The 57,671-nt window shown below is 34.9% G+C and carries 49 protein-coding genes and 1 pseudogene (2 of these 50 running past the window's edge); 46 read left to right on the top strand and 4 right to left on the bottom strand.

All coding sequences use genetic code 11. From position 1 onward, the window contains the following. From WMO14_RS08530 to larC, 5 genes are all read left to right on the top strand, one after another. Positions 1-21, top strand: partial view of a LytTR family DNA-binding domain-containing protein gene (locus WMO14_RS08530; RefSeq protein WP_022501850.1) — the end only. It extends 324 nt beyond the left edge of the window; only the last 21 of its 345 coding nucleotides appear in the window; its start codon lies off the left edge, out of view; it ends in the stop codon at positions 19-21. A 239-nt stretch (positions 22-260) separates the two neighbouring features. Continuing rightward, positions 261-1,226: a putative ABC transporter permease gene (locus WMO14_RS08525; RefSeq protein ID WP_022501849.1), complete on the top strand. Its 966-nt coding sequence runs from the start codon at positions 261-263 to the stop codon at positions 1,224-1,226. Between the two features lie 80 nt (positions 1,227-1,306). Continuing rightward, a complete protein-coding gene (locus WMO14_RS08520) occupies positions 1,307-1,666 on the top strand; it encodes a DUF3783 domain-containing protein (protein WP_022501848.1) in 360 nt (119 codons plus the stop codon). Between the two features lie 2 nt (positions 1,667-1,668). Beyond that, a complete protein-coding gene (gene trxA / locus WMO14_RS08515) occupies positions 1,669-1,980 on the top strand; it encodes a thioredoxin (protein WP_055175797.1) in 312 nt (103 codons plus the stop codon). A gap of 343 nt (positions 1,981-2,323) precedes the next feature. After that, positions 2,324-3,592, top strand: a complete 1,269-nt coding sequence (larC, locus tag WMO14_RS08510) for a nickel pincer cofactor biosynthesis protein LarC (protein ID WP_022501839.1) — start codon at positions 2,324-2,326, stop codon at positions 3,590-3,592. Positions 3,593-3,852: 260 nt separating this feature from the next. Here the strand turns inward: larC and WMO14_RS08505 are convergent, their stop codons facing one another. Beyond that, the gene (locus tag WMO14_RS08505) at positions 3,853-4,458 is read right to left on the bottom strand and encodes an ATP-binding protein (RefSeq protein WP_022501838.1); all 606 of its coding nucleotides are present in this window, start codon (positions 4,456-4,458) and stop codon (positions 3,853-3,855) included. Positions 4,459-4,889: 431 nt separating this feature from the next. On the opposite strand from WMO14_RS08505, the gene WMO14_RS08500 reads away from it, so the two are divergent. From WMO14_RS08500 to WMO14_RS08470, 7 genes are all read left to right on the top strand, one after another. Further along, complete coding sequence (locus WMO14_RS08500) at positions 4,890-5,588, top strand: Crp/Fnr family transcriptional regulator (RefSeq protein WP_022501837.1); 699 nt, start codon at positions 4,890-4,892, stop codon at positions 5,586-5,588. Between the two features lie 231 nt (positions 5,589-5,819). Next, positions 5,820-8,072 carry a formate C-acetyltransferase gene (gene pflB, locus WMO14_RS08495; protein ID WP_055175785.1) on the top strand — a complete coding sequence of 751 codons (2,253 nt, stop codon included), beginning with the start codon at positions 5,820-5,822 and terminating at the stop codon, positions 8,070-8,072. Positions 8,073-8,605: 533 nt separating this feature from the next. Further along, positions 8,606-9,097, top strand: a complete 492-nt coding sequence (locus WMO14_RS08490; protein WP_349153675.1) for a hypothetical protein — start codon at positions 8,606-8,608, stop codon at positions 9,095-9,097. Positions 9,098-9,106: 9 nt separating this feature from the next. Further along, the gene (locus WMO14_RS08485) at positions 9,107-9,538 is read left to right on the top strand and encodes a hypothetical protein (protein ID WP_349153674.1); all 432 of its coding nucleotides are present in this window, start codon (positions 9,107-9,109) and stop codon (positions 9,536-9,538) included. A 51-nt stretch (positions 9,539-9,589) separates the two neighbouring features. Further along, the gene (locus WMO14_RS08480) at positions 9,590-9,820 is read left to right on the top strand and encodes a hypothetical protein (protein WP_349153673.1); all 231 of its coding nucleotides are present in this window, start codon (positions 9,590-9,592) and stop codon (positions 9,818-9,820) included. A gap of 173 nt (positions 9,821-9,993) precedes the next feature. Continuing rightward, complete coding sequence (locus tag WMO14_RS08475) at positions 9,994-10,389, top strand: helix-turn-helix domain-containing protein (protein WP_349153672.1); 396 nt, start codon at positions 9,994-9,996, stop codon at positions 10,387-10,389. Next, entirely contained in the window at positions 10,370-11,194 is an 825-nt protein-coding gene (locus WMO14_RS08470; RefSeq protein ID WP_349153671.1) for a DUF6674 family protein, read from the top strand. The genes WMO14_RS08475 and WMO14_RS08470 overlap by 20 nt, the downstream gene beginning before the upstream one ends. Before the next feature lie 184 nt (positions 11,195-11,378). Here WMO14_RS08470 and WMO14_RS08465 read toward each other — a convergent pair whose 3' ends face one another. After that, on the bottom strand, positions 11,379-12,380 hold the full coding sequence (locus WMO14_RS08465) for a phosphoadenosine phosphosulfate reductase family protein (RefSeq protein WP_349153670.1): 1,002 nt from the start codon (positions 12,378-12,380) through the stop codon (positions 11,379-11,381). A gap of 155 nt (positions 12,381-12,535) precedes the next feature. On the opposite strand from WMO14_RS08465, the gene WMO14_RS08460 reads away from it, so the two are divergent. From WMO14_RS08460 to WMO14_RS08350, 23 genes are all read left to right on the top strand, one after another. Then, positions 12,536-12,868 (top strand): helix-turn-helix domain-containing protein, encoded by a 333-nt coding sequence (locus WMO14_RS08460; RefSeq protein ID WP_021922306.1) that lies wholly within the window; start codon positions 12,536-12,538, stop codon positions 12,866-12,868. Then, positions 12,858-14,246, top strand: coding sequence for a DNA phosphorothioation system sulfurtransferase DndC (gene dndC / locus WMO14_RS08455; protein ID WP_349153669.1), 1,389 nt, complete (start codon positions 12,858-12,860; stop codon positions 14,244-14,246). Before WMO14_RS08460 ends, dndC begins: the two co-directional genes overlap by 11 nt. Then, positions 14,233-16,371, top strand: coding sequence for an AAA family ATPase (locus WMO14_RS08450; protein ID WP_349153668.1), 2,139 nt, complete (start codon positions 14,233-14,235; stop codon positions 16,369-16,371). The genes dndC and WMO14_RS08450 overlap by 14 nt, the downstream gene beginning before the upstream one ends. Before the next feature lie 3 nt (positions 16,372-16,374). Beyond that, a complete protein-coding gene (locus WMO14_RS08445) occupies positions 16,375-16,755 on the top strand; it encodes a DndE family protein (RefSeq protein ID WP_349153667.1) in 381 nt (126 codons plus the stop codon). An 18-nt stretch (positions 16,756-16,773) separates the two neighbouring features. Then, a complete protein-coding gene (locus tag WMO14_RS08440) occupies positions 16,774-18,723 on the top strand; it encodes a DUF262 domain-containing protein (protein WP_349153666.1) in 1,950 nt (649 codons plus the stop codon). Between the two features lie 2 nt (positions 18,724-18,725). Beyond that, complete coding sequence (locus WMO14_RS08435) at positions 18,726-19,919, top strand: cysteine desulfurase family protein (RefSeq protein ID WP_349153665.1); 1,194 nt, start codon at positions 18,726-18,728, stop codon at positions 19,917-19,919. A gap of 14 nt (positions 19,920-19,933) precedes the next feature. Further along, entirely contained in the window at positions 19,934-23,038 is a 3,105-nt protein-coding gene (locus WMO14_RS08430; protein ID WP_349153664.1) for a UvrD-helicase domain-containing protein, read from the top strand. Position 23,039: 1 nt separating this feature from the next. Further along, positions 23,040-25,754, top strand: coding sequence for a hypothetical protein (locus WMO14_RS08425; RefSeq protein WP_349153663.1), 2,715 nt, complete (start codon positions 23,040-23,042; stop codon positions 25,752-25,754). 14 nt (positions 25,755-25,768) lie between these two features. Next, complete coding sequence (locus WMO14_RS08420) at positions 25,769-29,104, top strand: SNF2-related protein (RefSeq protein WP_349153662.1); 3,336 nt, start codon at positions 25,769-25,771, stop codon at positions 29,102-29,104. Beyond that, positions 29,097-31,571: a helicase-related protein gene (locus tag WMO14_RS08415; RefSeq protein WP_349153661.1), complete on the top strand. Its 2,475-nt coding sequence runs from the start codon at positions 29,097-29,099 to the stop codon at positions 31,569-31,571. Before WMO14_RS08420 ends, WMO14_RS08415 begins: the two co-directional genes overlap by 8 nt. A gap of 4 nt (positions 31,572-31,575) precedes the next feature. After that, positions 31,576-32,358 carry a hypothetical protein gene (locus WMO14_RS08410; RefSeq protein WP_349153660.1) on the top strand — a complete coding sequence of 261 codons (783 nt, stop codon included), beginning with the start codon at positions 31,576-31,578 and terminating at the stop codon, positions 32,356-32,358. Between the two features lie 3 nt (positions 32,359-32,361). After that, positions 32,362-35,454: an ATP-binding protein gene (locus WMO14_RS08405; RefSeq protein ID WP_349153659.1), complete on the top strand. Its 3,093-nt coding sequence runs from the start codon at positions 32,362-32,364 to the stop codon at positions 35,452-35,454. Beyond that, on the top strand, positions 35,454-36,119 hold the full coding sequence (locus WMO14_RS08400; protein WP_349153658.1) for a hypothetical protein: 666 nt from the start codon (positions 35,454-35,456) through the stop codon (positions 36,117-36,119). The genes WMO14_RS08405 and WMO14_RS08400 overlap by 1 nt, the downstream gene beginning before the upstream one ends. A 17-nt stretch (positions 36,120-36,136) precedes the next feature. Next, a complete protein-coding gene (locus WMO14_RS08395; protein WP_349153657.1) occupies positions 36,137-37,774 on the top strand; it encodes a leucine-rich repeat domain-containing protein in 1,638 nt (545 codons plus the stop codon). Between the two features lie 25 nt (positions 37,775-37,799). Beyond that, positions 37,800-38,969, top strand: a complete 1,170-nt coding sequence (locus WMO14_RS08390; protein ID WP_349153656.1) for a toxic anion resistance protein — start codon at positions 37,800-37,802, stop codon at positions 38,967-38,969. 17 nt (positions 38,970-38,986) lie between these two features. Then, entirely contained in the window at positions 38,987-39,568 is a 582-nt protein-coding gene (locus tag WMO14_RS08385) for a rhomboid family intramembrane serine protease (protein ID WP_349153655.1), read from the top strand. A gap of 16 nt (positions 39,569-39,584) precedes the next feature. Beyond that, positions 39,585-39,992, top strand: coding sequence for a hypothetical protein (locus tag WMO14_RS08380; protein ID WP_349153654.1), 408 nt, complete (start codon positions 39,585-39,587; stop codon positions 39,990-39,992). Positions 39,993-40,114: 122 nt separating this feature from the next. Then, positions 40,115-41,119, top strand: a complete 1,005-nt coding sequence (locus WMO14_RS08375) for an HNH endonuclease domain-containing protein (protein WP_349153653.1) — start codon at positions 40,115-40,117, stop codon at positions 41,117-41,119. A 32-nt stretch (positions 41,120-41,151) separates the two neighbouring features. Next, entirely contained in the window at positions 41,152-41,625 is a 474-nt protein-coding gene (locus WMO14_RS08370; RefSeq protein ID WP_349153652.1) for a YaiI/YqxD family protein, read from the top strand. Further along, complete coding sequence (locus tag WMO14_RS08365; protein ID WP_349153651.1) at positions 41,612-41,830, top strand: aspartate dehydrogenase; 219 nt, start codon at positions 41,612-41,614, stop codon at positions 41,828-41,830. Before WMO14_RS08370 ends, WMO14_RS08365 begins: the two co-directional genes overlap by 14 nt. A gap of 2 nt (positions 41,831-41,832) precedes the next feature. Next, entirely contained in the window at positions 41,833-42,174 is a 342-nt protein-coding gene (locus WMO14_RS08360; protein ID WP_349153650.1) for an arsenate reductase family protein, read from the top strand. Next, positions 42,174-42,695: an O-acetyl-ADP-ribose deacetylase gene (locus WMO14_RS08355; protein ID WP_349153649.1), complete on the top strand. Its 522-nt coding sequence runs from the start codon at positions 42,174-42,176 to the stop codon at positions 42,693-42,695. The genes WMO14_RS08360 and WMO14_RS08355 overlap by 1 nt, the downstream gene beginning before the upstream one ends. A gap of 137 nt (positions 42,696-42,832) precedes the next feature. Continuing rightward, the gene (locus tag WMO14_RS08350) at positions 42,833-44,737 is read left to right on the top strand and encodes a P-loop NTPase fold protein (RefSeq protein ID WP_349153648.1); all 1,905 of its coding nucleotides are present in this window, start codon (positions 42,833-42,835) and stop codon (positions 44,735-44,737) included. A gap of 167 nt (positions 44,738-44,904) precedes the next feature. Here WMO14_RS08350 and WMO14_RS08345 read toward each other — a convergent pair whose 3' ends face one another. Next, the gene (locus WMO14_RS08345) at positions 44,905-45,105 is read right to left on the bottom strand and encodes a helix-turn-helix transcriptional regulator (RefSeq protein WP_349153647.1); all 201 of its coding nucleotides are present in this window, start codon (positions 45,103-45,105) and stop codon (positions 44,905-44,907) included. An 83-nt stretch (positions 45,106-45,188) separates the two neighbouring features. Beyond that, positions 45,189-45,923: a helix-turn-helix domain-containing protein gene (locus tag WMO14_RS08340; protein ID WP_349153646.1), complete on the bottom strand. Its 735-nt coding sequence runs from the start codon at positions 45,921-45,923 to the stop codon at positions 45,189-45,191. 236 nt (positions 45,924-46,159) lie between these two features. On the opposite strand from WMO14_RS08340, the gene dinB reads away from it, so the two are divergent. From dinB to WMO14_RS08275, 11 genes and pseudogenes are all read left to right on the top strand, one after another. Further along, positions 46,160-47,410, top strand: a complete 1,251-nt coding sequence (gene dinB, locus WMO14_RS08335) for a DNA polymerase IV (protein ID WP_349153645.1) — start codon at positions 46,160-46,162, stop codon at positions 47,408-47,410. Between the two features lie 571 nt (positions 47,411-47,981). After that, on the top strand, positions 47,982-49,130 hold the full coding sequence (locus WMO14_RS08325) for an SLC13 family permease (RefSeq protein WP_349153644.1): 1,149 nt from the start codon (positions 47,982-47,984) through the stop codon (positions 49,128-49,130). Positions 49,131-49,789: 659 nt separating this feature from the next. Further along, positions 49,790-50,188: an ATP-binding protein gene (locus WMO14_RS08320; protein WP_349153681.1), complete on the top strand. Its 399-nt coding sequence runs from the start codon at positions 49,790-49,792 to the stop codon at positions 50,186-50,188. A gap of 541 nt (positions 50,189-50,729) precedes the next feature. After that, entirely contained in the window at positions 50,730-51,032 is a 303-nt protein-coding gene (locus WMO14_RS08315) for an ArsR/SmtB family transcription factor (protein WP_349153643.1), read from the top strand. Between the two features lie 57 nt (positions 51,033-51,089). Continuing rightward, positions 51,090-51,644, top strand: coding sequence for a DUF5714 domain-containing protein (locus WMO14_RS08310; protein ID WP_349153642.1), 555 nt, complete (start codon positions 51,090-51,092; stop codon positions 51,642-51,644). Next, a pseudogene (locus WMO14_RS08305) lies at positions 51,637-52,029 on the top strand (arsenate reductase ArsC); the annotation flags it as partial. The gene WMO14_RS08310 and the pseudogene WMO14_RS08305, both read left to right, overlap by 8 nt. Further along, entirely contained in the window at positions 52,009-52,410 is a 402-nt protein-coding gene (locus WMO14_RS08300) for a PAS domain-containing protein (RefSeq protein ID WP_278320132.1), read from the top strand. The pseudogene WMO14_RS08305 and the gene WMO14_RS08300, both read left to right, overlap by 21 nt. 687 nt (positions 52,411-53,097) lie before the next feature. After that, entirely contained in the window at positions 53,098-53,667 is a 570-nt protein-coding gene (locus WMO14_RS08290; protein ID WP_349153641.1) for a TetR/AcrR family transcriptional regulator, read from the top strand. 22 nt (positions 53,668-53,689) lie between these two features. Then, positions 53,690-55,276 (top strand): DUF6937 domain-containing protein, encoded by a 1,587-nt coding sequence (locus WMO14_RS08285; protein WP_349153640.1) that lies wholly within the window; start codon positions 53,690-53,692, stop codon positions 55,274-55,276. A 71-nt stretch (positions 55,277-55,347) separates the two neighbouring features. Next, positions 55,348-56,715, top strand: coding sequence for a glycoside-pentoside-hexuronide (GPH):cation symporter (locus tag WMO14_RS08280; RefSeq protein WP_349153639.1), 1,368 nt, complete (start codon positions 55,348-55,350; stop codon positions 56,713-56,715). Then, on the top strand, positions 56,715-57,671 hold the 5' portion of the coding sequence (locus WMO14_RS08275; RefSeq protein ID WP_349153638.1) for an alpha-galactosidase. 1,437 nt of this gene lie beyond the right edge of the window; 957 of the gene's 2,394 nt are visible here — the first part of the coding sequence; the start codon lies at positions 56,715-56,717; its stop codon lies beyond the right edge, outside the window. Before WMO14_RS08280 ends, WMO14_RS08275 begins: the two co-directional genes overlap by 1 nt.

The raw sequence follows: 57,671 nt of genomic DNA, 5'->3' as shown, positions 1-57,671 counted from the left end.
AGAAATCTTATGTGGAACTAAATTCATACCAAAGTTAAAGGTGAATTCCTGTCGGGTGCTATAAGGTACTGGCAGGAATTTACTTTTATATAACAGGAAATATATATAACCTAAGAAAGCGGAATGTCAGAATATTAAAAAAGTATAAATAACAAGTTTTTTAAGGCTTGGCTGTTTGTAATTAATAATTATAAGTGGTAAAATGTTACATATTTTATATTGTAATTATTATGTTGTAATTAATAGAAATGGAGGCTACAATGCAGGCATATACTGTATCGCAGTGGTTATTATTCTTTTATATATATTGTTTCTTTGGTTGGGTATGGGAATGTTGTTATGTATCAGCCAGAAAAGGAAAGTGGGTAAACAGGGGATTTCTTCATGGACCAGCACTTCCAATATATGGTTCAGGTGCAATGGTAATATTGGTAAGTACTATAGGAGTAAGGGATAATATAGCTTTAATATTCCTGTTTGGAATGATATCATCAACAATACTTGAATTTGTTACAGGATATTGTATGGAGAAAATGTTCGGCGTAAGATACTGGGATTACAGTAATCAGCCATTAAATTTAATGGGACATATATGTCTGTTCGTATCATTAGGCTGGGGTGTGTTCTCTGTTCTTCTTGTAAGAATTGTACACAGACCTATAGAGGGAATTGTATATATGCTTCCAGATACAATTACGGACATAATAGCATTTGTCTTGACAATAGCTATGGCAGTTGACTTTACACAGTCATTCAATGAAGCTATGGATTTGAAGGCTGCAATTGAAAAGCTTGCTAATAGTAATGAACAGATAAGAATTCTTGCCAAAAGACTTGAGGTTGCCTCAGCATTTGTTGAAGATGATTATAATAAAATGAAAGAAAAATTCGCTGAAGGTAAAGCAAGTGTTATGAATAAGGCAGGTTCAGTGGGTAAGCTTAAGGGTAGAATTTCATTCGAGAATGATATGAATGAAAGAAAAGGTGTTAAGCTTGCAACCTTACAGAGAATGACAGAGGCTGTTAAAGAGAGTCTTAAGAATAAGATTATGGACGAGAAGGCGGCTAACCAGCTTTTAGAAACACTTGAAAATGAAAAGGTAAATCTTAAGGCTGATACTGGAAGAAACTACAAGAGCGTATTCAGAATTATGAAACGTAATCCGGGTGCTATTTCAAGAAAGCACGAGGAAGAACTGAATGAAATTAAGAGAATGATTAAGTGATTTTAATGTGAGTTCCGGGCTGCTGGTGATTTTAGGAATTGTATTAATTAAATAAAATGTTTGGATAATGAGGATTGTATATGGAAAAGATTATAATATATAATGTAGCTGATGCCAGAAAGATTATAACAATGGCGGCTAATATGCGAATAAAAAGCATAGTTATTGACAATACTAAGCTTTCAGATACATTAGAAAATGTACTGGCATATAGTCAGGATTACAGAACTGATGATATTATGCCATTTATTAATAAAGATAAAAGCATAGTTATATTCTGTGATGTTACACAGAAACATCTGGACAAGCTTTTATTTGGTATCAGAAACAACAATCTTAATGTCGATTACAAGGCTGTTATGACTAAGACTAACAAGTCGTGGACATTGAATAAAATATTATATCATATGGAGATTGAAAAGAAAAACGAAAGGAGATAATTATGGAGATTATTCACGTTACAGAAGCAACATTTAAACAGGAGGTACTTGAGTCGGATAAGCCAGTGCTTGTAGATTTCTGGGCAACATGGTGTGGACCTTGCCAGATGCTTGCACCAGTCCTTGAGGAAGTAGCGGCAAAGCAGGACGATGTAAAGATATGTAAGATTGATACAGATAAGGAACTTAATCTTGCATTACAGTATAAGGTAGCTTCAATACCAACCCTTCTTTTATTTAAGAACGGAGAAGTTGCTGCAACTAATATAGGCTTTATAGGTGAAGAACAGGTTATGGAATTCATAGGCCAGTAAATAAATGTTAACTATTTGCGCAGCTTTTCAGCGCATCTGAAGTTTCGAAGAAACTTCTAAGTGACTACGAAGTAGTCATATTATATCATATTTTCTGCGTTGTTCTTCAACGCATCTGAAGTTTCGAAGAAACTTCTAAGTGACTACGAAGTAGTCATATTATATCATAATTTCTGCGTTGTTTTTCAACGCATACGAAGTTTCGAAGAAACTTCTAAGTGACTACGAAGTAGTCATATTATATCGTAAACAAGGAAAGGGCAGGCACAGCATCAGATTTATTATCTAGATGAATGATGCTTGCCTTTTTACTACATTTGCTAAGAAATGAGGTTATACATATATGAGAGAATTATATCTTGAATGTTATTCAGGAATAAGCGGAGATATGTCTGTTGCGGCACTTCTTGATGCCGGAGCGGATAAAGAATATTTGTTAAAAACACTTGCAACTATGCCTCTGACAGGTTATGAGGTTAAGATAACAAGAGTTAAAAAGAATGGTATAGATTCGTGTGATTTTAATGTAGTGCTGGACAGCGGACACGAGAACCACGACCACGATATGGAATATCTGTATGGACATCTTAATGGCGAAGGGCATACGCACAATTTTGAAAATGTACATTCGCATACTCATTCAGCACATCACAGCCACAGGGGGCTGAAAGAAATATATTCTATTATAGAGCAGACACAGCTTACTGAGAATGCAGAAAAGCTTGCTAAGAAAATATTCAGAATATTAGCAGAAGCAGAAGCCAAGGCACACGCTACAGATATTGAAAATGTTCATTTTCACGAGGTTGGTGCAGTAGACTCGATTGTGGATATAGTGGCGTTTGCTGTATGCTTCGATAACCTGCATATAGACAGGGTGTATGTTCCAGGTATCAGCGAGGGAACTGGAACAATAAGGTGCCAGCACGGAATAATTCCAGTACCAGTGCCAGCGGTTCTTAATATAACATCAGCTTATAATATAGAATTAAGCAATACCAATATTAAAGGCGAACTTGTAACGCCAACGGGAGCGGCGATTGTAGCGGCTGTAAGAACAGATACAGCACTTCCACAGCATTTTACAATAAAGAAGACTGGATATGGTGCAGGCAAGAGAGAGTATGAGCTTCCGGGAGTATTAAGGGCAATGCTTATTGAGAGTAATAGTGAAAGCTTAGACGAAAATGCTGACTTAATATATAAGCTGGAAACGGATATTGATGACTGTTCGTCAGAGATATTAGGATACACTATGGAGCGCCTGTATAAGGCGGGTGCAAGAGAAGTGCATTTTCTTCCTATATATATGAAAAAGAACAGACCTGCATATGAGCTTGTTGTAATATGCTGCAAGGAAGATATTACGACTATGGAAAATATCATATTTGAGGAAACAACGACAATAGGAATAAGACGTTGTGCAATGAAGAGAACAATTCTTCCAAGAAAAATTGAAAAAGTCAGTACACCATATGGTGAAATTGACGTAAAGGTGTGTACGCTTCCTAATGGCAAAGTTAAGAGATATCCTGAATATGAAACTATTAAGAGCATATGTGAGGCAGAAAATGTGCCATTGAGGGATATAATTGGGAATATAGGAGAATAAAAAATAATTAAAGACTGTTACAAGAAATTATATGCTGGCATTATATAGAACATAGAAATATAAAAGTCCTGAGTAATGTCAGCATATTAAAATATAAGTTTCGTGTGACAATCTTATATTATAAACCTGGAAAAGCATTTCGATATTATACATTTGCAGAGGCAGAGTTATGGTTAATATATTTTATTGATATGGGAAAATGATATAGCCGTCACCTGTATTTTTATAGTTGTACTATATCACTAAGCATTACAGAAAAATTAATTAACACGGTTGCCATCAGTACCAATAGTTACAACTCTTACAGGAATTGTCTTGCCGCTGTCAGCTACAGCCTTTTCAACTGCATACTGCAATCCACCACAGCAAGGTACAGTCATACGTGTTACAGTTATGCTCTTTATGTTATTATTCTTGAATATCTCGGTTAATTTCTCAGAATAGTCAACCATATCAAGCTTTGGACATCCGATAAGTGTTATGTGGTTACGCATAAAATCGTGGTGGAATGTACTGTAGGCATAAGCTGTACAATCTGCTGCAATAAGAAGGTCAGCTCCATTAAAGCATGGTGCAAAAGGAGATACAAGCTTAATCTGTACAGGCCAGTTGTTAATCTGGTTTCCACTTGCCGCTTTGTTAGCAAGTACTTCAGCTTCATTATATTCAGGAGCTTCACGCTCAATAAAACGAATTGCATTCATAGGGCAGGCTGGCAGACAGTCGCCAAAACCGTCACAATAATCATCTCTTAAAAGCTTAGCCTTTCCGTCAACAATTCCAATAGCTCCCTCGTGACAGGCGTGTGCACATAAGCCACAGCCGTTGCAGAGTTCTTCATTAATTTCTATAATCTTTCTTATCATAATCAAATAAATCCTCCTATTTATAGTAGTATTTTTATTTAATAGAAAATTCTGATAAAAATTCCTGTTAAATAAAAAGCCCTCTGGGCAGATTCACCATACGGCGGTAATGTAGATGCCACTAAAGTGTTCCGCCATAGGTGGAGAATCCTGTGAAACAGGATTCTATCCTGCAGACCCGCTAAAATGTCTTAATAAGTATATGTTGTGGTTATTTTCAGCCATATTTTCATAGCTGGCTGATTAGTTTGAATTATATCTTAACTACCTGGTAAGTATAATATTAAATATTAATAAAGTATGTTGTAAATACAACAAAAATAAGATTATAATGTAATGAGTGCAAAAGAAAAGGAAGCGGCTGCGAATAGACACCGTAGATTTTATAGATTATTTTATGAATAATATAGAGAAGAATAGGATTGAAGAATATGGGCAGAATATTATATGACATTTCACAGGATTATATGGGAGTTATACAAAAGAGCAGGCTGTTTAGCGGTATAGAACCAGACGAGGCTAATGGAATGAGCAAATGCCTTGAGATAACATTTCGCGAGTATGACAAAGAAGAAGTTATATTTAATGAAGGCGATAAAATATCCAAAATAGGTATGGTGATTCAGGGCAATGTGAGCATAGAAAAGGCTGATTACTGGGGCAACAGGCATATTATGACATATGTGTCAGCGGGTGAAATATTCGGAGAGGCATATGCATGCAGTAACGACAAGACATCCAATGTAGAGGTTGTTGCGGCAGATAAATGTATAGTTGCATTTCTTGACACATACAAGGTTATGACGGTATGCAGTTCATCGTGCCAGTTCCACAGTAAGCTTATTCATAATCTTATATATATGCTTGCTGACAGGTGTGTGGTTATGAACGAGAAGATTACACATTTATCCAAACGAAGCACTAAGGAGAAAGTATTGTCATATTTATCAGCAAGAGCCGCCAAATGTGGGAGTGATGAGTTCGATATACCATTTAACAGGCAGCAGTTGGCTGATTATCTTTCAGTTGACAGGAGTGCAATGTCAGCAGAATTAAGCCGTATGAAGAAAAATGGAGAAATTGATTTTAGGAAAAATCATTTTATTATAAAATGTCGTGATAAACAATAATCTGCCGCTGTAAAGACACATAATTTGGAAGAAAATGTTAATTTAAGCCGTCATTGTATAAAACTAAAAACAACTAAAAAATGTATTGAAATTAATTGACAGGGGTGTTAATATACCCTTGCGAGAGATAGTTAAGAAATTAACATTTCGCTTTATATTTTTGAGAGTTTTGTATACAATATACAAACTATTATACAAATTAACAGTTATTTTATTAAGGAGGAACCAATAATGGTAAATTTTGATCAGTGGAATGGTTTCAAAGGCAGACTTTGGAAAGAAGAGATCAATGTAAGAGATTTCGTTCAGAACAATTACAAGCCATATGATGGAGATGAAAGTTTCCTTGAAGGACCTACAGAAGCTACTAACAAGCTTTGGGGAAGACTTCAGGAATTACAGAAGGAAGAAAGAGCTAAGGGCGGCGTACTTGATATGGAAACAAAAGTTGTTGCTGGTCTTACAGCTTATGGTCCTGGATATATAGATGAATCTATGAAGGAGCTTGAACAGGTAGTTGGTCTTCAGACAGATAAGCCACTTAAGAGAGCATTTATGCCTTATGGTGGTATCAAGATGGCAGAAGAATCATGCAAGAACTATGGTTATGAACCAGATCCAGAACTTCATAAGATCTTCACAGAATATCATAAGACACATAACCAGGGTGTATTCGATGCTTATACACCAGAGATGAGAAAGGCTCGTCACAGCCACATCATCACAGGTCTTCCAGATACTTATGGACGTGGACGTATCGTAGGTGACTACAGAAGAGTTGCTCTTTACGGTATCGACTTCCTTATGGAAGAAAAGAAGAAGGATCACGCTAACTGTGGTTGTGGAACAATGACTGATGACGTTATCCGTTTAAGAGAAGAAATATCTGATCAGTACAAGGCACTTGCAGGTATGAAGAAGATGGCTGAAAGCTATGGTTATGATATCAGCAAGCCAGCTACTAATGCTAAGGAAGCTGTTCAGTGGTTATACTTTGGATATCTTGCAGCTATCAAGACACAGAATGGTGCTGCTATGTCTGTAGGTCGTGTATCTACATTCCTTGATATCTATATTCAGAGAGATCTTGAAGCTGGTACTCTTACAGAGAAGGAAGCTCAGGAACTTATTGATCATTTCGTTATGAAGTGTAGAATGGTTAAGTTCGCAAGAATTACATCATACAACGAATTATTCTCAGGAGATCCTACATGGGCTACTCTTGAAGTTGGTGGTACAGGTATCGATGGACGTTCAATGGTTACAAAGAACGACTTCAGATTCCTTCATACACTTGAGAACATGGGACCTTCACCAGAACCAAACCTTACAGTACTTTATTCTTCAAGACTTCCAGAAAGCTTCAAGAAGTATGCTGCTAAGATTTCTGTTGATACATCTTCAATCCAGTATGAGAACGATGATGTTATGAAGGTAACATGGGGCGATGATTATTCAATCTGCTGCTGTGTATCTGCTACACAGACAGGTAAGGAAATGCAGTTCTTCGGAGCTAGAGCAAACCTTGCTAAGTGCTTACTTTACGCTATCAATGGTGGTGTAGATGTTAAGAACAGAGAACAGGTTGGTCCTGCTTACAAGCCAGTTACTTCAGAATATCTTGATTATGATGAAGTTGTTGATAAGTTCGATGCTATGATGGATTGGTTAGCTGATCTTTATGTTAATACACTTAACCTTATCCAGTATATGCATGATAAGTATTACTATGAAGCTGCTGAGATGGCTCTTATTGATACAGATGTTAAGAGAACATTTGCTACAGGTATCGCTGGATTCTCACACGTTGTAGATTCACTTTCAGCTATTAAGTATGCAAAGGTTAAGACAGTACGTGATGAGACAGGTATCGTTGTAGATTACGAAATCGAAGGCGACTTCCCTAAGTATGGTAACGATGATGACAGAGCTGATGATATTGCTGTATGGTTACTTAAGACATTCCTTGAGAAGATTAAGAAGAGACATACTTACAGAAATTCAGAGCCAACAACATCTATCCTTACAATTACTTCTAACGTAGTATATGGTAAGTACACAGGTGCTATGCCTGATGGACGTAAGGCTGGTACTCCACTTGCTCCTGGTGCTAACCCAAGTTATGGTGCAGAGCAGAATGGTCTTCTTGCTTCACTTAACTCACTTACAAAGCTTCCTTACGAGTGGGCATTAGATGGTATTTCTAATACACAGACAATGAATCCAGACGCTTTAGGACATAACGAAGAAGAAAGAATTAACAACCTTGTTAATGTTATGGATGGATACTTCGATCAGGGTGCTCATCACCTCAATGTTAACGTATTCGGTAAGGATAAGTTACTTGATGCTATGGAACACCCAGAAAAGCCAGAATATGCTAACTTTACAATCCGTGTATCTGGTTATGCTGTTAAGTTCATCGACCTTACAAAGGAACAGCAGATGGATGTTATTTCTAGAACATTCCATGACAGAATGTAATCATACGAATAGTATAATTGCTTGAAAATTAAATGGGATAAAAGTGGCTTTAAGTTGTATGTTTACTGGTGATAAGTTACATTAAGTTATAACAAAAAATGAAAAAGCCACCTGTATTCAAAAAATGCAGTACAATCTGAGATGATTGTACTGCATTTTTGAGTTTATGTGAGCAATGAGCCAAAATCCGTGCTTGTATGAGAATTTGACGACTGTGTAATGATTTATTTTTATCTAAGTTTGTCATTTATAAGCATAAGTTTTGTAAGTGTAGATTCATGATTAGTTTCTGTTTTTTCAATTAATATATTGTCTTTTTTGTAATCTACAGCGTATTCTTTTAAACAATTATTGATTTCTTTATTCTTAAAAGAAATACATACTTTATCATTATCAATATCCCAATCAATATCAGTAGCTATATTCATTTTATTAACAAGAGATATAATATCGTTTACAGATTTTACCTCTATGTCTAAAAATTCAAATACATTTACTTCTAATGCTTCTGCAATTTTAGAGAGCTGTTCAGTTTGTTATCAACTGCAAGAAGTACATCTTCTAATATTACGTTACATATGTCGGGAACAGAAGATAGCGGAAATGCATTAACAGCAGTGGGATTTCCGGATGGCAGTAGTGCATCAGTATATAAAGCAGATGCATTTGATCCAGCAAAACCAGAATACAGGGTAAGATATTGGGACAAAGAAGGAAATTACACAGATACAAATGTACAGATAAACGGTGTTGATCCAAGAAATGCAAGTTATCTGGAAATGCTTGCATATACAACATATAGTGATGTAGAAGGCTTTACGAAAAATGCCTTTGGAGATTTCATGAATGCGACTGGTGGTGTGAATGGTAACATCACCTATGATTCTGACAGCATAAATGAAAAGAAAGACTATATGAGCATGATTAAGGAATTTATGCAGTTGCAGTATGATGCAAACAACTTATCAGGATATCTGTCATATAAGGAATTGTATGATTACATAAATGAACGAACAGAGAGGTGATTCAATTAAATGAAAGTATCAAATAATTATGGCACTGCAAAATTATGTGGCACTTGGAATAAAATTGTTTCTAAATCTTCTGAAAAAAACAAATGGAAATTAACGGATTCCTTGAAGGAGAAGATTGTTGAACTGGCACAAAAAGATGCACAGGACAATGTATATATGGGAAAAGCATTTATGAATTTGAGGAAGAAGGAAGTGAGCAAAGTAGCCCCAGACAGAGCTGCTTTAATTGGAAAACTTAGCCAATCAATGGCTTATGGCAATTTATCTGCTATGAATGAAGTTGCAGAAGCAGATAAAAAATGGCTCTGTATGCTGTTTGGAATACCTTATGAAGCATTTAGCGAGGCGAGAAAAGCATTAAATAGTGAAGAAAAGACTGGCAGCGCAGGTGAAAACATAATAATGCAAGATAATTTTGATATAAAGGCATGAAGTATGCAATTAGAATAATGTCTACAATTAGTAGGAGAAAAAGGAGTAATATTGGCAAAGAGTCTTACAATTACAAGTCCTAGTGGTGAAACCCATATAGTTAGTTGGGGAAAGGAAAATGTAACTACAACCAATTTATTCATTGCAGAAAAAGCTACAGGTACATGGTCTGTGTACATGACGGGAACTAATATTGCATCGCCTAATCTTGGTTCGGCATTTATTGGAGGTACAAAATATTCATCTGTAAAAATGAAAGTATCTTATGTTTTAGAAGATTAAAATTCCGATGGTAATTAGTAATGATTTAAGCTTTATGGTGATATTGTGCAAAGTGAATCAATGCTTAAAGGAAATCTGCAAAGTATTACATGAAAATGTCAAATGATTACAGTTTTCCGGACTCCGTAATAATTTCTGATATAATGCGATAAGTCAGAAAGGATGATAAAATTATGGAGAACAGAGGGCAGATATACGAAATTATTGCCGATAATATCAGAAAAGAGCGTAGAAGACTTGGAATGACACAGGCTGAACTTGCAGAGAGGGCGGATATATCGCTGGATACGATAAAAAGTGTGGAAAATGGCAGACGGGCAATGAGCCTTGACACATATCTTAATATTGTAAATGCACTTGAGTCATCACCTATGGTATTGATGAGTCAGAAACATACGCAAAAGCATATTGAACGTTTTGCATTTATGATGAATCGGCGCGACGAAAGTGAAATAGAATTTGCTTTACATATGGTGGAACAGTTATTAAGAGGACAGGACAACAGAGGAGGTCATAAAAGAACTTCTCGAATTATTAAAGAAAAATGTCATGAAAGAGCAGGCAAATGATGTATTTGAGATATGCAGCTATGTGGATGGACTGGAGAAAAAGATTGATTCCATGACGGAAGAACTCACCAATATGCAGAATCAGATCAAAGAAATGCAGGAAGATATACTTGTCAATAATGCTAAAAAGGCATTGTCGGAAGCACAGGAGCGACTTAATGCCAGATGTGAGCAGATAAAGTCGCAGGTATTGGAAGTGAAAGCACAGGTGAAATCTACAGCAAAGAGCATAGTTGATGGAAGAACTGCATTATACAGGGTGTCGGAGTTCTTAGGAATTAAGAAAAGGCTTCTTGATATCCGGGAGAATGTAAGAGGTGCAATCAAAACCACGGATAAGGATATAGCAAAGACAGCACTTCTTGCAAAAGTATTTCGTGAAGCAGGGCAGACAGCAGCAAATGCATTCCGTACTTTTGCTGACAAACTGGAGGTGGATTACTCACAGAAAGAGCAGAAACATCACATTACAAAGGCGGTACTTGCACCTATGAAAGCAGTGAAAAAGATGCTTGTAACAATGGAACTTCATCTGGATGCTTCGATTGATACGCTGGATAATTTGGCGATGAATGTGTGGCTTGATAAGGAAAAGCATATGGACAATACGAAGAATCAGAAACAGACAGAGCCGGAGAGGGCAGAAGCTGAGCGAGTGGAAGCAGAGGTTGTATATTCACCGATGGTCGCTGAGCCGCAGGAGTATCAGTATAATGCAGATGCTTTTGAGGCTAGAGGCGGTGCTGATGTGAAGGTGGGGACAGCAAAGGAAGTACAGAAGGTAAGAGAAGATAAAGCCAGATAGTTTTGAGGGCGTGGGAGAGATTCTGCGTCTTTTTTTGTACAGATGAAATAGTATATATGGGTATGAATCTATTCCAGAGGAGTAGATTCATAAGTTACAAGCAATGGACACTATAGAAGATACACTGTTTTAAAGTAAGCGAAAAGAGAAAAATATTGCTAATCTCTTCTCGCTTGCATAGGTACTATACAATTATATCAAATTGAAGCATCATGCCGTCAAAATTGTCAATAAAATAGGCATATTGCTTTGGATGAGTTTCTTTCAGTTTTTGATAACGATTGGATTCTGGAGATTCAAGGTGAACTCCGAACCCACAAAACATACAACCATTTCTTGTATAACCCATATTGTATAAATCTGGGATTTTAACATTATATTTTTCAATATATTCATTGATATCATCATCAGTCCAAAAAGAGAGTGGCTTACATTGGTTGTCTTTAAATTTATAAAAAACATTACAGCCATATTCAAGCCATGCCTTTTCGCGTTGGTAACTTTCGGATGCCAAAATTCCTAATATGACACATTCCATCCCTAACTCTTTTGCTTTACGGCGAAGTGGCTCCTTTTTTAGTTTGTCACAACATTTATCAGAAATAGGTAATTCCATATATTTTTGATATTTCTTGAAGTTGCGTTCTATGTAATCGATAGAGTTTTGCTTAGTACGAGGCGTTTTTGTATGTTGATATGTTCTGATGGCGTTTGAAACGCGTTTGGAGAACATAGGATACCCATAATGTTCTACTACTTTTTTGAAATTCCACATTTCTCCCTTAGAATCTATAGGATAGACAATCATGATATTGGTATGGTTTTCTTTAATCTCCCATTGGATGTGTTTTAAGGTTTCAGGATATTCATTAGTGGTATTTGCAAATAAATGTAATATGTTAGGGTACAATTGTTTAGTAATATGAGATAACACGGTAGAGTCTTTTCCACCTGAATAAGATATGTAGCAGTGGTCTTCTCCAAATGTTCTAACAGCTTGATTAATAAGAAACTTTGTCTGAATTATTTTAGCTTCAAGAGGCATAGAACGCAATGAAGCTAAGGTGTCACGTCTGTAAGAGAGATATTGAGTGCGCTCTTCTCCACATTTTTTGCAGTATCTGGAATCACGACTATAACGCATGTTTTCATCGTACTCTTCATCGCATATTTTACAAATAAACATTGTTTTAATCCTCCTTTTCTGTTTTTTAACTAACAAAATCTTTGTATTTTTATTATAATACAAAGATTTTGTTAGTCAAGACCTAAAATACAAAATTTTATTGTGAAAAAAGCTTAATTATAGTACAATAAACAATTGGAAAGGTGGGCATTTCTATGGAAATTGGAAGCAGATTATCTGAATTAAGAAAGAAATATGGATATACACAAAAACAATTAGCAGAGGCTCTCAATTTGTCTCAACAAAGAGTAAGTAACATAGAAAGGAATACCACGGCACCAGATGTGGAATTTCTACATGGTGCAGCTGATTTATACAAGATTTCTTTAGATGAACTTATTGGTAGAAGAACACTTATCACTGAGGAAAGCAGCTATGAACAGCAGATATTAAATGTCGTTGAAACTATGGACGACACAAAAAAAGAGCTGAGCTTGCGTTTATTAAACGAAGTGGCTCAACAAAGAGGTGATAAAGATGGCGAATAGTTATTTTAACGAAAATACGCTTGAGGAGTTAATTGAAGAAATTAAGTATGTCTACAAGTCTGATGACAGACCATGGGTTATAGGATATAGCGGTGGTAAGGATTCTACAACTGTGGTCGAACTTGTTTATAAGATGTTATTGGGATTAGATCCAGAAGATAGACATAAAAATGTTTATATTGTATCTTCGGATACTTTAATTGAAAATCCACTTATAAAAATATATTTAAGTAAAATGAATGATTTATTGGGACAGGCAGCAGATAGAGATGGGCTACCAATAAAGTCGGCTATGGTTACACCTCCACCAAACAATTCGTTTTGGGCAAATGTAATTGGAAGAGGATTCCCTACACCTAGAATGAATGGAACATTCAGATGGTGTACAGATAGATTAAAAATAAATCCTAGTGGTGAATATATTCAAAGAGTTATTGATGAGGAAGGAAAAGAAGTAGTTGTTCTTCTTGGAGTCAGAAAAGCAGAAAGTATAGCACGAAAGAGAAGAATTGAAGGCAGAGAACTTGCAAATAGACTTCTTAATCGACATGAAACTATACAAGATGCATATGTTTATAACCCTATTGTAGAACTTACCACAGATGATGTATGGGATGTTTTACTTAGGTGTGATGGCGGAAGAACACCTTGGGGATCAGATAATAGCGAGTTGGTATCGCTTTATGCTGATGCAGATAGTGGAGAATGTCCTTTTGCTGGTATTCATGCAGGTGGTCAGACACAGAGCTGTGGTAATTCACGTTTTGGGTGCTGGGTATGTACAGTTGTAAAGGAAGATAAGTCGTTAAATGGATTTATAAAGAGTGGACATAGAGAGTTGATACCACTTGCTGAATTTAGAAGTTGGCTTATGAGTATACGAGATAATGAAGAATATCGAGAGAAAAAGAGAAGAAATGGAACGGTATATCGTGATAAGCAGGGTAATATGGGATTCGGTCCATTTAACTGGAAAGCAAGAAAACTTATTCTTCGAAAGTTGTTAGAAACCCAACAGGTTATGGGATATGAACTTATAACATTAGATGAACTGAAAGCAATAGATGAAATCTGGGATCAAGAACTAGACTTGTCTCGAAGAGTTTTAGTGGAATTATATGAGGAAATAACAGGGGAAAAACTTCCTTGGTATGACTATAAAGAACCTTTGATTGATAATGAAACTGTTGTTGAATTAGAAAATCTGGCTCAGAAAAATAATGTGCCAGAGGAATTGATCCGCAATTTGTTATTATCGGTTTATCGAAATAAAAACTATTCAAATCAAAAAATACTTAGAGATGGAATAGATAGGCTATTGAATCAGCAATGGCTACATTATGAAATAATAGAGGAGATTGAAAATGAAAATCAATAAAGTAAAATTACATAATTTCAGCTCCTATGAGGGTAATAATGAATTTGATTTCGAGATAACAGATGCTGGAAAAAACATTGTACTCATTGGTGGAAAAAATGGGGCAGGTAAAACTTCTCTTTTTACGGCAATAAAAGTTGCTTTGTATGGACCATTAGCATATGGATATGTAGGTGTAAATAGTCATTACATTTCTAAAATTAAAGATTTAATAAATTCAAAAGCATTTCAACAGGAGGTTGTGGAATCGGAAGTACAGTTAACGCTACAACTTAAGATTGAGCGTGATATTAGAAATTATGTGATAACAAGAAAATGGGATTATACCAATCAAAAGCTTACAGAGGAATACACAGTAGCAAGGGATGGAAAGCTACTGAACGATCAAGAATTATCATATTTTGAAAACTATTTGCGTAGCATTATTCCTCCAGATCTGTTTGAGTTCTTTTTGTTTGATGGAGAAGAGGTTGGTAATATTTTCTCCACCAGTGCATACAACACATATGTTAGAAATGCAGTATTCACCATGTGCGGAATGGATGTGTTTGAAATTATCCGTAAATTCACACGTGGGTATGTAACAAAGAACAATTCTAATGATGACGATGAGGTCTATGACACATATGAATCGGCAAAGCAGCAGATAGAAACATTAGAAACCGAAAAGGAAAAACTTGATGTCGAAGTAGGCAATTTGACAAAAGAACTAGAAAACATTGATATTCAACTTATTGAATTGGCGACTGCTTTTAAAAATGCAGGAGGAATTTCACGTAAGGAGAAAAAACAGTTAGAAGATGAGTATGCTCTAGCTGAAAAGGTAAAAACGGAATCACTTACAAATATTAAGTTGTTTGTGGAAGGGCTTATGCCATTTTATATACTGCGAGATTTTGCTAATCCTATTATGGCACAATTAGATTTTGAAGAAAAAGGTGAGATATTTTATTACGTTCAAAGTAAGTTGAAACGAGATGCAATATCTGATTTACTAAAAGGTGATGTGTCCGATGCAAAAGTAGATCAGTTAATGGATCATCTGTTGGATACATTTAGACCAAAAGGTTTCCGTGAAGACATGGAAATGATGTTTGATCTATCAAAGGAGGATATTGGTCGAGTAAATGGAATTGTATCATCTTTGGATGATTTCGATGTATCAGCAATGGTTGATATGGTCAATAAAAGGAGGGCAGCTTCTGAAAGAACAGCAGAAATTAATAGAATTTTGAAAAACTCAATGAGCGAGGAGGACATTAATGAATTTGCTCAGAGAGAAAATGAAATTTTAAAGAAAAAAGATGACCTATCAAGTATACTGTATGATTCACAACATAGATTAGAAGAAATTGATAGAGAATTGCAGATGCAAGAACAAATTAGAGATAAAGCTATGCAAATTCTTAAATCAAATGCTCAGAATAGGCATGTGTACGAGCTAAGCTCCGGTATTTCTTCTATGATGGAACAGTTCTTAGAAGAGAAGACTGTGAGTATAAGAAGGAAACTAGAAAAGGATATTGTTCAAAAATTGAAGTCAATTTATAGAAAGAATAATTTGATAACGCATATTGAAATTGGAAAGAATTTTGATTTCAATTTGTATCAAGACGAGGAATACAATGGCAAGGAACTTTTGACACTATATAAGAATTTGGGTAATTCTGAATTTACAAATCTTATTGGTACTAAAGGTGAAAAGCGACTAGTCAAAATGTTGGAAGGTACTTCAATAAATGTGTTAAAAAATAAGTCTGAATCTGATTTTGGGCAGGAACCAATTCGATTGTATAAGAAGATTGAATTGGGAAGATTATCAAAGGGAGAGCGTCAGATTTTTATCTTGGCATTATATTGGGCGATAATTGAGATATCAGGACAGAATGTCCCGTTTATTATTGATACTCCGTATGCGAGAATTGATGCAAATCATAGGAGAGAAATCTCAGAGAAGTTCTTTCCTAATATTAGTGATCAGGTAATTATTCTGTCTACGGATGAAGAAATAAATGAGGAGTACTATAAGATAGTAAAACCTTATGTTTCTAAAGAGTATCTGTTAATCAATGACGAAAACGAAAACAGAACTACAATTAAGAATAATTACTTTTTTGAGGTGTAACCAATGATATTTAGATTAAAAACATCAAAGAGAACACAAGAAATCTTTGAGGAACTAGAAAATAGAACAAATTACAAACCATATACATTGGTAAAGCATGCAATAGCGTGGTCTATATTAGAAAAAACATCTGTTGCTGATTATAAGTCAGATTCTGACGGGCTAGATCTAAATAGGCAAACAATTACTGGAGATAATGATATATATTTTAAGGTGCTTATAGAGCAGGTGGAAGGAAGATACCTGACAGATGAAGAGTACTTTCCACAGTATGTTAAAGCGCATATAGATAGGGGAAGTAAGCTATTACTTGATATGTACAATCACGCTGGAAATATGGATAAGTACATTTTGCAAGTATTGGGTGATGGAGATACCGTATAACAGGAAAGAGGAAAAATTATGGGAACAATGGTTGGAACGGTAATAACTGTTAAAGAATTATATGGGATAAAGAGCGCAGACATTCAATTTAGAAACGGTACTAATAGCACATCATTAATAACTTTAGAAGAAAACAGAAAATACATTGTCCCATATTTTCAAAGAGAAATTAGATGGACAAAAGATAATTTAATTACCCTTATTAATGATGTTAGGAAGGGATCAAAATTTCTTGGAAACCTAATATTCACAAAAAGACAAAGCAATTACGAGATTCTTGATGGACAACAACGTACGACGGTAATCGCACTAATAGTTTTGTTTTTAAAGAGTAAATACTCGGAACGGTTTGATATATTTGAGACTTGTGAAATAACGGTAGAAAGTTTCTCAGGATTTAGAAATCTATGTAATCATTTTTTTGATTTAAAAAAGATTTCTAAATCTGAAATGGAAGAAATAATCGGAAGTGATTGTTATGGCCAGCGTGATAAATATATAGAAATATGGGATGCCATGGAAAAAGTTGATCTCTTTGCAAATATTGCAGAGGCAGAGGATTTTCTCAAGAATTTGGAACAATCACAATTGAATGTGATTATTGAAACAGATTCTGCGGAGAGAAGTATTGAGGCATTTTTGGATGTGAATCTTAAAGGAGTGCGACTAGATGCAGAAGACATCTTTAAGGGATATCTGTTTGCGCAAGACAACTCAGAGGAATTATTTAAAATCTGGAGTAAATTAAAACAAGAAAATAAAGTATTAAATACGCACATTGATTATCCGTTTATGATGCTTTTGGAGCACTTTTTACAGTGTGAGTTAGCAAAACATGAAAGTTATCGTTTGATAGAATTCTCAACAGATTTTACGTTGAAGAATGAAAAAGAGATCGAAGGTAACAAGTATAGTTCTGGAGAACATATAGTTAAAATTATACATAATAAAAAATATATTAGAGAAAAATTAATTGCATTGGATAAGATACAAGAACTTTTAGTTTCTATTGTAACAGAAACGCATGCATCGGCTGAAATAAGAGGATATTACAAGAAACTGGCAGATGCAGATAAGAAATTTAGGGTGGATAACGATGAAATAGATATTATGTATAATTTGCTTCGAAAAGTAGTATTAGACAAGAATAAAGCTCCAAATTGTTTAATAATCAAATACTTGTTGGAAAGCTTCATAAATTTAGAATTTCGTAAGGACAATTTTGATTCAATATATGGGGTTTTTGTAACATCTACATTATTTACTTTATATGAAACAAAGAAAAACAGTGATGGACTTTATAAAATTATAAGATCAGATGACTGGGAAGGACAAATGGTAAATTATGCTATAACTTGTTTTGAGGGAAGAGAATTAACGAGTAGGCAAATATCGGCCGGCTATCAATTTGTTCTAACTAAAAGCCAAAGTATTTCACAGGAAAAGCAGGAGTTTAGATGTAAATCTATTGCTACGATATATGATTATTTTGATATTGACAACAATGGAATACGAATTAAGCCTCATAAAACTAAGGAATTAGAACAATTTTTGAATAATTCTGAAAAATATAGTGTGGAACACTTCATCATAAATGATAGTGGAAAATGTGAATGTAAGTTAAGTACAAATGCGACGTTTGAGTATGAATATCCAGAGGAAATAAAGAAGTATAAGAATTCTTTATTTAACTATATATTTATCGATAGAGAGACAAATGGAAATATCAAAAATTTGTATTTGCTAGAAAAAGTTGAAGTTCTTGCGAACCATGACAAAAATATAAAAGGATATTCAGGAAAAGTAATTCAATTAGTATCTGATAAATTAAAATTGCCAGATCCAAAAGGATTTGATAGCGAAGAGGAGGCAAAGGGAGAGTTAGATCGATATTTTCAAATGGATTTCAGAAATCAATATGCACAATTTGCTGCTAGTGTAATTGAAATGATTTCGAAAGGAGAATAAAAATGATTTATTTAGACAATAGTGCGACTTCTCCTATTGATGAGGAAGTTAGAGATGCGATGCTTCCATATTTGAATGAGGAGTTTGGAAATCCGTCAAGTAAATATTATTGCAAAGCAACTCATGCTAAGAATGCTGTCGAGGAAGCCAGAGAAAAGGTTGCAAGGTTGCTAGGTGCAAAGCCGGATGAGATTATTTTCACAGCAGGAGCAACAGAAAGTACAAATTTTATTATTAAGGGATATTTGGATTATAGAAAGTTTTATGGAGATGGCAAGAATCATGTGATTACATCTCTTGTAGAACACAAGGCAACATTAAACACCTGTAAGTATTTGAATGGTGAATTATATTCAAACAATGATCCTACTACATCATTATTTGGTGTAAAGAAAAAAGTGGATAGAGGATATGAAGCTTCATTTGTTGGAGTTACTCCAGATGGTGAGATTAGTGTTGAAAAAATTACTTCTGCAATTAAAGAAAATACAGCACTTGTATCAATGCTTTATGTGAATAACGAAATAGGAACAATAAGTGATGTTGAGTCAGTGGCAGAAATCTGTAAGAAGAATAACATTGCACTTCATTCTGATTTAACACAGGCTTTGGGTAAGATAGAAATTGATGTTAAGAGAATGGGAATCGATTATGCTTCTTGTTCAGCACACAAAATATACGGACCGAAAGGAATAGGTGCTGCATTTATGAAGGCTGATGCTTATGGGATAGAACCTATCACAGCATTTATGCATGGGGGAGAGCAGGAATTTGGATTCCGTGCAGGAACACATGCAGTTCATAATATTGTAGGTTTTGGCAAGGCTGCTGAAATTGCACTTAGAGATCTTAAGGAAAATGAAGCACATATCAAAAGTTTGGATGATATGTTGATTGCAGGTATTTCATCAATTGATGGAATTCATACAACGGTAGATGCAGCAAAACGTTTACCAGGAATTGTGAGCCTGGTAGTAGATAAATCTGATTTTCATAATGAAAGATTCATTAAGAAGATTAGCGAAGATGTGGCTTTGTCTACAGGATCTGCTTGTAGCGCTGGAGAACCATCTTATGTAATACAGGCACTTGGATTGGCAGATATGGTTACAAAAGTACTTAGGGTGTCTATAAACAAATACACAACAGCGAAAGATATAGAAGAATTTGTAGGCATACTTAAAGCTGAAATTTAGGAGGAATAAACGTTATGGCATTAATGATGGATAACAAGCCAACTGAATATAAAGGTGAAGCGTTAGTATGGGAAAAACTGTCTTCATTATTGCCTAACGATGTTGTAGTCTACAATCATCGAGAGGTGGTTGATGATCGTGAATTTGATTTCGCATTACTTATAAAAAATGTTGGAATTATGGTCATTGAAGTAAAAGGATGGCAGTCTCAGTACATCTTTGATGTGAAAGGCCCTGATGAAATTGTGATTCAAGGAGAATCCCAAATTTATGGTTCTCCAGAGAAACAGGCAAGAGGATATAGATTTGATTGGCTGAATTTCTTGAATGACCAGTTTGCAATAAGTCCAGTTGTATTATCAATGGTATGTTATCCGTTTATATCAGAAAAAGAATATAAGGATGTAAGGTTAGACATTGTATCATCTAGGGATTTTACTATTTTCTCGGATGACCTGAATTCAGCAACTAAGCTAGGGCAGAAGATATCAAATGCATTTGTCAAGAAAAAGCCGTTAAATAGTACTCCATTTGATGAAAAAGCAATGGCTATAGTAAGGCAACATTTTGAACCATCATATAAGGCAAAGGATGATCAAATTGTAGAGGTTTCGGATGCATATTCATTACTGAAGGTATTCAACAAAGAATTAACAGAAAAGGATTCAGATGAACTGATAGAAATGTATTTTGCCGGAACAAAGATTGTTGTATTTGTTAAGAGTGAAATAGATTTGTTATCCGTTTGCAATAAGTTGGAAGCAGGATTTAATGCCAGAGGTATTATTTCTGACAAAGGAAATGTGAGATTGGCAGAAATAGATGAAAGAAATGATTTTAGTGGTGTAGTTGGCTCATTTAGAATATTTAATTTTGAAATCTATACACATAATTTGGATTTGAATAACGATGAAATTATTGTAGAGGGACAATATACAGAACAACAAAAATTGATACTTGAAGAAATTGCAAATTCCACAAGTTGGAATTTTGATCAGTATAAGGTTGAACATGCAATGGGTGATAAAAATGTACTTGTTCAAGCAGGTGCGGGAACTGGTAAAACCTATTCAATGGTATCTCGTATTGCCTATTTGTGCATGAGTAGAAAACGATTTATAAATAATCTTGTAGATGAGATTGCTATGGTAACTTTTACGAATGAGGCTGCTGATAATATGAAATTAAGACTAAAGCAGTATTTTATGAATTGTTATATTCTTACCAAAAACAAAAAAGTGCTACATGAAATAGAGGCTGTAGACTTAATGCAGATTTCGACCATACATAAATTTGCTAAAGCTGTTTTGCAAAGCAACGATATGGAGTATGGACTGGGTGCGGATTTTGCAATTTCCTCAAGTGAGTATGCGAAAGAGCAGATATATGAGAAATATCTTAATGATTTTCTGGTTGAAAAGCAAAAAGAAGATGCGAATTTTGCCCAACAACTAAGAATGCCTGTTCATAAGTTCAGAAAGTTGTTAATGCATTTTTCACAGCAATTATATAATAAGAGCTATGGGATTAAAGAACTTAAAGCAGAAAATCTGGGAACATTTGAAGAGTGGCCATTTTTTAATGATGTCATAATGAAGGTTATGATACCAGCAGAAAAAGAATACGAAGAACAGATATTTTCAAAAAATAAAATTGATCTAAAAGAAAGTATGCTATTACTGAACGATGCAGTAAATGGAGCATTTAAGGAAAAATGTGGTCTTAAATATAAGTACTTATTTATTGATGAGTTTCAGGATACTGATGATGTTCAGATTGATTCTTTCTTAAAGTTACAAAATGTGATTAAAGACACAAAGCTTTTTGTAGTTGGCGACTTAAAGCAGAGTATTTATCGTTTTAGAGGTGCGACAATTAGTGCGTTTGACCTAATTAGAACAGATAAAGAAAAATGGGAAGAATTTTCACTTACCATAAATTATAGAACTGATAAGAGATTATTAAATAAATTTGATGCAGTATTTTCTAAAATGGGTTCAAAGGGATATTTGCCATTTCATAAAGGAAAGGATTCGCTGACCAGTAGTGTTGAGACATATCTATCAGAACATGAGTTGGTGACCAAATTAGAGTATAACAGCGATGAGCAGAGGATGGAACAGCTCTTTGCAGAAATCGAAAGGCAGAAGGATATTATAAAATATCTATCCAAGCATCATAAACTATCTTCGAAAGATAAGATAATTGCTATTTTGGTAAGAGATAATTGGCAAATTCATAATATTTTGGAAGAAGCAAAGGTTCGAGGTGAGTTTATAGAAACTCATATAGGTGGAGATTTATATCATCTTATACCTGCTTTAGATTTGTATAAATTGGTAATTGCACTGCTTAACCCGAGAGATCCAGTGAATCTTTTTAATTTAATAAATTCAAATTATGTAGGAATTCAGTTAGATATACAAGGATTACATGGCTTAGGTACAGAGGAGCAGGTAAAAAAGTTAACAGATGTACTTAATCAGTATTTCACAATTGTGATGAACAAAACATGGGAAAAGATAATTGTGGATACTAAGGTTCAACCAATTTTAATGCTACTGAGGAGTATTTATGAAGGGTGTCAGCCTTGGTATCAATATTCGGATACCGATAGTGAGCAAAGATTCTATAAAGCAAATTATGAATTGGTATTAGAGAAAATAATTAAAACATATAGCGTAGATTTTTTAACTCTCAATGTGATAGAACACAGCATGCATATAAATATTATGACAAAGCAGGAAGAACTCGCACGAAATATTGAGGTTGAGACGGATGATATGCGAGTGATTTGTACTACTGTTCATAAAGCAAAAGGATTGGAATATGGATGCGTAATTATGCCATATATGGGTATGGATATTGCATCAATGAAGAAAGCTGATTTAGATGTGTATGTAGAAAATGAAAAACTGGCATATGGAATTAGAATTGGAGATGAACCAAACAAGAAATATAATTCCAATTATGATGTATCGCAGGAACAAAATGAACGAATTAATGAAGAAAGTCGAGTATTGTATGTAGCACTAACACGAGCTATTAGAAATGTTGTTTGGATGAAGGATATTAAATCAAAGAGCAAGATTTCGTGGCAGAATTTAATGGAGGTATAAAATGTCATTATCAATATATACTTACAGCAATCCATATGAAATAAATAATGAACCATATTGGGATTCAATAAGAAACTGTGCTCATTTTTGTGTTTCACAGACAATGGTGAATGGATTGTCAGCAGTATATGATGAATTGGATAATGGACAATTAGCAACAGTAGAAGAATTAGTAGAAGCATTATACCCAAGATGGTTTGATACAAAAACATACATTGAACAGTACACAATTTTAACCAATACACTAGATAAAGTGACGCCAAACATTGAACCTGAAAGATGGAAGAAGATAAAACAATCTCTACGATTCAATAAGAGTGCATTGTTGGATAGTATTCGACTGATGGCTGAAATGGGGCTGTTATTAAAAAATATAAAAATTAAAAAGATAACGGAAGAGCAAAAGTATTTGGTTGCTGCTTATAATGCAATTCTGCGAGGCGAGAATGCCGAAATTTTTGTATTAAAAAAGAATTTTTCGGAAGCTGAAATTGATAATGCTGTTAAAACAGCACTGGTGGCAAAAGATAAAAGGCGAGGTAAGGAAGTGAAATCTATAGAGAGTGTTGATTGTAATACGATAGTTATTCATGGAATACATCAATTTACTCCAACAATTCTTTCAATGATTGAAGAGGTTTCAAAATACAAGCGTGTCGTGCTGTTATTCAATTATCAACAACAGTATAACGAGATATATCAAACATGGCTGGATGTTTATTCCTGTTTTGATTTGAATATAAAGAGTCAGTTCAATAACGAATTTAAGCCAACAACATTGCTACAGCCGAGCTACGAAGGAAATATGCTCGCAGATCAAATTGGAAGATTAGCTAATGGAACACTCATTGAAAAAAGCAAGGATATAAATAATGTAAAGGTTGTAGAGTTTGATAATATTACAGAATTTTCATCATATGTTGCACGAATATATGAAGAGGCTGCTAAAGATTTTCATGCAGATGAACATAAGAACGGCTCAGTTCTTTCGTACATGAAGGAGCAGTTTTATTCCGCCAATAATTCTGTAAATGATATATTGAAAGTTTATTTCCCAGAACAATTTGGGGAAAGGCATTTCTTAGCTTATCCGATTGGACATTTTTTCGTAGCCGTTACCAATATGTGGGACAGCGAAAATGGTGGTATTAGAATCGAGAATATGAATGATATTGCAGAATGCTTGTATTCAGGGGCTCTATATGAAAAGAAAGTAGGTTCATTAATTACTACCTTCAATCAGACAAAAAATTATTTTTCTAGGGCGACAAAGCTGAAGGGAGATAGTGAGACTGATGGTGTAATTGATTTGCTGATAAAACTTAAAAAACAAATGTCCAAGCTGAATAAAGGTAAAATAGAGTATACCGAACAATTAGAGAGGTTATCATATTTTAATGTTCAATCAGATGAAATAGATGAGTTGATAGAATCTCTTGAGGCACTAAACACTATTACAAAACTATTCTACGAAGACTTTGAAAATGAGAATAATAATTTTAAGCATTTTTATGAGAAATTGAAGGATTTTGTAGAAACACAAATCCTTCCAACCGCAGATGCTGAAACGGAGTTTCAGGATATTTTGTTGAGATTATTAGCTAGACTAGAAGAAGTTGAAAAAATCGAGTCAACTAGCACATTTGATTGTTTAAAGGATACAATGGCATATTATTTGAAACAGGAAAGTCAGAAGGGTGAAAGTGCAAACTGGATTGTCAGAGACTTCCAGCAGATTGATGGGGATATATTGAAAAGCTCAACTCAGGATTCTGACACAATTTATCATTTTGCGTGTGTGTCCGATTCTGATATGAATGTAAAACGAGAAGATCAATTTCCATGGCCATTGACTATAGCGTTTTTTGAAAGAGCATACGAACCTTTAGATTGGAAATATCAGGTTTATGTGAAATCAAGAAAAGAATTTAAACATTTTAAAAGATATGCACTGATTTATGGATTAGAGTTTAATAGATGTAAGTTTAAACTGAGCTTTATAAAAAACGATGATAATAAAGAAAATGAACTGTATTATATCTTAAAACTGTTAGGGGTTAAAACAGAAAAAAATATTCATGATACGACAGAGGTTCATGAGAGACAAAATATCACATTTGATTTGGGGGAAAATACAAATAATTTTGTGGATTTAGATGGATTTAGAAGACGCATATGTGGATATAGATTTGCATTAGAGTCATTAATAGAAAATGGTACTAAGTACCAAGATAGATTCCTGCAGGCAAAATATCTAGAGATAATTCTGGCAAATAATGTGCGGCGTAAATTAGAAGGTCAAATTGCCACAGAGGCAATAATGAATGAGACACTTGATGATTCAGCAGAACGCTTGAGACGATATTTTAGATTTTTGAACGAATCTGAGATAACAGATATTAAATCGAATGCTAAGAGTGCGATTATTCATCAAGCGTTGCAGGATGGTAAGATAAAACAGTTTCCAAAGGTAACAGATATAGATTTCGAAATGATGAGAAAGAAAGAAGAATTCATATACCTGCATTTGGAAAATGAAAATCAGGAGAATGTATTACTTGGCAAATTCAATGATTTGACGACGGCAGAGAAAAAACAGTTTTTGCCGGATAATCTTAAAAATGCAAGTTACGACAAAGAAGCAAATATATGGTGTCAATGGTGTGCAGTAAGAGAGAAGTGTCTTGAAAACTACAAATCATTGGTTGAAATATAAGGGAGGTTGAGCTTTTGGAAAGAGGAATGTACATAAGATGTCCAATAGCAGAATTTGATGACCCAAGAAATTTTATTGTAGGTCGCATAATTCAAGTGGATGATTTTACAGAGATTGTAACAGTGGCATTTTTAGATCCATTTGGATTTAGAAATTATTATGAGAATATACCGGAGAAAGCAGAATTACCATATGACTATGTAAAGAGATGTACTTTGCATCGAGAATCTTATGTTATTTATAGAGGAAATAGATATAAGATATTGTCAGCACTTAAGAAGGATGAATGGTATTACTATTACCTCAAAGAAGAATTTACAGATAAAGTTATAAAAGTTAGAGAAGACGTTATAGATGCACCATTTAATTGTGGCAGAATTTCGCCAGCAGAGCAGCTTAGAAGTTATGAGTTTCAGAATCCTGCGTGGTATTTTGGAAGAAATGTCGTGAGTAAAACTGTAAAAGTTCTTGATAATTCAGTATTTGGATTCAAAGAATTAGCAGGATGTAAGATATTTTTAAAAGAACACCAGCTCAGAACTATTATGCGTTGTTTACAAGAAAAAAACTGTAGAGTGATGTTAGCAGATGAAGTTGGTATGGGTAAAACTATTGAGGCTGCCTCTGTTTTAAAAGTATATACATTACATAATTCAAATAAGAGAGTTTTAATAGCAGTACCACGACCTCTTGTAGCACAGTGGAGAGCGGAATTACTCATTAAGTTTGAAATAACACCAGGAAATAACGTGAATGATAATTATGTTGAACTTATTGCGGAAGAAGATATTGAGAAATATATTAACAGCCGTTGGGACTTTGTTATAGCGGATGAGGCTCATAAACTTTTGGCAAACAAAAGGTTATATACATATTTTCATTCGCTTAGTAAGCGCTCAGAGAATATTTTGTTGTTATCAGCCACTCCGGTTCAACAAAAGAAAGAAGCATATTTGGCGTTACTTCAACTTATTATGCCTGACAAATATGACCATTTTTCAATAGAAGATTTTCAAACTCTTGTAGAAAAACAAAAAAATATTACCAAGAGTACATACCTTGTATTACAGGATTTTGATGACTATATAGATAATATTGCTGATACTTTGGAAGATGGTGAGAATCCTTTAGAAAATGATGATTGTACAGATTTGTTTGATGATATACAAAATGGCCTTAGAAGAATTTCTAGACTTATTGAGGATGAAGGTTTCGATAAGGTTTTATCAGAAATAAATCTGGAGAGTGAAGACTATGGTAAGGGTGCAATACAAGAGGCTCTTCTGTATGTATGCGAGAATTATCAGCTTGAAAAAAATATTATCAGAAATAGACGTAGATATATGGAAGAGGAACTTCCACATAGAACAGTCAGAGAAATCGAATATGAGCTTAATCCAGATAAGAACACTTACGAGCATACAACATATGAAGCTATTGTTGATTGGATAAGCGGACAGGAAATTTCTGCACAAGATTTTGAAATACATTATATTCCGTTACTTACAGCATTTTTTAGCTCATCTTGGGCGTTCAATAAGGAGATTGAGCAGCAAAGAAAAAGCGGATTAGCTATTAATCAGGATGTAGAAGAAAATGCAAAGGAATGGCAAAGTGCAGAAGAATGGATGCTTGAAGAGCTTGATAATGTATTAGCAGAGCCATATAACTATTCAAGTAGAATACTTAGCATAGTTGATTTCATTGATCAGGAAATATATGAGGAAAAAGTAGTAGTATTTACAAACTATGCAGAAACATTTGAAAAATATGGTCAAGTATTGAGAGCATATTTTGGAGAAGAAAAGATAGCTCTCTTTAACAAGAATATGAACGAAGAAGAATTGGAATTGAGTATTTATCGTTTCCAAAATGATGATGAATGTAAAATACTTCTTTGTGATGAGACTGGTGGCGAAGGTAGAAATCTTCAGGGAGCAGACTTTGTAATTCATATTGATCTGCCTTGGGATGCAAATGCCATTGAGCAAAGAATAGGTCGATTAGACAGATTAGGACGACCAGCAGATAAAGATGTATGTTCGGTTGTAACTTATGCAAAAGAAACTTTAGAAGAAGAATTATATAATTTCTGGAATAAAGGACTGAATATATTTACTCAGTCTTTAAGTGGATTGGAAATTATTATGAATGAAATCAATGAGAGCATTATTCATGCAGTAACAAGTGATTTCCGATATGGTATTTCTAATGCAATTAATGAGATTATAGAATCTTCACAACGAATGGAAAAAGAAGTGAGAGAGGAGCAACACTTTGATTCAGCAGCGTTTATATATGCAACACTCAATCAAGAGCTAAAAAGACTTTTACACTACTACACATCCAATGAGAACGAATTGTTTGCCAATACAATGATGGGATGGGCAAGTCTTGCAGGATTAAAAGGTCAGTTTAATAAAAATGGTGTTGTGAGATTTAATGAAAATTCATTCTCTATAAAGTCAGCAGAAAACTCAATGTTGATACCACCGAATTGGATGGAATATGTAAATCGTACATCAAATGCCTTTTCAAGGAGGGTTAGGGAATTGTACGAAGAAAGAACTGGAAATAAAACATCTACAGGCAGCAGGGAAATTGTAGGAACTTTTAATCGTGAACTTTCTATTGAAAATGATTATTTACACTTCTTTGCACCAGGGGATGAGGTCTTTGATTGTATTGTAGATAATGCAATGAATTCGTACAAAGGAACCTGTACAGCTTTTGCACTTGAAGCGGATTTTGATTGGCGAGGAATCGTTTATACTTGGAATTTATACCCCAATGAGCAACTGTTATTGGAAAATGGGATTCCCCTAACTGCGATAAGACAATATAAGAGTTATGTTTCTGCTGATCAAGTCATAACTCCTATCAGTACACAAAAGTATGAGCATGTACCTACAGATAAAGTATTAAAAATTATTGATGCCGTTTCAAGAGAATCAACATCTGATATTAGAAGGGATGTAGTGCATCTAGGTAGGAGATCAGTAAAAACTGATGGGCTACATATTAAAGAAAGATATGGTTGTTCTAATGTTGATTGGTTTAGACAAGCTTATCCAGAGGACAAGTGGATTAATTTCGTTTCTGCGTCAATGAAGGCGGCCAAAAATCAGGTAAAGGAAAAAATGAAGGCTAGTAGCAATTTAAAACAAGCAGCAGCCAGTATAGAACAGACATTGAATGCAGAAGTTGCACAAGCTAAGTTTTTTGGTGTAGATGCAGGCGAAATTGAGCAGAAAAAGCAGGTTTATCAGACGATGCTTGAAGCACTGAGAACAACTAGAGTAGAACTCGAGGCAGCAGCATTTGTAATGGTGAGGAAGACGCATGATTAAAGAGCAGATTCAAGAATGCATACAAAAAATTTTGGATAATGAACTAGGTGGGATAAGCACAAATAATTGTCCAAGAGGCGGAATAGAAAAATATAGATATATGACAGCATATAGGTTGTCTAAGTATGTGAATTTTTATAGAACACGCAGAATATCGCTGGATGACTTTTTGATTTCGCTTAGAAATTATCTGCTTGTTTTTCAGACAGCTGTACGATTACCTATTGATATTGATATCACAGATAATAAATATGGACTCCGTATCGACTCAGAAGGTCTTTGTTATGCAACCTTAAATTTGCCGGATTATCTCAACATAGATATTATCAAGCAAGGATTTATGGTAGACTATGTAGAACCAGAAAAAGATGAAAGATATTTTCTTGGGGTTACACCTAATATATATCGTTTAACAGGGTTCCAGAGATTCAAATCAATACGTCAAAAACTTGCGGTTAATGGTGCACTTAATATGCCAGAAGGATATACAGCATTGGTTTCTTTGCCGACAGGTGGAGGAAAGAGTTTGATTACGCAAGCTATGGCGTATCAAAAAAATGATGGATTGACCATTACTGTTGTACCAACTGTATCATTAGCAATGGATCAAGTTAGAGTTGCAAGGGATAATATTCGAGTCGCATCCAAAGCAGAAATCGCTTGTTATTATAGTGATTTAGCAAGTGAAGAGAAGAGAAGCATTATAGATAGAATAAAAAACAGAAAGCTACGATTATTGTTTATTTCTCCAGAAGCACTTATTAAGAATGAAGTATTTAAACAAGTGATAGAGACTGCTAATGATGCTGGATATTTAAGAAATCTTATTATAGACGAAGCACATATTGTAATTGAATGGGGAAATTTTTTTCGAGTTGATTATCAGTGTTTGGAACCTTGGCGTAATAACTTATACGAAAAGAATTCTAAATTGAAAACAGTGTTATTATCTGCAACGTATGAAAGAACAACAGTTAAGATTTTACAGAGTATGTTTGCTACTGGAGATAAATGGATTGAAATAAGATGTGATGCATTAAGAAGAGAACCAAGATTTGAGTTGGTATCAGCAACTTCATATCGGGATAAGAATGAAAAAACAAGAGAATTATTACGATGTTTACCTCGACCAATGGTTGTATATGTAATGAGACCTGATCAAGCTCAAAAGGTTAAGGAAATGGCAGCAGATATAGGTATTACAAATGTAGAGACATTTACTGGAAAAACGAAGTCTGATGAGCGTTCTAGAATTATAGAAGAGTGGTCAGAAAACAAGTTTGACATTATAATTGCAACTTCAGCATTTGGAGTCGGTGTTGATAAAAGTGATGTCAGAACAGTTTTACATTTATATGTACCAGATAATCCAAATGCATATTATCAGGAGTTGGGAAGAGGAGGGCGAGATGGTCTTCCTTGTCTTAGTGTAATGTGTGTATATCCAGAAGAGGATTTGGAATCGGCATTTGTTATGACTGACAAAGTTCTTGGAAGTGAAAAAATTCTTGGACGATGGGAGAGTATGCTTAATAGCCATACTTCCACAAGAGGGATAGATTCATATACTTTAGATACATCTGTTAAGCCTAATTATAATAGTGTGGATTATGCGGAGGATACCAGTACTGTTGATCAAAAGTGGAATATCTATGTAATTCTTCTGTTAAGAAGATACAATTTGATTAAAATTTTAGATATGGTCATAGATCCTCATACACAGGTATATTTTATAAGAATATCTATTTTGGATAAAAGATTACTGCAGACTTCGGAGGATACAAAACGGTTGATAGAAGATGTTCGTACTAAAGAATGGAATAAGAATGAAAGAGCATTTAAGACCATGAGTCGTTCTGTTAAGCTTGGAAAGCGCATGTGCTGGTCAGAGATGTTCTTTAATTCTACATATAGTAGGGTTTCAGAATACTGTGCTGGTTGCGACAATCATAAGAATATTGTTGAATCAGATCCAAATAGATTTGAGTTGGTAAAGAAAATTCCGGCTCCAGCAAGAAAGTTTTCTGTTGAGTTGAATAATATGTTTGCTAATTCTAATGAGGCTATTTTATTTGCGGATAGTGATAATACAGAGTTAATAGGAAATGTAATTAATAGAGGATTTTCAACTGTTATTATAAATGATGATGATCAAAGCAGTTATTTTAATTTGTTAAATAGTATTTCAGAATGGACAGATGTAAATTTGCTGGGAATGAATGAGTTTGTTCGGTTGGTTGACCATGGAGATTATTATTTCTTTGCAGGAGATGCAGTTGTTTTGTATGGAAATAAATACTCGGGCATATATAAGAAAATTAGTAGATTACGGAAATCATTACAAACCGGTGAAATACGATTATTGCATGTTTTCAAAGAAGATATTTTTTGTAATGAAATAGGTAAAACCGTTTCATCAATTGTCGATGGACCGGTACTTGAAGAATATTTGATAGAAAGGATGTAGAGATATGTTTGAAGATAGAATGAAAACATCTGCAATTCCGGAAAGGGTATATGCCCTTTGCCAAGCGATTAAAAGCAGAACAATGAAGGAAAGCGATTTGCGAGAGTTGTTAGAACCATCGGATTTAGGTGGTACAACAAAATATTTTGGAATGGTTCGTGATGCAGCAAGACAGTTAGGGCTTATTTCTGTAAAGGAAGGTGATATATCATTGGCAATAGACTCAAAGTATGTATCATCATATGATTCAATGCGAGAATATATTGTAGGCAATATAGATACAATATCGGAAGGATTATTCTTTGCTGTATCAAAAGAATATATATCGATGAATGAACAAGTGTTTAAGTTTAAAGGAGTGTCTGAAGCTGCATTAGTAGAACATATGTCAAAAGTTATAGGAAAACCAGTATATGAAGATGATATGAGAGCTTGGAGATTCTGGGCTACATATTTGGGGCTTGGTAATCTTCATGATATGCTTTTATTGCCTAACATGTATACGTATCTAAAAGCCGTATTAGCAGTATGCAACATAAAAAAGGGAGAAGAATACACATTTACTGATTTCGTGGCTGCAATAAAGCCGTATGCTGAAATAGGGTTATCCGATATTGATGGAAATAAGAAAATCAATCTTGCTATGTCAAGTGGTTTACGAGCATTACATGATGAAGGAATTATCCAATTATCACACAAGCTTGATAGTGGTGATATGTGGTTCCTATATGAAGCAGAATTACATCCAATTAAATCAACAGTTACTCATGTAACAGTAAGGAGATAGCTTATGAATTCAGAAATTGCAAAAAGTAGAATAGGTGAAGTAATTCGTATTGATACTGTTACGAGTACACAAGCTGATTTCTTAGCTACTCATGTGCCTGTTCAAAATATTCATATAAGAAAGAAGTGGGATAGTAAAACAGACAAAATTATGTCTGAAGAGAAAGTTTTTAATAAATATGTCTTGAATACTGAAAATGAGCATCAGTTTATTATAGTGATAGGCTCAAGTGGTGCTGGAAAATCACACCTTATTAGATGGTTTGCGGCTAGATTAGAACAGGCGGCACCAGAAAATGAAGTAGTTCTTTTTGTTCGTAGAAGTGATAATAGTTTGAAAGGAACGATAAAGCAATTACTCGAATTGCCGGAAGTTGCCAATATACCGAATAAGGCTGTGTATGACAGGCTGGTTCGAGCAACTTCAACGATTGACAATAAGAAGCTTAAAGATATGATATATCAAAACTTCATTGTTGAAATCAAGAACGATGAAAATGATGAGATTATAAGTAATAATGAAAAGAAGAGATTAGTTGAATTATTGCAATACGAACAGTTTCAACTAAATCTAATGAAAGAAGAAGGTGCTATCGATCGTATTTATCAAAAAGTAGCTGAAAATGAAACTGGTGATAGCAGAGATGTAATGGCGTTGTTTGAAACTTCAGATTTTGAAGTGGATGTTAATTTTTGCGATGATATGTTTACCAATGGTGCAGCTAAAAATGCCATGAAAATGGCAAATGCCATTCTTGCGGATGATGAAATGCCAGAAAGACTAGCTGATTATATGAATACTCTGGTAAATAAGGTTATTCAGACATGTGCTGGATTGGAACCAGGAGATTTTGAACAGGTCTTTGTGGAAATTAGAAAAGAGATTAAAAGACAGGGTAAAAATCTTACTCTATTGATTGAGGATGTTACAGCATTTACTGGTGTAAATGTTGCACTGCTAAATGTTTTGACTACTGAACATACTGGAATGTATGAAAGTCAAGAACTTTGTAGAATTTCCTCTATTGTAGGAACAACTGAAAAATATTTTAACGTAAACTTTATGGATAACCATAAGGATAGAGTTACACAATTCTTTGTTATTCCAAATGATGTGTTCGGTGAAGATCAGAATTCGCTGTATGAATTTGTTGGTAGATATCTAAATGCAATGTCTTTGCGTGGCGATATTTTAGATGACTGGGCGAAGAATGGTGCTTCTATGAAAGAGTATCCTATTCATAAAGGAGAGGAAAAATCTCTTTGGGATACAGTTGAAATTGCAAAGGGGAAGGAATTATCGTTATTCCCATTTACTAAAAAAGCAATTACGAATCTATATATGTGTATTTTGCAGCCGGATTATAGAACTCCTAGATATCTATTAAGAGATGTTATTGAGAGAGCTATGAGAAATTATCTATTCAAAAAGGAGAGTTTTCCTGAATTTGCAATTGAAAGGATTAATGATATTCCATTTGAGAGTCTATATGTAAGTACTTATATTCATCAGCAAGTTGAAGAAAGCCAAGCAGACAGAGTTGAAAGATTCATAAGAGTTTGGGGTAATGCATCAGATCTGGAGTATGAAGAAAGCGGTATAAAATATTTAGGTGGAATGCCAATTGGATTTTTTGATGATTTAGGAATTCCAACTTTTACAGGAAGAAAAGGTGATAAGCCGGTTAAAGCATCTGTAGATCCAGTAAAACAACTATCGGATGGATCAGATATTACTCAACCACCAGAACATATCGTACAGAAAGTTGATCCGGCAATGGCTGATTTCTTGCTTGGACAGAGAACACTGCAAATTTGGATTGATGGAGGAGAACTAAATGTAGGTGCTACAACAAAAGACGTTGTTAATATTACAAAAGCTAGAGATGAAATAAATAAAAGATTCTTGATATCTGCAATTAATTGGCAGATAGAAGGCGTATCTTTGGATAATTTGAATCGTGTAAAAGCTACAAAGGACTTTATAGGATTTGAAAGACAGAAAAGAGCAGCTAAGAATGCATTAACAATTTTGCCAGCAGATAGAGAAACGCAAGGTGTATTAGAGGCGTTTTTGGCATATGTAACATTAGGAAATGGAAGCTGGAATTTTGATAATTCTGCTATGATGGTGTATCGAGTTCAGACTTGGCTTGAAAAGTGGAAAAAAACAATTATTCAGACTGTAAATGTTTTTGATAATCAATCAGTAGATTATCAAGATTGTGCGATTGCTACTGAAATGATACGAGAGATAATGCAAGGAGTGTTTACAGGAACAAAAGTTGAAGGTATTCCAACAACAAATCTGATGGCTAAAAATCTGAAAAAAGTTGTACAAAATTCGCATTGCACAGAATGGAATTCGCTTGTAAGTATGCTTTTGAATAATGATGAAAAAGTAAAAGATGTGATTACGCAGTATTACAATATTATTCAAGGTAACCTGAAGTCATCGCAAGTGTTTATTAGAGCGACAGAATTTAATTCTGACGTACGCAAAGTTCAGAAGGTCAAGTTATTGATACCAGATGAACAAATTCTGTTAAATGATCCAATTCCACAACGTCGAGAAATTCGTGAGATATATGAAAAGATATATACGCGTATTCCAAAAGTTGCAGAAGCGGAAAAAGAAAAAGCAAACTGTATACTGGAACAAATCGGTACATATTTGGATTATGAGGATATTGATGATGAAGATATAGAAGATTTGATTGATAAAATAAAGGACTTTTATGAGACTGCAAGCAATTCATTAGTTAATATTCATGGTAATATTCAGGTCCTAGATGGAATAAAAAAAGATGCTAAGACCATATCAGTAGCTTTTGGCGAGGTGGAGAAGGGCATTGCAAGTACAGATGATTTAGATACATTGCTGATGTTCTCGAAAGATCCTTTGACGAAGCTTGAGCGTGTATTATCAATATTACAGACAGTACAAAAGGATATTGAATATGTTGCACGAGATGTTGAAAAAAGAAGAGGCAATATTTTTGTAGATAATGGTGGTGACTTGAGTACGAGATATGCAGAATCACGCAATAAGATTGAGTCAGATAGTAAGACTGTTATGGATTGGAAGGTGATGTAATGCTAGTAGATTTATTAGATCAGAGCATAATTGCTATGAAGGAAATATATGAATTAGAAAAATCTTCTAATGACGTACAAAAACAGGAAAAAAACGATAAGATTTTCTCTAATGTCGTAAGTGAGATTCATCTGATGGTTAATGCTGTTACAAACAGTATGTCTCAATTGGGATTTGTTATCTCGCAGGAAACTAGGGGAAGGGTTATTGGATTGCTTAAATCATCGAGCGATGCAGTATCGAGAGGATTAATACAAGAATCTACGGCTAATTATTTGCAAAAGGAAGTATTTACTATTAAGAAAGCAATACTTCAAGAATGGTCAGACTACTATCATAAAGTGGCAGACCAAAAGATAAATATGCTTCAGACTATAAAAGGTATTGCACCAGAGCGAGAAAAAGTAGATTATGCATCCAATAAAATTAAATTAGGGGCTTCTTGGGATTTTAAACAGGATAATCTGGACAAGGTGGAAAAAGGGTTACAGGAAGCAGACGAGATAATAAATAGTTTGGGTTTTGGAGAAGATGGTGCCGAAATTATTGCATTTCTCAAGAAAGTGGCATCTGGAAAAGCAAGTGTTGATGATTTAACCCCAGATATATTAAATTGGTTGATGGAGAACAACATGACATCCAAACTTGCAGTTAGCTTTAAATAAAGGTGGTAATGAATCGTATGGATTTAAATAGTAAACATTCATGTGATTTTTCCTATCATAACATAACAAGAAGTCAGATCTCGATTGATAAATACAATGGCGAGAGTAAGCGGATTAATATACCGGAAAAGATTTCAGGACAGGAAGTAGTAGAAATAGGAGAAAAAGCATTCTCGAACAATTTAATAATTGAGCATATACAATTACCTGATTCAATATTAAGAATCAACGATTTTGCTTTTTTGGGATGTCGTAATTTAAGAAAAGTAAAATTTGGATTAGGTATTAGAAAAATTGGAGATAATGCATTTGCTGAGTGTGAGTCACTGCAAGACATACAGATTCGTTCGAAAATGGATTGTATCGGTGCTAATGCATTTTCATTATCAAGTATTGAATCTGTCGAAATGAACACTATAGAGGATTTACGAGAAGAAAGTTTTTCTCTGTGTAGTAGGTTAACATCTTTTTCAGTGAAAAAAGTTGATCGAATCCCTGAAAATTGTTTTTTACATGATATATATTTGTCGAGTGTAAAAATGGAATGTAAGACTGAAGTTGCTGATAGTGCATTTGCAGATTGCAGAAGATTATCGGATATAGAGTATGGTCAATGGGACTTTTCAGATACTGAAGATATTTATATTTCCGATGCACCAATGCGTAAAATGAGAAGACCATTTTTTAGGATTAAAGTGATACTTAAGAATGAACCAAGATTGGAGAGTGAGATTGTAATGGAGAAAGCGAAAAGATTATATGAGTATATTGCAGAACACTCTGACCTACAGAAGGAAATTTCTAATATTTTGCCAGATGATATTATAAGCAATATTTTGAATGGCTCACTACCGGTGTTCCCGCATGAAGATCTTGGTATAATAGTAGATGAGAATGAACTTATTCATTATATGAATCATGCAGTATTATATAAAGAAGTTGGTGATGGACAGTATATATCTATTAAAGGAAAACTGTACTTGTTTTCTAACAAAATTGGATTTTATGGTGGAAGTGATATATATGAGATTCTGTTGGACGATATTGCAGCAATAATGGAATTTGAAGGAAGCCCAATAATATTAGAAGTACTGACTAATGGTGAGAACCTATATATATCGACACCAAATACGGAAGTATTATTTAAAGTATTGCATACTATTGAATCTTCAAAAAGTGAAGATGATATGAAATATATGAAAATAGAGACTACTATTGAAGAAATCATAGAAGGAGCAGACTTGGATTCATATATTTTTTATTTTGAAGACGTACAGCATAGTCAAATAAGTGAAGACATGGAAAAGCAAATTGGTATTCTTATAGAAAAGTTACACAAACTTAGTACCGCTCTGGAAAAATATCCAGATAAGATAGAGGGTACGCATAGATTTTCAACATACTATTTGCCAGAAACATTAAGGTTAATATTTGCACATCAGCAGTATTTAACGGCTGGTGTATCGAAGGAACAGATTGATAAAGTATATACTAAGGTTATGGAATCGATTGACACAGTAATAGCGGCAGTGGAGAGAAAAATTGATAGCATATATCAGGTCGCAACTATGGATACCATAGCAAAAGCGAATGCCTTGCAGAAAATAATGGGACAAGATGGATATGTTAAGGGCGAAGGCCCATTAAAACACTAATGCGTAAATTGAAAGGAGACCAGCTATGGAAAATCAAACAAAAACAACACTTACATTAAATCCGGAAGAAGAGAAACAGTCAAATATCTTACTAGAGGGCGCTCCTGTGAGGCAGACAGTTCAACCTATTGTACAGACACAGACTGAATATAATGCTGGATCTATTGATGAAAGTATGCTTAGTAATGATGAAAAGGAAATGGTAGCACAGTTCGCAAATGAGATTGATATTTCAAATGCCAAGCAGGTTATTCAGTATGGTTCCAGTGCACAGAAAAGTATTTCAGATTTTTCTGTAAATATTTTAGGAAAAGTAAAAACTAGCGAACTGGGAGATGTAGGAGATGCGTTAAAAGAACTTACTGTTGCTTTGGATGCAACCACAGAGCCTGAAAAGAAAGGAATTCTTGGAATATTCCAAAAAGCTAAAAGGGGCGTAGATTCTATTAAGGCTAATTATGCAAAGGCAGAAACAAATGTTTCAAGAATTGAAAAGGATTTAGAAAAGCATCAAGTAGTTTTGACACAAGATGTTGAAATGTTTGAGCAAATGTATGATCTGAATTTACAGTATTATCGAGAATTGACCATGTATATTATTGCTGGCAAAAAGGCATTGGATAAGGCAAGAGGAGAACAACTTGAAGCGTTGAAGGTAAAAGCTGAAACATCACAAATGCAAGAAGATGTTGAAAACTACAATAAGTATGTTAATTTATGCAATCGCTTTGAAAAGAAGCTACATGATTTAGAGCTTACTAGAGTAATCGCAATGCAGGTTGCACCTCAAATTAGGTTGTTACAAGATAATGATCAAGAAATGTTGGAAAAGATACAATCATCTCTGGTTAACACAATTCCACTATGGAGACATCAAATGGTTTTGGCACTTGGTATTGAACATACTCAGAGAGCATTGTCTGCTCAAAATATGATAACTGAAAAAACGAATGAGTTATTGACTAGAAATGCTGAAACTCTCAAAATGGCAACGGTTGAAACTGCAAAAGAAGCAGAACGCTCAGTTGTGGATATAGCAACATTAAAGAGATGCAACCAGCAGCTTATTTCTTCGATATCAGAGGTTGTAAAAATTCATGAGCAAGGAGCAAAGAGACGCCAGGATGCAGAGACAGAACTTGTAAAAGTAGAACAAGAACTTAAGCAGGCTCTTCTGGAGGCTGGAAGTAAGTAAACAGGGAGTGACTGAAGATGAAAAGAAAAATAAAAATCACATTCAATGCTCCGGTTGTACTAGGCTTTGCGGCAATTTGTTTTATTGCAACATTATTGAATTATCTTACCAATGGCAAGAGTAATCAGATGATATTTATGACATATCATTCGTCTTTAATGTCACCACTTACATATTTACGCTTATTTACACATGTATTTGGACATGATGGGTGGCAACACTTTATAGGGAATATGGCATATATCTTATTGCTAGGGCCTATGCTTGAGGAAAAACATGGACCAATGAAAATTATAGAGGTAATAGCAGTTACTGCTCTGGTGACGGGCGTTATTAATTATCTTTTCTTTTGGAATACGGCATTATGTGGTGCTAGCGGGGTTGTATTTGCATTTATTTTAATGGCTTCATTTACTAGCTTTCGAGAAGGAGAGATACCAATCACTTTCATACTTGTAGCTGCCATTTATTTGGGACAGCAGGTATATGATGGAGTTGTTCTGGATGATAACATTTCTAACATGGCGCATGTAGTGGGCGGCATCGTAGGAGGAATTTTAGGATTTTCACTAAATAAGAGATCAAAGTATGGAATTTGAAAAGAAGGTGTGAGATATGAGAATAGTAAACAATTATGAATATAATTCTATTGAATTATACTTTGATGGAAAACCAGATGAAATGACAAGAGAGACACTTAAAATGTTTAAATGGAGATGGAATCCTAAGAAATTTTGTTGGTATAATAAAAATACCGCAGAGAATAAGGCTTTGGCTGAATCATTGAATAAAAGCACCGATGAAATGAAAGATAAGAAGATTCCAGAATCATATTCAGAAAAATATGAGAAGAATGAAACAGAGCAATCAATGGATATTAAGGCGTTCGTTGATAGTTTATTTAAAACAAGTGATGAAGAAAATAAGGCACTGAAAGTTACAGTACAGACGGATAAAAAATCGAAAAAGGTATCGGGAAAGATTATTGATATAGATGATGACAATTTTGAACTAGACTTATAGTTGAAACTTCAGGTACGGGCATATGTTTTTGTGTATGTGCCTATAATGTGTAGCCAGATATTGAGATTAATTATGTAACAGGAGATAGTAAGATAAAAGACTAGATGAAGGGAGATTCGCTTATGGCAGGATGGAATCTAAAAGCTGGAGCTATAATTGAATATGTTGTAAGCGAAGACAAAATTTGGTCATTGTTTAATTTTGTATTCTCAGATGCTTGCAAGAAGAGAAACACATATAAATTTGGATTGATAAAGTCTTTGTTAGATAGCGCTTTTTCGGGAGAGATGACAGAACAAGGTGTCAGATATAGTTACGAAGAGTTGTTTGGTCGATTCGCATATAATTATTGGAATTTAGTAGTGAAATATGATTTGCGACAGATGAGAAAAGATGGGAAATCAGAGTTTTCAAAGATCGAGTTGATATTTAAAGATGTTATTAAAGAAAATAATATATTTATTAATTTGGAATTTGAATCACTTAGTGCGGATATTAAAAACAAAATTATTAAGCAGGTAACAGCAGAATGTAAAAGATTTGTTATTGGTGCTTTGTATGATGACTTTGATGGAATAATTTATAGTTTTAATCTGAAAGAAGACGGAATCGTTCTTAATTCCAGTGTGTATAATTTTATGTTGAAGTATAAATCAGAATTAGAAAAATTGAATTATTACGCATGGGCACGATTTTTGGAACAAATAAATGATGATAATGTGTTGGTACGTGTAATAGACAAACTGGAATTGGCAACGCCTAAGAGAGAAGATCTGTCAGTTTACAGAGAAATATTAAGAAAAGAATTTGAAGAAGATAATTGTTTTTATTGTGGGAAAAAGCTTGGAAAGAATATACATGTGGATCATTTTATTCCGTGGTCATTTGTAAAAGATGATAAGTTATGGAATTTTGTATTGTCATGTGCAAAATGCAACGAGAGAAAGAGTAACAAGTTGCCTAAGCAGGATTTTCTTATAAAAATAGGACAGAGAAATAAGGGGATACAAGTAGTAGATAATATCATTGTTCAAAAGGACTTTGAGAGGTATTCTCAGGATCTCTTAAACAGAATGTGGAAATACGCCAAAATGAGCGGGCTAAAAGAAGTTGAAATGCGAACATAAATTATATTTGAACAAAGCGGATTTTATGGAAAATGCAGATATTTGTAGATGCAGATGCATGTCCGGTAGTTGGCATTGTAGAAGAGATTACGGAAAAATATAATACTCCAGCCACATTGCTGTGTGACACGAACCATGTATTCTATTCAGATTATAGTGAAGTAATTGTGGTTGGAGCCGGAGAAGATGCGGTAGATTATAAGTTGATCAGTATATGTCATAAGGGAGACATTGTGGTATCTCAGGATTATGGCGTTGCTGCAATGGCGCTTGGAAAGGGTGCATATGCAATTCATCAATCCGGCAAGTGGTACACGGATGAGAATATTGATCGGATGCTTATGGAAAGACACCTTAATAAGAAAGCAAGACGAGGTTCTTCTAAGAATCATATAAAAGGTTCAAAGAAGCGGACAAGTGAAGATGATGAGCGTTTTGCACAGTCATTTGAGAAGCTTGTGCTGTTGGCACAGGCGAAGGAAGGTGAGCAAAATGGGACTGTTTAAGAAGAAATGTGTTGTACAGTCTTATGATAAGGAAAACAAGAAGCCGGTAATCAAAGCAAGCATTTGTAATGGCGAGCAGGTTGCAGGATTTAAGGATATACATACAGGTAAGATAGAAGAGGTAATGTTGATAAAAAGTCCGGCTGACCTCGAACATTTTAAGGCTATGTATGGAATAGATGAAGAGATAGCAAAGGAATACTGATTATGAATATACAGATATTTGGCACTAAGAAATGTAATGATACTAAGAAGGCAGAGCGGTTCTTTAAGGAACGTTGCATCAAGTATCAGTTCATTGACATGAAAGAAAAAGGCATGAGTAAAGGCGAATTTAACTCTGTTGCACAGGTAAATGGTGGTCTGGAGAATATGATCAACTGGGATGGCAAAGACAAAGATTTGCTTGCACTCATTAAATATACTGCTGATGAGGACAAGCTTGAAAAAGTACTTGAGAATCCGCAGGTAATCAAAACTCCGGTAGTAAGGAATGGAAAGCAGTCCACACTTGGTTATCAGCCGGATATCTGGAAAGGATGGAACTGATGTACATAATAAAGACAGTAAAAGGTGATATAACAAAAATTACAGATGTGCAGGCAATCGTTAATGCTGCCAATAATTCTCTATTGGGAGGTGGCGGAGTTGATGGTGCCATTCATCGTGCAGCAGGACCGGAGCTTTTAGCCGAGTGCAGAACACTTCATGGATGCGAGACAGGAGAGGCAAAGATTACAAAGGCATATAATCTGCCATGTGATTATGTAATTCATACTGTTGGACCGGTATGGAATAGTGGCAGGAACAAAGAGGAAGAACTTCTTGCAAACTGTTATTTTAATTCTTTGAAGCTGACAATGGAGAATGGAATCAGAACAATCGCATTTCCATCTATATCGACAGGAGTATACAGTTTCCCGGTAGAGTTGGCAGCGAAAGTTGCAGTTCATACAGTTAATAGATTTCTGCAGGATAATCCAGACAGCTTTGATTTGGTGGAATGGGTGCTGTTTGATGCACATACTGAGGCGGTATATGAAGCTGAGGTGGATAGGATATATGAGTGATATAAAAAAGTATACGATCTGGAAACTTGAGATATTCATTAATAATGTTGGATTATAAAATTTTAATAGAATGAATCCATCTATATTTGCTCACATGATTGACTTATTAATAACTATGTTTCTGGTTGGAGGAGCTAATGAATCTGATTGAAGAATTAAAAAATTATTGTGAAATAAATAATCCTGTTGGTGCCTTGATGTTATCTGGAGAGTGGGGATCTGGTAAAACATATCTAATTAAGAGCAAATTTATTCCGTTAGCGAAAGATAACTATGTTTTTGTGTGTGTTAGTTTATTTGGTATAGACTCCTTAGATAGATTACGAGTAGAGGTAAAGAAAAAATGGTTAGAGAAGGCAAGTGAACTCGATAAGTTGAATGGAATAAAAGTTTCAAAATTTACAGATTCCTATAAAAGATTTTTTGGTACAATCAAGGATATTTTGCCTGAAAATTGGCAAAAAAAAGGAGAAGTGGTTTCTTCAATTATGGACTTAGTTAATTTTGTACCTATAAGCAATACGATTTATGATAAAAAGGTTATACTTGTTTTTGATGATTTGGAAAGAACAAATATTACTTACACAGATCTCTTAGGGTGTATTAATGACTACTGTGAAAATCAGAACTTTAATACGATTATTGTTGCAAATGAAGAAAAAATAAAAGATAAGACAAATAATGAATTATTATATCATGAAATTAAAGAAAAAATAGTACAAAGAGTTATTCCATTTGTTCCTGATTATGAAGAGGTTGTTTCTAATTCTATAGAGTCAATGTCTTGTGGCATAAAATACAAGGAATTTCTTATAGAAAATAAGAAATTGCTGATTAAAATTCTGTCAGGTGATTTTAATGATGACGTAATTATCGAACAGTATAAAGCTGAAAATTATAAGCTTGATAGGATCAAGAAAAGAGAAGAATATCAAAAAGAAGAGGAAAAACTTCGCTGGATGTTAGCACGAAGACCACATAATATACGGAGTTTTAAATGTGCTATTCAAGACTTTGAACGTGTATATAATAAGTTGATTGAAAATGGTATTCAAGACTGTAGCAACTGGCTTCTTTCTTTTACCTGTCTTATGATGACAAATAAAGCGGGATTGATTAGAGAATCTTCAAGATACGGGAATTTATTTCTGTATCTTGATGTAGAAAAACTTTATCCTGAAGTATTTAATGCCAATTTTATTGTGAATGGATTTTCGAAGTGGATTTTACATGGAGAGTGGAATGATGAAGTGATTTCGAAGGAGATAAATGTATTTTTAGAAAAGGAGAAAGCTGCAACTCCATTTGAAATACTAAAAACACATAAGCTTCCCGAAATCAATGAAGAAATAATTGATGAAGGATTTAAGGATTTATTGGTAGAAGTATATGAGGGAAATTTGTCATTAGATGAGTATATTCTTTTCCTTAATAATTGTTGCTATTCTAGAATTTATAACGTTGATTTGCCTACAATTAATTGGGAAAAGGTTAGAAATGGGATTAGAAAACAAATTAAATATTTAGTTAAATCTAATAAAAAAGATAGCCATTCTCACAGAATGATTGGAGATGATAGTAAAGAGTATTTCACAGAAGATGAATGGTCAGCATACCAGATTATAAAAGAATTTAGAGATAATGATGTATGGACTTATGAAAAGAATCAGAAACTCTATATTGATTTGATTAGTTCAGATTTAAACATTGCTTTTTGCGATTTGAGTAATAAGAGATACAATACATTTTCTCTTGAAATGGAATTGGCAACATTTAATGCGTTTAAGAATGCAAATAATATTGATAAAGAACATTTTTCTAGCTGGTTTATTGGAATTTGGGGACGTTATAATGATTCATCAGAGATTGATTGCCAAGTGACAGTTGAGTCACTCAAAAAGTTAAGAGATGATTTGAATTCTGTAATGCTGGAATATAAACAGAAAAACAAGAATATTGCAGCAAAGCATACAGAAAACTTTATAAATAAACTAGATGTCATTATCAAATCAGGAAATGAAAATACATCCGTTGAACAGTAACTATTTCTGTAGCAGGGATATATGAAAGTAGGAAAAATTGAGATAGTAGTTTGGAGATATGGTTTATTTATGTGTATTTCATGTAAAATGATGAGCTAATATATGCAGAATACTGTTGGAAATTTGGATAGTGCAGTTGAATAAGAGCTGGGTGCCATGTGCCCAGCTCAATCTTCCACATGGAATACATCTTCCACTAGCATATTAAAGTACTTTGATATCCGCAGCATAAACTCGGCAGATGGGGTACTTTCCCCACGTTCTATTCGTCCGATGGTTTTGGTACAGTATCCGGTAGCTTCAGCAAGTTCATCCTGGTAGATGCCACGCTGCTCACGGATTTCTTTGATATTGTTGACAACTGCCATAAAAATTCCTTCTTTCAGTTCTATAGATATTTTCTTATTGTCATTATGCAAAATAATGTGTCCGATAAAAAGGACTTGCAATTTTATCGGTAATGTCCTGTAATAGCAGAAACATCAGATTTTCCAAGAACTTTTCCAAATATGTCTAAGCGGTCATTTTCACTAACCTTGATAGGTGCATACTTTTCATTAAGCGAGATAAGGAAGATTCCGTCTGTATCGTTTTGCAATTTCTTAATATAGGCTTCTCCGTTTAGAGCGAAGATGCCGATTTCTCCATTAGCAACAGATTCCTGCTGTAATACCCATGCAATCTGACCATCGTGGAATTCAGGTTCCATACTGTCACCACTAATACGGACACCGAAAGTAGTATCTTCCGGTAAGATAGATTCATCTATACATACAGTCTTTTTCGGTCCGTCTACAAGGAAGTTACCGGTTCCGGCTGATACAGCATTTTCAAAAATATCAATGCTTCGGAATGGAATTATCTTAGCAGTCTGCTTTTCATACATTCCGGATGCGTGGAGCAGATTAATATAATCCATAGCTTTTTCCCTGCCTTCATCAGTAAGTGATGAAAAAGGATCAGCAGGATTTACTCCAAAATATGCTTCATACATATTAGTAATACCAAGGATTCTACACACCTTGTAAAATATGGTAACGCTTGGTTCAGCAAGATTTCTTTCCCAGTTAGATATAGCTTTGTAGGAAATGGTAACACCTTCCTTAGCTAATTCATCAGCGAGATCCTGCTGGAGCAAGCCTTTCTTTTTTCTATATGTTGAAATGATTTCTCCGATTGAGTACATACATACGCCTCTTTTCTTTCATTTTGTTGATTTCAAATGTCTCTTTTCACTCCATAGTATATAGCAATAGTGCCAATTATTCAAGTTAAAAATCCAATATAATGAGAAAAATGGACACATGTGTCCGTTGGCAGTCGATTATTCTTGGGGTTATACTATGCCATGTAAGAAACATTACTCATATACTTGGACTAAAGGTTATGGTAATGACAGATTAAATGCAGGAGGTGATGCAGATGGCAGACAGGGTAATACTTCATTCAGATATCAATTGTTGCTATGCTTCGATTGAACATCTGCATCATCCTGAACTTGCAGGAAAGCCATTGGCGGTAGGCGGTGACCCGGAGGCACGACATGGGATTGTCTTAACAGCTGACTATATTGCCAAGAAGTACGGTGTGAAAACAGGAATGGCACTCTGGCAGGCAAAGCAGGTCTGTCCCGACATAACGTTTGTTTCACCAAGAATGGACTTATATCTTCGGTTCTCAAGAATGGCACATGAGATATATGCAGAATATACGGACAGGCAGGAGCTGTATGGAATTGATGAGTGCTGGCTTGATGTGACAGGGAGCAGCTCCCTTAAAGGGGATGGATTGCTCATTGTACAGGAAATCAGCAGGAGAATGAAGTCAGAGCTTGGCATCACAGTAAGTGTTGGTGTTTCTTTCAATAAGATATTTGCAAAGCTTGGTTCAGACTATAAGAAGCCTGATGTAATCACAACTATGTATAAGAGTGAATTTAAGCAGAAGGCTTGGGCACTTCCGGTGGCAGATCTTCTATACGTTGGCAAAAGTACGAACAGAAAGCTTGCATTATTTGGTATCAAAACCATAGGTGATCTTGCAAGGGCAGATGAAGAAGTGCTTAACAGTCACCTTGGAAAGATGGGCAGTATCTTATGGTCGTTTGCTAATGGCTATGATGATTCACCCGTCAAACTGGAGAATATCCACGCTCCAATCAAATCGGTGGGAAACAGCACAACGACACCAAAGGATTTAGTATGCGATGAGGATGTAAAGATTGTTCTTTATATTCTGGCTGAGAGTGTTGCAGCAAGACTTCGTGAGAATGGATTCCGGTGCAGAGTGGTTGAGATAAGTGTCAGGGATAATGAGTTATTCTCTTTTACCCGTCAGAAAAAGATTGACCATGTAACTAATATCACCGGAGAGATAGCTGCATACGCTTATCAGATATTTAAGGAAAACTATAACTGGAGCAAGCCAATCCGCAGTGTTGGTGTCCGAGGTGCAGACCTAGTAACAGATAATTATTGGGAACAGATTGATTTGTTCTCAAGTGTGGAGAAGCGTGAAAAGCAGATGAAGATGGATTCAGCGGTGGATGAGATACGCAGAAGATTTGGATTTTACAGTATCCAGAGGGGACTCATGTACCGGGACGGGATTCTATCGGCAGTCAATGCAAAAGAAGAACACACAGTACATCCACATGGGTACTTTTCAGGTTAGCAACGAGGGGTGCCAGATAATCAAGGCACAGATGTGTTGTGCTTGCACATAAACATATGGGACTTGGTTATCTGATACGGCGACTGCTGTGAGCGAAATGAAGCGAAGCGGAATTGAGCTGCACTACGAGTAGCGATAGAGTAAAAAAGAGGGAGGCCAGTTCCAGTTTAGATACCATCGTATCATCCACGCACAGAAATACAGGCTGCGTCTGCAATGAATCCGGTATCAGCTTCAAAGTAATCCTGACAGTGGTATTCATAAATCTGGAATAATCAATCTTTGCATAGGAACATGCACAATAAAATGCATTCAGTGATTTCTCCGTTATTTCGGATAAAAAATGCTGATACAGAAACCGGATGGAATGTGCAGATTCTAAGGTCAGTATGGATAATATCAGCAGAAATAAGGTATCTGCTGTCGGAACAGAAAAAGTTGTAAAGAGGTGTTATACAGGAATGAGGCAGTAATCGCAAACACAATCCACGATACAAAATGATATTCTTTTTTTCTGGATGTTTCTGTGATATACTTATACGCAGTCGTATCAGACCGGAAAGGAAATATTATGTTACAAAAATTATATGTTTTTTTCAGGAAAGAAACTGTTTTGTCAATTGCAGTGATCCTGGCGCTTCTTTCTATGTTCTGGGTCAGACCGGATAAGGCTTATTTTACTTATATCGATTTCAGGACTCTCGGGCTTCTCTTCTGTTTGATGGCAATTGTAGCTGGTTTGAAGGCTGTTGGTGTTTTTGATATACTTGCCAAAAAATTGCTGATGGGAACATCGGGAACTGTGGGTGTGATCAGGCTGTTGGTACTCTTATGTTTCTTCCTGTCAATGGTGATCACCAATGATGTGGCATTGATTACTTTTGTTCCTCTTGCACTGATCATTGTGCATAAAATGCCAAAGGAACTGGGCAATTACTGGTTTCTTAAAATAGTAGCCATGCAGACAATCGCTGCTAATCTCGGAAGCATGCTTACACCAATCGGAAATCCGCAGAACCTTTATCTATATGCCAGAGCAGGGATGTCCGCGGCAGAATTAATAACCCTGATGTTTCCCTATTCCGCCACAGCACTTATCCTTCTTCTGATATGGATACAGGTAGCCGCTGCCAAAGCACCTCACGTATGCGGTTTAGAAAAAGATAAAACTCTTTTGGGATTCTCTGACAGAAAAGAACTTAACATGGAATACCTGGCCGCTTACCTGATCTTATTTACAATCTGCCTGCTCACTGTTGCACGTATCATTCCATATCAGATTCCTCTTGTATTGGTTCTTATATATATGCTGCTAAGAAACAGGGAAAATATAGGCAGGGTGGATTACTCCCTGCTTGCCACCTTTATCGCATTATTTATTTTTATCGGCAACCTTGGAAGGATTCCGCAATTCAGCAGTTTTCTGGAAAGAATCATGGCAGGAAGGGAAACATTTACTGCTGTTCTTGCCAGTCAGATTATGAGCAATGTTCCCGTTGCGCTTCTTTTATCCGGCTTTACAGATAATTACCGGGCTTTAATTGTCGGAACCAATATTGGAGGTCTCGGCACTCTGATTGCATCTATGGCAAGCCTGATAAGTTTCAAATATATTGCAAAAGAAAACAGGAATCTGAGAGGAAAGTATTTGGGAATATTCACAGCCTCCAATATTATATTCATGATATTCATGTTAATATTGTATTTTTTTCTTAGATAAAGGTTTTCCCGGAATTACAAAAGCTATAACAATTCTTTCTTCGCAAAAAATTCTCCGCGGCACTCTCCCATCCTGGAAGAAAAGCCGCGGAGAAATAAATATATTTTCGGTGCCAATACAAAGATCATTAATCTTTACACCACTTTACAACTTTTTCATAAAAAAATATCGTACAGGGCTTTCTGATGTATAATGAGTTTGCTCTAAAACATTTTATTTTGAAACTTTTTCTGCTCCAACAGCAGATACTTTGTTTTTACTCGTTTTATCAATACTAACATTGGAATCTGTACATTCCATTCGATTTTTATATCAGCACTTTTCGTCTGGGATTACCACAAAATCCCTCAATACCTTTTACCACGCATGTTCCTATGCAAAAGTTGATTATTCCCACTTTATGAATATCACAGCTAAAGTTGCTTTGAGAATGATACTGGATTCTTAACAACTGAAATATTTAAGTTGTTTGATTAGTTAGCTTGGCTATAAAGATGAAATTATATTAAATTAATGAATATAATTTAAGTTTCTTGTATATAATAGTTGACTCTGAAACAGGAAAACGTAAAGACCGTACAGATTATCCAATTATAGCTATTAGAGAAGCTATCCTTAATGCATTAGTGCATCGTGATTATAGTATTCATACAGAAGGCATGCCTATACAGATTATTATGTTTGAAAATAGAATAGAGATTAGAAATCCAGGTGGAATATATGGAAGAATAAGAATAGACCAATTGGGAAAAGTACAACCAGACACGAGAAATCCAATAATTGCATCAGAACTAGAGGTGTTGAAAATTACAGAAAATAGATATTCATGTATTCCTACTATAAGAAGCGCAATGCGTGAATATAATTTACCTGAACCAGAATTCTTGGACGAAAGGGGCTGCTTTATAGTTAAATTATATAAATACAAAGAAAATGAATATAATAAAATGATTGAAAGCAGCGAAGAGAAAAATTTAATTATATTCTGTAAGACACCTAGAACAAGAAATGAAATTTGTCATTATTTAGGTATAAATTCAGTGTCATATGTTATATAAAAATATGTTATGCCATTAGTTGAAAGAGGAATATTAAAAATGAGTATTCCTGATAAACCTAAGAGTACGAAACAGTTATTTTATTGTGAATAGGATTTATTGATGATATATGTTTGGATATGTAATGGGGATTGAGTAGATGGAAATAGGAGTTATTGGTCTGAGCAAATTTAGTTATAATTAGAGTGGTATTAAATTATATATGTGATATGATTTAGGTGATGGATAACAAAAATTATCCATTAAGAAGATCACGAAAAAAATAATTAAAAATTATATAGAAATAGAAACAGCAAAAATATTTATCTGCTGTTTCCATATAATCAAAAAAATTAAAATTTAAAATCCTTCCGCGGATGCTTATTTATCAATAGGTTCTTAGATTATATGAATGTTGAAATTATAGATATAAATTCAAAGGAATTAAAGGTGTAAAGCTGTACATGAAAATGTAGAACTTTATTTCACGAAAATACATTGACATTCATCTATGTATATGCTAATTTTATACATAGATAATTATCAATACGAGGTGAATGAAATGAGATTAGCGGATGTTTCTTTAATATGCAAGGCACTTGGAGATTCAAACAGGCTGGAAATAGTGCAGATGTTGTCAAATGGAGAAAAATGCGGATGCAGTCTTTTGGAAAGATTTAGTATTACTCAGCCTACATTATCTCATCATATGAAAATACTGGTGGAGTGTGGGTTGGTTAATGACAGGAAAGAAGGCAAATGGCACCATTATTCCTTGAATTGTGAAACTTTAATAGAATTCAAAGATTCTATTGGCAGTTTGACGTGTGAGTCATGCTGTGACAAAAAAGATAGCTGTTGTTAGAGGGGGAATCCTGTTAATACTTGTAAAAATTGTAAATAAGACGAAAGGAAGTTTTCTATGACAGTAAGAGAAAAAGCAGAACTGATTGTAAAAGATATAAAGAAAAAACAGGGAACAAATCCGGTTGTCATTTTTAAACAGATAGCAAAGAAGGAATATGTCAGTATTCATGGACCGGAACACCATATATTAGATGGTGCAAGTTTTCTTGTAGCCTACAAAAACGCAGGAGGAGAGATAGACTTAGAACAGGCATTGGACAGGCTGATGGCAGAGGGACTTCGGATGCCGGGGGCAATGTGCGGTTTATGGGGAATATGCGGAGCAATCACATCTATAGGTGCTGCACTTGCAATCATCGACGGAACAGGTCCGCTTTCAATGGATGGAACATGGGGAAATCATATGCAGTTTACCTCGAAAGCAATTGGAGAATTAGGAACCATAAACGGACCAAGATGCTGCAAGAGAGATGCAATGATAGCATTTAAGAATGGTATTGATTATGTGAATGCTCATTATGGAGTAACATTGCAATACGAACAAATGCAATGTGGATTCACAGATTTTAATGAGCAATGTATAAAGGAGAGGTGTCCATTTTATGAGTAATGTAAAAGTAGCTTTTATTTGTGTTCATAATTCATGTAGAAGTCAGATTGCTGAGGCTTTTGGAAGACATCTGGCATCAGATGTGTTTCAAAGTTATTCGGCGGGTACAGAAACAAAACCACAGATTAATCAGGATGCTGTCCGTATTATGAGGGAATTATATAATATAGATATGGAAGCAGAAGGACAGTTCAGTAAGCTGGTTAGTGATATTCCAGATCCGGATATTGCAATATCAATGGGATGTAATGTAGGTTGTCCATTTACAGGCAGACCATTTGATGATAATTGGGGACTTGAAGATCCAACTGGAAAAAGCGATGAGGAATTTAAGATAGTCATTGAACAAATAAAGCATGATATTTTGGAGTTAAAAAGTAGATTGAACCATAATGAGATTAATATAAGTTATTTTAAAAGTATCATAGATCAGGATAGAGCCGCAGTCGTTATATGCAATCTTAATCATGAAATAATATATATGAATCCTGCTGCGGTTGTTAATTATGGAAAGCGTGGCGGAGACAAGCTGATTGGCAGAAGCTTGCTGGAATGTCATAATAAGGAATCACAGGAAAAGATAAGACAGGTGACAGAATGGTTTGCACAGGACGAAAGCCATAATATTGTGTATACATTTCATAATGAGAAGCAGAATAAAGATGTATATATGGTGGCACTTAGAGATAGTGGCAAGCTGATTGGATACTATGAGAAGCATGAATATCGAGATAGAGAAACAATGAAAATGTATGATTTATGGTGAGTTCCACCTAATGAGGAAGTAATAAAAAATATTGTAGACTGCTTTCTGTGCAAAACCAATGTTCATGTCAGATATCAGAGATACCTTGATGACTGCTATTGGCCAGATTCAGGCAGATACGCGCTCTGAATGATCCGGTACTGGCTGGAATCAACATTTTTGCCATGACTGCAAATGCATTTGATGAGGACAGAAAAAAGCACTGGAATGCGGTATGGATGGATTCTTAACCAAACCAATTGTTATTGAGGAATTGATCAGTACATTACAGAAAAAACTGGATTAGTTAAGAAAAAATAAAGTGATGCTAAGAAAACGTACGGTGATAATTGGCAGAATAATGCGGGTGAGGCAGATCATATTGATCCGTTAGCTAATTTTGTTAAATGTCATAAGCGTAATCCATTTATATCAAAAGAAGATTTAAAAGATATAGGAAATAGAGATGATAATATTCAGATATTTTCAATTATATGCGTTATTGTGTTAAAAATATATCGGTCTATATTGCAAAATATACAACAAATTGTACAAAACTACTAAAAATATTCGAAATAATTATATAAAAATAGCAATTGTACCCAATAAATTAATGTGATACAATCAAGGAAACTAAAACAGAAAAAATAGTTTCCTTGATTTTTTGTTTTATAAGCGTCACTGATACACAACATTAAAAGGAGCATTATGAATAATAAAGAGAAGATTTTACAGGCAACGATACAGGCATTTAATCAAAAAGGCCTTAAATTTACAATGGACGATATTGCATCTATTCTTGCAATGAGTAAGAAGACAATATATACAATTTTTAAAGATAAGAACACTCTGTTTATGGAGATGGTAGATTATCTGTTTGACACGATTAAAGAGAGCGAATCAGAGATAATTGAAGATAATACATTATCAACAATTGAGAAGATAAGACGTATTCTTGGAGTTATGCCTGAGAGTTATAAAGATATTGATTTAAGACAATTATATATGTTAAAAGGCAAATTTCCAGAGATATACAGACACGTTGAAGAACGTCTGGAGAATGGCTGGGAGACAACGATTAAGCTTTTGGAACAGGGGATTGAGGAAGAAGTGATAAGACCGGTTAATGTATTGATGTTTAAGATGATGATGGAGGCATCAATAGAACAATTTTTCCAAAGAGACATTCTTATAAGGGCAGGAATGACATATACACAGGGACTTGATGAGATTGTGGGAATATTATTAGATGGCGTGGCAGTTAAGGAAAGTCATTGAAAATAAAAAGGAGGAATATATAATGCAGGACAAATCAAAGGTTATATTTAACAATGAAATTGATAGAAAGGCATATAGAAAAGCTATTAATTCCAAAAAAAAATACGCAAGAAAATATGGTGATGACAGCAATGCCGACTATAAGATGACAATAAAGAAGAACAAATACATAGGTGATATGCTTGGCGTGTATGATGTGAGGGTTGCAGATAAGCCTGCAAGCGTATCTAACGGTAATAAAGAAGAATTTGATACTGATAAAGGTATTATAGTTGGCAATATAAGAATGGGTTTTGGACATTACAGAATATCAATGGCGATTGCTTCAGCAGCTAATGCACTTGGATATGTTCCTTACTGGATGGATCTTAATTCTTACGATAATACAACCTGTACTAAAGTTATAAGGGCACAGAACGACCTGTATTCGCTTGGTTCAAGGTTATCACAAAAGAGCAGGCTGTTTAACAGACTGGTGTGGGAACCAATGAATTACGAGGGTTTCAGGAAGCTTTCCTATAACGCTTCAGACCAGAAGAATGCAGAGCTTATGGCACCTGTATATAAGAATGTTCCTAAGAATATTCCGGTTATTGCAACTCATGTATGGCCGGCACAGGCGGCAGTACACGCAGGTATGAAAAATGTTGTTAATGCAATACCGGATAACTGGCCAATGGCATTGCATTTGTCAGAAGGAAGTATTCATACAGTCCAGACACATTATGCTTATCAGGGTTACAGGATACTTAATGGAATGGACGGCAATAAGGTGTTAAATGAAATGCCAGCAGATAGTCTTGTATACACAGGACATTATATCGACCACGAGCTTGTAACTAATATTGAGGCTGACTGCAATGCAAGAATAGCAAGAAAACAGAACGGAAAGCCTATGAGATTTCTGCTTACAATTGGTGGTGCAGGTGCACAGAAAGAGATATTTGCCCATATAATTAAATACCTTATTCCTTATATTAAGAAGAATAAGGCAGTGTTATACGTTAATGTTGGTGATTATAAAAATGTATGGGACGAACTTATAAGAGATATCCCACAGATGAGAGAACTGGCAACTGAGTATTTTGACAACTGGAAAGATACGAAGGCATTTGCCACGAAGGCATTATCAGCCAGCCAGATAAATAATTCTGATGTAGTGACAGATAACAATAGAGATGATAATTCTAAGAATATTACAGCAGATAATTCAAGTGAAGACACATCTGATAATATAACAGGTATCCACGGCTTTTATCATAAGAATATATTTGAGGCAGTGTATTGTACTAACCTTTTGATGAGAAGTGCAGATGTGCTTGTTACCAAACCAAGTGAATTAGCATTCTATCCAGTGCCAAAGTTATTTATAAAGCGAGTTGGCGGACACGAACAGTGGGGTGCAGTCCATTCAGCAGAGATAGGTGACGGAACACTTGAGTGCAGGGATATACCTCATACTTTACAGATGATAAAGCTGTTTATGGAAGATGATACATACATTATAGATATGTGTAAGAACATAAAGAAGAATAAACAGATGGGTATATATAATGGTGCATATGAGGCTGTCAAATTAGCAGTGAATATGAAGAAATCAGACATTTAATACGGCGTGCAGTAATCAGACACTTAAAAAATATGAAGAAATCAGACATATAGAAAGAAAAGAGGTAGCGTATGGGGCTTAATAAGAAAGAAATGGCATCTTATGGCATAGGTGCAGTTGGCAAAGATATGGTTTATATGTTTTGTGCAAGTTATATTCTGTATTATTATCAGGATATACTTGGGGTTAGTGCGATAGCAATGGGGATTATACTTCTTGCGGCACGAGTATTTGACGCATTTAACGACCCTATAATGGGTGTAGTTGTTGCAAAGACAAGAACCAGATGGGGAAAGTTCAGACCATGGCTGTTTATTGGAACATTGCTTAATGCTGTTGTATTGTTTCTGATGTTTTCTGCACCACCAACACTTGATGGCGGCGGACTTGTTGCTTATGCCGCAGTAACTTACGTTTTGTGGGGCGTTACTTACACAATGATGGATATTCCTTATTGGTCAATGATACCAGCATTTACAGAGGGCGGCAAGGAAAGAGAGAATATGTCAACAATGGCACGTTCCTGTGCAGGTGTAGGTTCAGCACTTGTTACAATTATTACAATGCAGTGTGTATATATGCTTGGAAAGGGCAATGAATATGCAGGTTTTAAATGGTTTGCACTTATAATATCAATACTGTTCTTTGCTGCAATACTTATTACCTGCTTTAATATTAGGGAAAAATCAACAGTTGATGTTGAAACAGTATCAGTAAAGCAGATGTTCAAGGCACTTTTTCAGAATGATCAGGCTGTTACAGTAGTTATAACAATTGTTCTTATTAATACATCTGTGTACATAACTTCTAACCTTGTCATATATTTCTTTAAATATGATTTTGGCGGTGCAGACTGGTACAACGGCTATACACTATTTAATACATTTGGTGGTGCAATACAGATATTATCAATGATGGTATTGTTTCCGCTTCTTAGAAAGTTTTTGAACACAATAAAGATATTTTATGTAAGCTTTGTTATGGCTATTGCTGGTTATATAGTTTTATTTATTCTTATATTCACATCAATGTCGAGTGTGTTTATTTTGTTTATTCCAGCATTTTTCATATTTGCGGCAAATGGAATGTTATTAGTCTTAACGACTATATTTCTGGCGAATACGGTTGATTATGGCGAATTTAAGAATAAGCGAAGAGATGAGAGCGTTATATTTTCAATGCAGACATTTGTTGTAAAGCTTGCTTCAGGTATAGCCGCATTAGTTGTATCAATATGCCTTTCAGTGTGCAAGTTAAGCAGTAATACAGACGTAGTGACAGATGCTGTGGCTGGTGGTTCGGTAGTAGCACTTAGAATGACAATGACAGTAATTCCGATAATAGGTCTGCTTATCGCAGTATTTTACTTCCACAGAAGGTACATTTTAACAGAGCAGAAAATGGAAGAGATATCGGAAAGAATTAAGGAGAGCCATTAATGATAACGATTAATAATAATATGTATGTGCTTGATACTGACAATACATCTTATGCGTTTGCCGTGCTTGGAAGCGGGCAGTTGGAGCATTTGTATTATGGAAGAAAGTTACACGCCAATGAGGCTGTGATGACAGAGAAGCATACATTTATTCCGGGTAATACTAATGTATACAATAAAGATTATTCGTCTTATTCGCTGGAAGATGTGTGCCTTGAAATGTCATCATTGGGAAAAGGCGATATAAGAGAGCCTTTTATCGAAGTCACATATCCTAATGGAAGCAGTACAACGGATATGGTGTTTGACAGGGCAGAGATTATACAGGGCAAGGAAGAATACGATACGCTTCCGGGGTCTTATGATGATAATGGAGAGGTTGAACAGCTCGTCATCTATCTTAAGGACAGGAATTATAATCTCACATTGGAGCTTCATTATTATGTATATGAAAAATGTGACATTATAACAAGAAGTGCCAAGCTTGTTAATTCAGGAAATGAGAGCGTAAGGCTTGAAAGATTAATGAGTATGCAGCTTGATTTAAACGAGAGTGATTATGAATTGTCTTTTTTTAATGGTGCGTGGGCAAGGGAGATGAATAGAAGCAGAATACCCATTCGTGCCGGTAAGTATGTAAATGAGTCGGTCACAGGAACATCATCAAACAGAGCTAATCCTTTTTTTATGGTAGGAAGAAGTTCAACGACAGAAGATTATGGTGAATGTTATGGATTTAATCTTATATACAGCGGCAATCATTATGAAGCGGCACAGGTTAATTCATATGGTAAATTAAGGCTTGTATCGGGAATTAATCCAGCTACATTTTCTTATATTATTGAAGCAGGAAAATGCTTTGAAGCTCCAGAGGCAGTGCTTACTTATTCATACCAGGGGTATAATTCGATGAGTCATAATATGCACGAGTTTGCAAGAAAGCACATTGTGCGTGGA

The organism is Lachnospira rogosae (ex Hitch et al. 2025) (assembly GCF_040096455.1).
GTDB classification, from domain to species: Bacteria; Bacillota; Clostridia; order Lachnospirales; family Lachnospiraceae; genus Lachnospira; species Lachnospira rogosae.
Note: the sequence above shows the minus strand (reverse complement) of the source record. Positions and strands in the feature narration are given on the sequence as shown.

Bases quoted from the DNA above. Each gene is read 5' to 3' on its own strand.
- WMO14_RS08525 (WP_022501849.1), top strand. From the start codon at position 261: ATGCAGGCATATACTGTATCGCAGTGGTTATTATTCTTTTATATATAT.
- WMO14_RS08520 (WP_022501848.1), top strand. From the start codon at position 1,307: ATGGAAAAGATTATAATATATAATGTAGCTGATGCCAGAAAGATTATA.
- trxA (WP_055175797.1), top strand. From the start codon at position 1,669: ATGGAGATTATTCACGTTACAGAAGCAACATTTAAACAGGAGGTACTT.
- larC (WP_022501839.1), top strand. From the start codon at position 2,324: ATGAGAGAATTATATCTTGAATGTTATTCAGGAATAAGCGGAGATATG.
- WMO14_RS08505 (WP_022501838.1), bottom strand. From the start codon at position 4,458: ATGATAAGAAAGATTATAGAAATTAATGAAGAACTCTGCAACGGCTGT.
- WMO14_RS08500 (WP_022501837.1), top strand. From the start codon at position 4,890: ATGGGCAGAATATTATATGACATTTCACAGGATTATATGGGAGTTATA.
- pflB (WP_055175785.1), top strand. From the start codon at position 5,820: ATGGTAAATTTTGATCAGTGGAATGGTTTCAAAGGCAGACTTTGGAAA.
- WMO14_RS08485 (WP_349153674.1), top strand. From the start codon at position 9,107: ATGAAAGTATCAAATAATTATGGCACTGCAAAATTATGTGGCACTTGG.
- WMO14_RS08475 (WP_349153672.1), top strand. From the start codon at position 9,994: ATGGAGAACAGAGGGCAGATATACGAAATTATTGCCGATAATATCAGA.
- WMO14_RS08470 (WP_349153671.1), top strand. From the start codon at position 10,370: ATGAAAGAGCAGGCAAATGATGTATTTGAGATATGCAGCTATGTGGAT.
- WMO14_RS08465 (WP_349153670.1), bottom strand. From the start codon at position 12,380: ATGTTTATTTGTAAAATATGCGATGAAGAGTACGATGAAAACATGCGT.
- WMO14_RS08460 (WP_021922306.1), top strand. From the start codon at position 12,536: ATGGAAATTGGAAGCAGATTATCTGAATTAAGAAAGAAATATGGATAT.
- dndC (WP_349153669.1), top strand. From the start codon at position 12,858: ATGGCGAATAGTTATTTTAACGAAAATACGCTTGAGGAGTTAATTGAA.
- WMO14_RS08450 (WP_349153668.1), top strand. From the start codon at position 14,233: ATGAAAATCAATAAAGTAAAATTACATAATTTCAGCTCCTATGAGGGT.
- WMO14_RS08445 (WP_349153667.1), top strand. From the start codon at position 16,375: ATGATATTTAGATTAAAAACATCAAAGAGAACACAAGAAATCTTTGAG.
- WMO14_RS08440 (WP_349153666.1), top strand. From the start codon at position 16,774: ATGGGAACAATGGTTGGAACGGTAATAACTGTTAAAGAATTATATGGG.
- WMO14_RS08435 (WP_349153665.1), top strand. From the start codon at position 18,726: ATGATTTATTTAGACAATAGTGCGACTTCTCCTATTGATGAGGAAGTT.
- WMO14_RS08430 (WP_349153664.1), top strand. From the start codon at position 19,934: ATGGCATTAATGATGGATAACAAGCCAACTGAATATAAAGGTGAAGCG.
- WMO14_RS08425 (WP_349153663.1), top strand. From the start codon at position 23,040: ATGTCATTATCAATATATACTTACAGCAATCCATATGAAATAAATAAT.
- WMO14_RS08415 (WP_349153661.1), top strand. From the start codon at position 29,097: ATGATTAAAGAGCAGATTCAAGAATGCATACAAAAAATTTTGGATAAT.
- WMO14_RS08410 (WP_349153660.1), top strand. From the start codon at position 31,576: ATGTTTGAAGATAGAATGAAAACATCTGCAATTCCGGAAAGGGTATAT.
- WMO14_RS08405 (WP_349153659.1), top strand. From the start codon at position 32,362: ATGAATTCAGAAATTGCAAAAAGTAGAATAGGTGAAGTAATTCGTATT.
- WMO14_RS08400 (WP_349153658.1), top strand. From the start codon at position 35,454: ATGCTAGTAGATTTATTAGATCAGAGCATAATTGCTATGAAGGAAATA.
- WMO14_RS08395 (WP_349153657.1), top strand. From the start codon at position 36,137: ATGGATTTAAATAGTAAACATTCATGTGATTTTTCCTATCATAACATA.
- WMO14_RS08390 (WP_349153656.1), top strand. From the start codon at position 37,800: ATGGAAAATCAAACAAAAACAACACTTACATTAAATCCGGAAGAAGAG.
- WMO14_RS08385 (WP_349153655.1), top strand. From the start codon at position 38,987: ATGAAAAGAAAAATAAAAATCACATTCAATGCTCCGGTTGTACTAGGC.
- WMO14_RS08380 (WP_349153654.1), top strand. From the start codon at position 39,585: ATGAGAATAGTAAACAATTATGAATATAATTCTATTGAATTATACTTT.
- WMO14_RS08375 (WP_349153653.1), top strand. From the start codon at position 40,115: ATGGCAGGATGGAATCTAAAAGCTGGAGCTATAATTGAATATGTTGTA.
- WMO14_RS08370 (WP_349153652.1), top strand. From the start codon at position 41,152: ATGCAGATATTTGTAGATGCAGATGCATGTCCGGTAGTTGGCATTGTA.
- WMO14_RS08365 (WP_349153651.1), top strand. From the start codon at position 41,612: ATGGGACTGTTTAAGAAGAAATGTGTTGTACAGTCTTATGATAAGGAA.
- WMO14_RS08360 (WP_349153650.1), top strand. From the start codon at position 41,833: ATGAATATACAGATATTTGGCACTAAGAAATGTAATGATACTAAGAAG.
- WMO14_RS08355 (WP_349153649.1), top strand. From the start codon at position 42,174: ATGTACATAATAAAGACAGTAAAAGGTGATATAACAAAAATTACAGAT.
- WMO14_RS08350 (WP_349153648.1), top strand. From the start codon at position 42,833: ATGAATCTGATTGAAGAATTAAAAAATTATTGTGAAATAAATAATCCT.
- WMO14_RS08345 (WP_349153647.1), bottom strand. From the start codon at position 45,105: ATGGCAGTTGTCAACAATATCAAAGAAATCCGTGAGCAGCGTGGCATC.
- WMO14_RS08340 (WP_349153646.1), bottom strand. From the start codon at position 45,923: ATGTACTCAATCGGAGAAATCATTTCAACATATAGAAAAAAGAAAGGC.
- dinB (WP_349153645.1), top strand. From the start codon at position 46,160: ATGGCAGACAGGGTAATACTTCATTCAGATATCAATTGTTGCTATGCT.
- WMO14_RS08325 (WP_349153644.1), top strand. From the start codon at position 47,982: ATGTTACAAAAATTATATGTTTTTTTCAGGAAAGAAACTGTTTTGTCA.
- WMO14_RS08320 (WP_349153681.1), top strand. From the start codon at position 49,790: ATGCCTATACAGATTATTATGTTTGAAAATAGAATAGAGATTAGAAAT.
- WMO14_RS08315 (WP_349153643.1), top strand. From the start codon at position 50,730: ATGAGATTAGCGGATGTTTCTTTAATATGCAAGGCACTTGGAGATTCA.
- WMO14_RS08310 (WP_349153642.1), top strand. From the start codon at position 51,090: ATGACAGTAAGAGAAAAAGCAGAACTGATTGTAAAAGATATAAAGAAA.
- WMO14_RS08290 (WP_349153641.1), top strand. From the start codon at position 53,098: ATGAATAATAAAGAGAAGATTTTACAGGCAACGATACAGGCATTTAAT.
- WMO14_RS08285 (WP_349153640.1), top strand. From the start codon at position 53,690: ATGCAGGACAAATCAAAGGTTATATTTAACAATGAAATTGATAGAAAG.
- WMO14_RS08280 (WP_349153639.1), top strand. From the start codon at position 55,348: ATGGGGCTTAATAAGAAAGAAATGGCATCTTATGGCATAGGTGCAGTT.